This window comes from Nocardia sp. NPDC004604 (assembly GCF_040609795.1).
In the GTDB taxonomy this organism is placed as follows: Bacteria; Actinomycetota; Actinomycetes; order Mycobacteriales; family Mycobacteriaceae; genus Nocardia.
In genome coordinates this window covers 1-57,671 of sequence record NZ_JBEXLC010000024.1, presented here as the reverse complement: position 1 = coordinate 57,671, position 57,671 = coordinate 1, and the positions used below count along the sequence as shown (strand labels likewise).

Annotated in this window: 42 protein-coding genes and 2 pseudogenes (1 of these 44 running past the window's edge); 25 read left to right on the top strand and 19 right to left on the bottom strand. The window is 66.8% G+C overall.

Features of this window, described 5'->3' with window-relative positions; all coding sequences use genetic code 11:
* From ABZW16_RS11710 to dcd, 3 genes are all read left to right on the top strand, one after another.
* Positions 1-420: the final stretch of a hypothetical protein gene (locus ABZW16_RS11710; protein WP_354954838.1), read on the top strand. The gene continues 1,239 nt to the left of window position 1, outside the view; 420 of the gene's 1,659 nt are visible here — the last part of the coding sequence; its start codon lies beyond the left edge, outside the window; the stop codon is at positions 418-420.
* Positions 417-851, top strand: coding sequence for a hypothetical protein (locus ABZW16_RS11705; protein WP_354954836.1), 435 nt, complete (start codon positions 417-419; stop codon positions 849-851). Before ABZW16_RS11710 ends, ABZW16_RS11705 begins: the two co-directional genes overlap by 4 nt.
* Positions 852-939: 88 nt before the next feature.
* Positions 940-1,512, top strand: a complete 573-nt coding sequence (gene dcd, locus ABZW16_RS11700; protein ID WP_354954834.1) for a dCTP deaminase — start codon at positions 940-942, stop codon at positions 1,510-1,512.
* On the opposite strand, the gene ABZW16_RS11695 is transcribed toward dcd, so the two are convergent.
* The 3 genes from ABZW16_RS11695 to ABZW16_RS11685 form a co-directional block, all read right to left on the bottom strand.
* Entirely contained in the window at positions 1,509-1,880 is a 372-nt protein-coding gene (locus ABZW16_RS11695) for a hypothetical protein (protein ID WP_354954832.1), read from the bottom strand. The genes dcd and ABZW16_RS11695 overlap by 4 nt on opposite strands.
* A 326-nt stretch (positions 1,881-2,206) precedes the next feature.
* Positions 2,207-3,031 carry a helix-turn-helix domain-containing protein gene (locus tag ABZW16_RS11690; RefSeq protein WP_354954830.1) on the bottom strand — a complete coding sequence of 275 codons (825 nt, stop codon included), beginning with the start codon at positions 3,029-3,031 and terminating at the stop codon, positions 2,207-2,209.
* Positions 3,032-3,152: 121 nt separating this feature from the next.
* The gene (locus tag ABZW16_RS11685) at positions 3,153-3,602 is read right to left on the bottom strand and encodes a hypothetical protein (protein WP_354954828.1); all 450 of its coding nucleotides are present in this window, start codon (positions 3,600-3,602) and stop codon (positions 3,153-3,155) included.
* Positions 3,603-3,835: 233 nt separating this feature from the next.
* Here ABZW16_RS11685 and ABZW16_RS11680 point away from each other — a divergent pair, with 233 nt between their 5' ends.
* The 3 genes and pseudogenes from ABZW16_RS11680 to ABZW16_RS11670 form a co-directional block, all read left to right on the top strand.
* On the top strand, positions 3,836-5,176 hold the full coding sequence (locus ABZW16_RS11680; protein WP_354954826.1) for an XRE family transcriptional regulator: 1,341 nt from the start codon (positions 3,836-3,838) through the stop codon (positions 5,174-5,176).
* A gap of 289 nt (positions 5,177-5,465) precedes the next feature.
* Positions 5,466-6,722: a pyridoxal phosphate-dependent aminotransferase gene (locus tag ABZW16_RS11675; RefSeq protein WP_354954880.1), complete on the top strand. Its 1,257-nt coding sequence runs from the start codon at positions 5,466-5,468 to the stop codon at positions 6,720-6,722.
* Positions 6,723-7,245: 523 nt separating this feature from the next.
* Positions 7,246-8,469: pseudogene (locus ABZW16_RS11670) on the top strand (YibE/F family protein); the annotation flags it as partial.
* Between the two features lie 799 nt (positions 8,470-9,268).
* Here the strand turns inward: ABZW16_RS11670 and ABZW16_RS11665 are convergent.
* A complete protein-coding gene (locus tag ABZW16_RS11665) occupies positions 9,269-10,606 on the bottom strand; it encodes an Hsp70 family protein (protein WP_354954824.1) in 1,338 nt (445 codons plus the stop codon).
* 151 nt (positions 10,607-10,757) lie between these two features.
* Positions 10,758-12,080, bottom strand: a complete 1,323-nt coding sequence (locus ABZW16_RS11660; RefSeq protein WP_354954822.1) for a UDP-glucose/GDP-mannose dehydrogenase family protein — start codon at positions 12,078-12,080, stop codon at positions 10,758-10,760.
* A gap of 149 nt (positions 12,081-12,229) precedes the next feature.
* Between ABZW16_RS11660 and ABZW16_RS11655 the strand changes: the two genes are divergently transcribed.
* The 5 genes from ABZW16_RS11655 to ABZW16_RS11635 all read left to right on the top strand — a co-directional run bounded on the left by ABZW16_RS11655 (position 12,230) and on the right by ABZW16_RS11635 (position 16,758).
* Complete coding sequence (locus ABZW16_RS11655; protein ID WP_354954820.1) at positions 12,230-12,775, top strand: YdcF family protein; 546 nt, start codon at positions 12,230-12,232, stop codon at positions 12,773-12,775.
* A gap of 159 nt (positions 12,776-12,934) precedes the next feature.
* Positions 12,935-14,164, top strand: coding sequence for an acyl-CoA dehydrogenase family protein (locus tag ABZW16_RS11650; protein ID WP_354954818.1), 1,230 nt, complete (start codon positions 12,935-12,937; stop codon positions 14,162-14,164).
* Positions 14,164-15,312: an acyl-CoA dehydrogenase family protein gene (locus tag ABZW16_RS11645; RefSeq protein WP_354954816.1), complete on the top strand. Its 1,149-nt coding sequence runs from the start codon at positions 14,164-14,166 to the stop codon at positions 15,310-15,312. The genes ABZW16_RS11650 and ABZW16_RS11645 overlap by 1 nt, the downstream gene beginning before the upstream one ends.
* Positions 15,313-15,314: 2 nt before the next feature.
* Positions 15,315-15,905 carry a QsdR family transcriptional regulator gene (locus tag ABZW16_RS11640; protein WP_354954814.1) on the top strand — a complete coding sequence of 197 codons (591 nt, stop codon included), beginning with the start codon at positions 15,315-15,317 and terminating at the stop codon, positions 15,903-15,905.
* A gap of 28 nt (positions 15,906-15,933) precedes the next feature.
* Entirely contained in the window at positions 15,934-16,758 is an 825-nt protein-coding gene (locus tag ABZW16_RS11635; RefSeq protein WP_354954812.1) for an enoyl-CoA hydratase-related protein, read from the top strand.
* Positions 16,759-16,940: 182 nt separating this feature from the next.
* Here ABZW16_RS11635 and ABZW16_RS11630 read toward each other — a convergent pair.
* Positions 16,941-17,111: pseudogene (locus ABZW16_RS11630) on the bottom strand (hypothetical protein); the annotation flags it as partial.
* Between the two features lie 97 nt (positions 17,112-17,208).
* On the opposite strand from ABZW16_RS11630, the gene ABZW16_RS11625 reads away from it, so the two are divergent.
* Entirely contained in the window at positions 17,209-18,246 is a 1,038-nt protein-coding gene (locus ABZW16_RS11625; protein WP_354954810.1) for a fused (3R)-hydroxyacyl-ACP dehydratase subunits HadA/HadB, read from the top strand.
* Positions 18,247-18,386: 140 nt separating this feature from the next.
* On the opposite strand, the gene ABZW16_RS11620 is transcribed toward ABZW16_RS11625, so the two are convergent.
* Positions 18,387-21,509, bottom strand: a complete 3,123-nt coding sequence (locus tag ABZW16_RS11620; RefSeq protein ID WP_354954808.1) for a heterodisulfide reductase-related iron-sulfur binding cluster — start codon at positions 21,507-21,509, stop codon at positions 18,387-18,389.
* A gap of 463 nt (positions 21,510-21,972) precedes the next feature.
* Between ABZW16_RS11620 and ABZW16_RS11615 the strand changes: the two genes are divergently transcribed.
* Positions 21,973-22,707: a hypothetical protein gene (locus ABZW16_RS11615; RefSeq protein WP_354954806.1), complete on the top strand. Its 735-nt coding sequence runs from the start codon at positions 21,973-21,975 to the stop codon at positions 22,705-22,707.
* A gap of 56 nt (positions 22,708-22,763) precedes the next feature.
* Here ABZW16_RS11615 and ABZW16_RS11610 read toward each other — a convergent pair whose 3' ends face one another.
* From ABZW16_RS11610 to ABZW16_RS11585, 6 genes are all read right to left on the bottom strand, one after another.
* Positions 22,764-23,648, bottom strand: coding sequence for an NRDE family protein (locus ABZW16_RS11610; RefSeq protein WP_354954804.1), 885 nt, complete (start codon positions 23,646-23,648; stop codon positions 22,764-22,766).
* Between the two features lie 170 nt (positions 23,649-23,818).
* A complete protein-coding gene (locus ABZW16_RS11605; RefSeq protein WP_354954802.1) occupies positions 23,819-25,132 on the bottom strand; it encodes a S1 family peptidase in 1,314 nt (437 codons plus the stop codon).
* Between the two features lie 112 nt (positions 25,133-25,244).
* Positions 25,245-26,609: a S1 family peptidase gene (locus tag ABZW16_RS11600; RefSeq protein WP_354954800.1), complete on the bottom strand. Its 1,365-nt coding sequence runs from the start codon at positions 26,607-26,609 to the stop codon at positions 25,245-25,247.
* 168 nt (positions 26,610-26,777) lie between these two features.
* Entirely contained in the window at positions 26,778-27,935 is a 1,158-nt protein-coding gene (locus tag ABZW16_RS11595) for a hypothetical protein (RefSeq protein WP_354954798.1), read from the bottom strand.
* Between the two features lie 45 nt (positions 27,936-27,980).
* Positions 27,981-30,725 (bottom strand): LuxR C-terminal-related transcriptional regulator, encoded by a 2,745-nt coding sequence (locus ABZW16_RS11590; protein ID WP_354954796.1) that lies wholly within the window; start codon positions 30,723-30,725, stop codon positions 27,981-27,983.
* Entirely contained in the window at positions 30,725-32,569 is a 1,845-nt protein-coding gene (locus tag ABZW16_RS11585) for an Hsp70 family protein (RefSeq protein WP_354954794.1), read from the bottom strand. The genes ABZW16_RS11590 and ABZW16_RS11585 overlap by 1 nt, the downstream gene beginning before the upstream one ends.
* 291 nt (positions 32,570-32,860) lie before the next feature.
* Between ABZW16_RS11585 and ABZW16_RS11580 the strand changes: the two genes are divergently transcribed.
* The 4 genes from ABZW16_RS11580 to ABZW16_RS11565 all read left to right on the top strand — a co-directional run bounded on the left by ABZW16_RS11580 (position 32,861) and on the right by ABZW16_RS11565 (position 40,521).
* Positions 32,861-36,220 carry an IniB N-terminal domain-containing protein gene (locus ABZW16_RS11580; protein ID WP_354954792.1) on the top strand — a complete coding sequence of 1,120 codons (3,360 nt, stop codon included), beginning with the start codon at positions 32,861-32,863 and terminating at the stop codon, positions 36,218-36,220.
* A 42-nt stretch (positions 36,221-36,262) separates the two neighbouring features.
* Positions 36,263-38,089 (top strand): dynamin family protein, encoded by a 1,827-nt coding sequence (locus ABZW16_RS11575; protein ID WP_354954790.1) that lies wholly within the window; start codon positions 36,263-36,265, stop codon positions 38,087-38,089.
* 47 nt (positions 38,090-38,136) lie between these two features.
* Complete coding sequence (locus tag ABZW16_RS11570) at positions 38,137-39,699, top strand: dynamin family protein (RefSeq protein WP_354954788.1); 1,563 nt, start codon at positions 38,137-38,139, stop codon at positions 39,697-39,699.
* A 180-nt stretch (positions 39,700-39,879) separates the two neighbouring features.
* Positions 39,880-40,521, top strand: coding sequence for an endonuclease (locus ABZW16_RS11565; RefSeq protein WP_354954786.1), 642 nt, complete (start codon positions 39,880-39,882; stop codon positions 40,519-40,521).
* A gap of 3 nt (positions 40,522-40,524) precedes the next feature.
* Here ABZW16_RS11565 and ABZW16_RS11560 read toward each other — a convergent pair whose 3' ends face one another.
* Positions 40,525-40,797 carry an XRE family transcriptional regulator gene (locus ABZW16_RS11560; RefSeq protein WP_354954784.1) on the bottom strand — a complete coding sequence of 91 codons (273 nt, stop codon included), beginning with the start codon at positions 40,795-40,797 and terminating at the stop codon, positions 40,525-40,527.
* Between the two features lie 147 nt (positions 40,798-40,944).
* On the opposite strand from ABZW16_RS11560, the gene ABZW16_RS11555 reads away from it, so the two are divergent.
* Positions 40,945-41,472: an NUDIX hydrolase gene (locus ABZW16_RS11555; RefSeq protein WP_354954782.1), complete on the top strand. Its 528-nt coding sequence runs from the start codon at positions 40,945-40,947 to the stop codon at positions 41,470-41,472.
* A 9-nt stretch (positions 41,473-41,481) separates the two neighbouring features.
* On the opposite strand, the gene ABZW16_RS11550 is transcribed toward ABZW16_RS11555, so the two are convergent.
* Together ABZW16_RS11550 and ABZW16_RS11545 are read right to left on the bottom strand one after the other, a co-directional pair.
* Complete coding sequence (locus ABZW16_RS11550) at positions 41,482-42,642, bottom strand: zinc-binding dehydrogenase (RefSeq protein ID WP_354954780.1); 1,161 nt, start codon at positions 42,640-42,642, stop codon at positions 41,482-41,484.
* Positions 42,643-42,826: 184 nt separating this feature from the next.
* Positions 42,827-44,482 (bottom strand): FAD-binding oxidoreductase, encoded by a 1,656-nt coding sequence (locus ABZW16_RS11545; protein WP_354954778.1) that lies wholly within the window; start codon positions 44,480-44,482, stop codon positions 42,827-42,829.
* Between the two features lie 525 nt (positions 44,483-45,007).
* On the opposite strand from ABZW16_RS11545, the gene dnaK reads away from it, so the two are divergent.
* The 5 genes from dnaK (at position 45,008) to ABZW16_RS11520 (ending at position 50,924) form a co-directional block, all read left to right on the top strand.
* Positions 45,008-46,858 (top strand): molecular chaperone DnaK, encoded by a 1,851-nt coding sequence (gene dnaK, locus ABZW16_RS11540; RefSeq protein WP_354954776.1) that lies wholly within the window; start codon positions 45,008-45,010, stop codon positions 46,856-46,858.
* Positions 46,855-47,502, top strand: coding sequence for a nucleotide exchange factor GrpE (gene grpE / locus ABZW16_RS11535; protein ID WP_354954774.1), 648 nt, complete (start codon positions 46,855-46,857; stop codon positions 47,500-47,502). The genes dnaK and grpE overlap by 4 nt, the downstream gene beginning before the upstream one ends.
* 24 nt (positions 47,503-47,526) lie before the next feature.
* Positions 47,527-48,690 carry a molecular chaperone DnaJ gene (gene dnaJ / locus ABZW16_RS11530; RefSeq protein ID WP_354954772.1) on the top strand — a complete coding sequence of 388 codons (1,164 nt, stop codon included), beginning with the start codon at positions 47,527-47,529 and terminating at the stop codon, positions 48,688-48,690.
* A complete protein-coding gene (locus ABZW16_RS11525) occupies positions 48,690-49,091 on the top strand; it encodes a helix-turn-helix transcriptional regulator (RefSeq protein WP_354954770.1) in 402 nt (133 codons plus the stop codon). Before dnaJ ends, ABZW16_RS11525 begins: the two co-directional genes overlap by 1 nt.
* A 663-nt stretch (positions 49,092-49,754) precedes the next feature.
* The gene (locus ABZW16_RS11520; RefSeq protein WP_354954768.1) at positions 49,755-50,924 is read left to right on the top strand and encodes a globin domain-containing protein; all 1,170 of its coding nucleotides are present in this window, start codon (positions 49,755-49,757) and stop codon (positions 50,922-50,924) included.
* 59 nt (positions 50,925-50,983) lie between these two features.
* Here ABZW16_RS11520 and ABZW16_RS11515 read toward each other — a convergent pair whose 3' ends face one another.
* Positions 50,984-51,760: an FAD-binding oxidoreductase gene (locus ABZW16_RS11515; protein WP_354954766.1), complete on the bottom strand. Its 777-nt coding sequence runs from the start codon at positions 51,758-51,760 to the stop codon at positions 50,984-50,986.
* 8 nt (positions 51,761-51,768) lie between these two features.
* Complete coding sequence (locus ABZW16_RS11510; RefSeq protein WP_354954764.1) at positions 51,769-52,926, bottom strand: FAD-binding oxidoreductase; 1,158 nt, start codon at positions 52,924-52,926, stop codon at positions 51,769-51,771.
* A gap of 259 nt (positions 52,927-53,185) precedes the next feature.
* Here ABZW16_RS11510 and ABZW16_RS11505 point away from each other — a divergent pair, with 259 nt between their 5' ends.
* Positions 53,186-53,347 (top strand): hypothetical protein, encoded by a 162-nt coding sequence (locus tag ABZW16_RS11505; protein ID WP_354954762.1) that lies wholly within the window; start codon positions 53,186-53,188, stop codon positions 53,345-53,347.
* A gap of 139 nt (positions 53,348-53,486) precedes the next feature.
* On the opposite strand, the gene ABZW16_RS11500 is transcribed toward ABZW16_RS11505, so the two are convergent.
* Entirely contained in the window at positions 53,487-54,422 is a 936-nt protein-coding gene (locus ABZW16_RS11500; protein WP_354954760.1) for an NADP-dependent oxidoreductase, read from the bottom strand.
* A gap of 300 nt (positions 54,423-54,722) precedes the next feature.
* Between ABZW16_RS11500 and clpB the strand changes: the two genes are divergently transcribed.
* On the top strand, positions 54,723-57,281 hold the full coding sequence (gene clpB, locus ABZW16_RS11495; protein WP_354954758.1) for an ATP-dependent chaperone ClpB: 2,559 nt from the start codon (positions 54,723-54,725) through the stop codon (positions 57,279-57,281).
* Positions 57,282-57,671 lie beyond the last annotated feature (390 nt).

Genomic DNA, 57,671 nt, shown 5'->3' with positions numbered 1-57,671 from the left:
AACGGCATCGCCGCCAAGGGCCAAGCGGCGCTCGACGGCTCTCTGCTCTCCCCTGCCACTGGCAGCACCTACCAGATCCAGTCGCTGGACGACCCGGCGGCGCGTCAAGCCGCCCTGCCCGGCATCCAGGCCGCGGCGAGCGCGGGCAAGCCGGTACCCGTCGACGTATACGGTCAAGAACAAGTCGTGGACCGGTCGATTCCACACCATAGGCCGGAGCTGTACTCCCAGGCGGTACGCCACCAGATGGTGATCGTCGGTGCCCACGGCAACGAACTGGAGATCTACAACCCATGGGGCTACACCCAGTGGGTTACGACCCAACAGTTCGTCGATGGGCAGTTGGGCGCGCTCACCTCGGCAGACGGCTCTCCCGACGGCGGCCTGCCCAATCCCTATGAAGTGCAGGTGCCGCAATGAGCTGGCGCACGGGCCGCTCGAACGACGAGCTGCGCGGCCTCGACGTGCCCGCCGCGCTCGTGGCGGGCATGCCCGAACCGGGACCGGCTCGCCGAATCCTCTTCGCCGAAGCCGCCATCGCCGCATCACTGGCGGCACAGGACCTCGGCGTCGGCCCGCATCCAGTGCGGTTCCTGGCCGGTTGCGTCCGCTCGCTCGGTCTCGACGGCGCGCTGCAGCTCCCCGAGCCGCTCATCGGCGACCAGCCCACCCGGCTGGTGCGGGAATGGATGTCCGCTGCCCACACCGGCCCCGACCCCGACATCGCCCGCGACGACCTCTTCGCTCGCTGGCTCGAGGCGGTGGCCCTGCTGATCGAGGTGCGCCAGCAGGCGCTACACCCCGGCCAGCCGGGCGACCGAGGCGGTGGTGCACCGGCCGAGGGCGGCTAGACGAGTAGTGGTCTGCGCGGCGGGCGTCCCGGCTGCTCACCCTGCGGTGGCTGCGGAGCGTGTTCGAGCAGGCGCTACGCTCGTCGGCGTGCTGCTTTCCGATCGTGACATCCGTGCGGAGATCGCCGCTGGGCGTCTCGGCGTCGAGCCGCTGCTGGAAAATCTGATCCAGCCGTCGAGTATCGATGTGCGTCTGGACCGATTCTTCCGGGTATTCGACAACACCCGCTACACCCATATCGATCCCGCGCGACGCCAGGACGAGCTGACCAGCCTGGTCGAGCCCGACGATGGTGAGCCGTTTGTGCTGCATCCGGGCGAATTCGTGCTCGGTTCCACGCTCGAGGTGTGCACGCTGCCGAGTGATCTGGCCGGTCGGCTGGAGGGCAAGTCGAGCCTCGGGCGGCTCGGTCTGCTCACCCACTCGACGGCGGGGTTCATCGACCCGGGCTTCAGCGGTCACATCACGCTGGAACTGTCGAATGTGGCGAACCTGCCGATCACCCTGTGGCCCGGTATGAAGATCGGCCAGCTGTGCCTGCTGCGCCTGACCAGCCCGGCCGAGCACCCGTACGGCAGCGCCACTGCGGGCTCGAAGTACCAGGGGCAACGCGGCCCGACCCCCTCCAGGTCCTACCTCAACTTCCCGCTGCCCACCTAGTACCAGGTTCTCGTGGGTCGGAAGTGGCGCCGCGTTGCGGCCGGAATCCACAGCAGCGCCAGCACGATCACCGACAGCGTCCAACCCGCCAGCAGTGCCGCGTGGGCTCCGCTGGAGGAGAACAACATCCAGACCACGAACCGGCCGATGAACTGACCGCCCAGCAGGAACGAGATCGTGATGCGCGCCCAGTTCCGCCCGCGCACCACCGGCAGTATGAGCGCTGCATAGACCGGCCCGCTGATCAGGTGGAACACCGTGCCGACATGCCAACCGAACGGCGGCCACAACAGCACGATGATGTGATCGATCGCATGGATGCCGATCCCGAGGGCGGCGATACGCACGGTTATCGGAGTCCCGGACATGTTCGGAACGCTACGGAGCCAGCGCGCACGGTATTGGATAAAACGGCCACGGAAGAATTCGCCCGATTCAAATGGCCTCCACGTTGTACCGCCTGAGCCCGCGCGGCTTCGAACAACAAGTCTTCTGGGGGACCAACTTTGAACGAGTCACCTCCGGATCCGTCGGTTCTGGGCCGGTCGCCTCCGGGTCGGCACGGCGGAGTGAGTTGCGGCTGGGGACTGTCTCTGGCGGGGGCCTCTGGATGGGTCGCGGCTGGACCAGTCACAACCAGGTGAGTCGCGGTGGGTGGCTTGTCACGAGGGAAGGTGACCCTGGATGTATCGCCTCACGAACCGGCGCTCGACGAATTCGCCAAGCCGAGTAGGTGTCCGGGCGTTGTTCCGGCGAAGCGCTGGAAGTCTCGACACAGATGGGACTGGTCGTAGAAACCGAAATCGCTGGCCAGAGCGCCTATTTCGATCTCGGGCATGACCGTCAGGGCGGCAAACACGCCCGAGAAACGCATCAGCGATCCATAGGTCTTCGGCGACAGACCGACCTGTTCGGTGAACCGTCCGCGGAAATGCCTTCGACTCCAGCCGGATTCCACGACTAGATCGGTGAGCGGCGTTGTGCCCCCTGATATCTGCAGTTGGCGAACGGCCGACACGATCGCCGAGTTGGTCTCCGCTTGCGCCGATCGGTTCCGAAGGTAGTCGCCGACCAGCTCGAATCGCCGTGACCAGCTTGCCGTCTCCGCCAGCAGTTCGGTGAACCGCCGCGCCGAGTCGCCGAAGAGCTCGCCCAAATCCACTGCGGTATTGCGTATTTCATCGAGCGGCACTCGGAGTAGCCGCCGCGCCGCCAATGGCTCCAATTGCACCTGCACACTGCGCATCCGCCCGACATGCTCGGCTGTGCCCGCCCGATCGTGCAACCCGATCACCAGTGCGGCCGGATCCATGGCCCGCCCCGCGAACGTACCCTCCATCGCGAAGACGATTTTCACCGTGCCACCCGGAATCTTGCGCCTGCGTACGGGTCTCGGCTCCAGCACATCGAAGCCGAAGCATCGGATCACATCGAGACCGGATAAGGCGGGGCCGTGCACGATGTTGCGGGCGTCGACCTGATAGGTCCCACGCAGATCCGCTGCCCTTTCGCTGCCCATCGGTCCACGGTAGATCGCGTGAACCGACCAAGAACGACCGACCGAGTCCGCCCCTGTCGACTGCCAGTTGAGGGGCGGACTCGGCAGGTCCGGCGCCGAGCGGCGGGGACCGACGACGCATTCAGTCCCCGCCGCCCGCCCCCACCGCGAGGGCCGTCGTGATGATGACGGATAGCGGTGGGAGCGTGTCGCCGCGACTCGGTGGGTTGACCCAGAAGCACCCTTCCCGGGTCCACCGGCCGAGCCCGGTCGGCAACATCACGGCGCTGCCGATGGCGGGTATGCCGATATCGAGACGGTTCAGCACCTCCAATACCTGCGCGCCCGGCCGACTGTCCGGCTCGGCAAGGAAGCTCCAGCGGATCTGCCTGGCGAGCATGGGGCCCCTCGTCCCCTGCTGTTCCAGTGCGGCCCTGACCTTTTCGGCCCGAACCGTTGGCAGGTGGACAACGCAGACCCGGCCGGTGATGGGCAGCATCACGAATCCGCCACGTTCGGTTACCGGTAGTTCGAATTCGTGCCGGTAGAAGGCCGCCCAATCGTCGACCGTCCTGAGTTTGTCCGCATTCACAACCAACTCCTTGCCTCCTCCGTTCAAGGGTCCTGCGCGAGACGACGATTCGGCTATGTCCACCTGCCCGCCTTCCGCTGCCATTCCGCTGCCCCTGATAGCGGAATGCTTTTGGATGTGGCCGCACTCACAAACCGCTCGTACCCTGGGAAGGAGTTCGTTTCGGAAGGGATGACACCGTGGTCCGGCACTGGTCAGGTAGAGAGGCCCGTGCGCTTCGCGATGCCAGGCGGATGAGTATCCGAGAGTTCGCGGCACACCTGGGAGTGCACGAGCGCCTGGTATCGAAGTGGGAGGCCGGTGGCGCGCGGGTCCATCCACGCCCGATCAACCAAGCCGCCCTCGATACCTCGCTGGCCAGGTCCGACGATGTTGTGCGGGCACGGTTCGCGGCCATGATCGATCAGCCGGTAGTCGATCGACCGGCCGAGCCCGGATTCGACAGGCGGGCCGGCGCAACGGCCCGCGCCAGCTATTCCAGTGACGCGGACCTTTTAGCTCTCATAGACGCCGGTGCGGTGAGAGGTGATGCGTTAGCAGCGATTTCAGAGAGGGATCTGATCATGGCGGCTGCCCACGAGGCGAGCGAGCACGCCGGGAAGGCAGAGAGTACCAATGTGGGTGCCACCACCTTGGAACAGCTCGACGCCGATGTCACGCGCATCGCGAATGATTACGTGCACGTCCCACCGGTGCCGATGATGGTGGAGATGCTGCGAGTCCGACGCCGGGTATACCGGCTGTTGGAAGGACATCAGCGCCCCGCCGACACCAGCCATCTCTACCTGCTGGCGGGCACACTGTCGGGACTACTCGCCAACGCGAGTACCGACCTCGGGTACTTCGATGCCGCGGGCGAGCAGATCAGAGCGGCCTGGGCCTACTCGGAACTGTGCGGACACAACGGATTGCGCGCCTGGACCCGCGGCATGCACGCGCTCATCGAATACTGGTCCGACCGGCCGCGCCGCGGCGTACTGCTCGCGCAGAGCGGGCAGGAGTTCGCCGAATCGGCCACGGCCAAGGTTCGACTATTGAATATCGAGGCCAGGATCTGGTCTCGATTGGGCAGTCATGCCGATGCCGACCGCTGCATTCGCGCCGCGGACGACGCCCGCGAGGCGTCCGAGAGCGACAGCCTGCACGACGAGGTCGGCGGTGTCTTCGGCTTCAACGAGGCGAAGGCCCACTACTACGCGGGCGCGACCTATATCCACCTCGGCCAGGCCGAACCCGCACTGGCCGCGACCCAGCGGACCATCGAGCTGTATGCGAACGGCCCCTCGGAGCAGCGCTCCTACGGCGCCGAAGCATTGGCCCGGGTGGACAATGCCGCGGCGCATCTGATCAATGGAAGTCTCGACGGCGCGGCCGCCGCACTGGTTCCGGTGCTCGGGCTCGCCGAGGACAAGCGCATCGCGCAACTCGAAGAACGGCTCGTCGGCGTACGGCGGCGGATCGCGGGACCGGCGTTCCGCGATGCGGTGGAAGCGCGCTACCTCGATGAACGGATCGAAGAATTCTGCGGATCCACTGCGGCCAAAGGCATCCCGCCGGGTAGCTCAACGACCTGAGTAGCGATTGCCGCCGAGCGACGCCCGCACTCACATCACCACCGCGGAGCGAGTCTTACGAGCGACCCGTTCGCGGCCCGTCTCGCGTCCGCGCGAAGGCGCGGCCATCGAACTCAGCCGAGTCGGCTAAGCGCATGCGACGCAGTCGCGAGTCTCGACGGCTCGGACGCGAGGCCCACCCGTCGCCCGACCACCACCCCTCATCGAATCGCTAGACGATGCTGAATACTCGGGGCAGCGAACACGCCGCGCCCGCGCGGCCAAAAACACCGTTGCACGGGATGGCACCATAGGACGGGTGAGTCCAAGCCATCTCCCGCATCACCCGCCGCGCACGCTGGAGCAGTCCACCAAGCTGCAGAACGTCCTCTACGAAATTCGTGGACCGGTACACGCGCATGCGGCACGGCTGGAGGCGGAGGGGCATCGCATCCTCAAGCTCAATATCGGCAATCCGGCCCCGTTCGGATTCGAGGCGCCCGATGTGATCATGCGCGACATCATCGCCGCGCTGCCGTATGCCCAGGGCTATTCGGAATCCAAGGGCATCCTCTCGGCCCGGCGCGCCATCGTGACCCGCTACGAACTGGTCCCCGGCTTCCCCGAACTCGATGTCGATGACGTCTACCTGGGCAATGGTGTCTCCGAGCTGATCACCATCACCATGCAGGCGCTGCTCGACAACGGTGACGAGGTGCTGATCCCGGCGCCCGACTATCCGCTGTGGACCGCCATGACCAGCCTGGCCGGCGGTACCCCGGTGCATTACCTGTGTGACGAGTCCAATGGCTGGCAGCCCGATATCGCCGATATCGAATCGAAGATCACCGCCAAGACCAAGGCGCTGCTGGTCATCAATCCGAACAACCCGACCGGCGCGGTGTACTCCACCGAGGTGCTCCAGCAACTGGTCGACCTGGCGCGCAAACATCAATTGTTACTGCTGGCCGATGAGATCTACGACAAGATCCTCTACGACGATGCCAAGCACATTTCGCTGGCGACGCTCGCGCCCGATCTGCTCTGCCTGACCTTCAACGGACTGTCGAAGGCCTACCGGGTCGCGGGCTACCGCTCCGGCTGGCTGGCGATCACCGGACCCAAGGAGCATGCGGCCGGTTTCCTCGAGGGTATCGATCTGCTCGCCTCGACCAGGCTTTGCCCGAATGTTCCCGCGCAGCACGCGATTCAGGTGGCGCTCGGCGGACATCAGAGCATCGAGGATCTGATCCTGCCCGGCGGGCGACTGCTGGAGCAGCGCGATGTCGCGTGGGAGCGGCTGAACGTCATCCCGGGCGTGTCGTGTGTGAAGCCGAAGGGTGCGCTCTACGCGTTCCCGAAGTTGGATCCGAACGTCTATGAGATCCACGATGATTCGAAGTTGATCCTGGATCTGCTGCTGCAGGAGAAGATCTTGATGGTGCAGGGGACCGGATTCAACTGGCCGCATCATGATCATCTGCGGATCGTCACGCTGCCGTGGGCACGCGACCTCGCGGTCGCGATCGAGCGCTTCGGGAACTTCCTGTCGAGCTATCGGCAGTAGGGGATAGCGACCGGTCGGTCGGTAAATGTCCCGCTCTAGCGCGTTTCGGGCAACCGCGCCGCCCCGCTTCGGGGTTCAAAACATACTCTGCGTACGGATAGTTGGGAGTTTTAGTTACTAGCTAGCGCTAAACGAGACTTTTTGTGTACAGTGTCTCTTGGCACTTCGAGTGCCCGGTCAAGTTGTCTACCCCCCCTGGACAACCTGACCTCGGGTTAGGCTGCCTACCCCCCTGGGCGCCAACCTGCGGGCGGCGGAGACATCCCCCTGCTCTCCGCCGCCCCCTCCCGCTTTCTCCACCGAATGCCGCATCGCGCAGCGATGAGGGGTGATAGCTGGGTGACGGGTGGGCAATTTACCGACGCCAGGTCGTTCGATGTCCGGTCCGCGAAACCGATCTTGAAAATGAAATCCTTTAAGCTCGCACCCGGGACGACAGACGAAAAGGTAGGAGTCCGGTGAGCCAGCGACCGACAACACCACGCGTCTCGCGCACTGCGGGGACGAGCGCCGAGGCGGCGTCATGAGTGACCATCACCACCATCACCACGACCATTCGGGCCCCATTGCCATCGGAGCGACTGCCGCCCGCGTCGTCGTCGGGCTGCTCGCCGCGATCGGTGCCGTCGTCGTCATCGCCGCCATCGTGCTGTGGCCGAGCAGCCAGCACATCGATATCCCGCTGCCGATGCAGAACGCGGGCGGCGGCGCGGTGCAGACCGAGGCCGGAACCGTGGTGCTGCAGGATATCGGTGCATGCGGCAGCAGTTCGATCGGCAAGGTGTTCATCGATAAACCCGAACAGCCGCGTGCCGCTGGCTATACCTGCCAGCGCAGTCTGATCAGCATCGATTCGGGTCCGCACAAGGGCAATCGCACCCTGTTCGAAATCGCGCCCGGCCCGGGACAGCCCGATCTGCACGCCGGTGACCACATCCGGATCGTCCGCCAGACCGATCCGAGCGGAATGCCGCTGTATTCGTTCGAGGACTACTCCCGCGGGCTGCCGCTGACGCTGATCGTGCTGGCCTTCGTGGTCGTGGTCATCGTGGTCGCGCGCTGGCGCGGCCTGCGGGCGTTGCTCGGTTTGGGCTTCGCCTTTGCGGTGCTGGTGCTGTTCATGCTGCCCGCGCTGCTGGACGGCAAGCCCGCGATTCCGGTCGCGCTGGTCGCGGGTGCGCTGATCCTGTATGCCGTGCTCTATCTCGCACACGGTGTGAATCTGCGGACCAGTTCGGCGCTGCTCGGCACCCTGACGTCGATGATCGTGGCGGCGGTGTTGTCCTGGGTGGCCATCAAGATCACGAATCTGACCGGGCTATCCGAGGAACAGAACACCAACGTCGCCACCTACATTCAGCACGTCAGCATTACCGGTCTACTGCTGGCCGGCTTCATTATCGGCTCGCTCGGTGTGCTCAACGATGTCACCATCACCCAGGCGTCGGCCGCCTTCGAACTCGCTGCCATCGACGAATCCGCCTCGCGCCGTGAGGTCTTCACCGCCGCCATGCGCGTCGGCCGCGACCATATCGCGAGTACCGTCTACACTCTGGTCCTGGCCTACGCGGGCGGCGCGCTCCCATTGCTGCTGCTGTTCAGCGTCGCGGGCCGCTCCATTCGCGACGTTCTGACCGGTGATGCGGTCGCCATCGAAATCGCTCGCTCCTCGGTCGGTGGTATCGCGCTGGCCCTGTCGGTCCCGCTGACCACCGCCATCGCGGTCATGCTCGCGCGTCCGTTCGGTCGCAAGCCCGAACCAGTGACCCCCGCCCGCCGCCACTCCCGGCACGCGAAGTCCGAGTCGACCGGACCGGCTCGGCGCTCGGGGGGTTCGTCGCGCTCGTCGGCAGCGTCCAACCCGTCCGGCATAGCGGTCGCGACCGATACGAGAGATACCGGACGCCAGCGGATCTCGGATCACACCGGGGATGAGTCGGGCACCGGCTCGCACAGGCGGGTCTCCCGGGACGATGAATCGGGTACCGGCTCGCACAGGCGGGTCTCCCGGGACGGGCAACCGAATCCCCGGGCATACGAACGCAATCGCAGCTACCGGAGCGATCCGCAACCGTACGAACCTGATTACGACACCGACCCCCGTGGCTATCGCACCCCCGACCTCCGCGGCTACGAAGGCCACTGGGGCGACGACAGTTCCGGTCCCCGCAGGTAACCGCCGCTATCGCGGTCGACGACCACACACGCGGTCACCGCACAAGCGATCGCGCACGTGCCGTAACCATGGCACATGTGTCGCGATCAAAGGCGCTGTACATGCAGTTCGATCGGACCAGGCGGGACTCGGCCCGACCCCGGCACCATACCTCTTGTGCTAGCTCCACCCTCCGCCCGACTTCGCGCTCCGCCCGACTCGGCCCGCCGACCAACCGGTCAATCGCCACCAGGGCCACCTGACCAGTCGAGAATGTGCTGGTGCAGGGGAGCTCTCGGCGTTTGCCTGCATGAGTGCATGGTGATCGGTTGTCCAGGGGTGCCCGACTTGGCGCGCTTCATTCTGTGGCCCTGGCATTGTCCCCCGGGGCTCAGTGTGGCCCGGGTGGCGGGAAGGGGAAGACCTCCGGCGGAATGGTCGGCACCACGATCGGCGGAAGACCCGGCACGACAATGGTATTCGGGCCGGGTGTGGTGGGGGGCGGCTCCGTTGTCGTCGTCGTGCGGCGCGGGGGCGGTGCGGCGAGCGATTCGCTGGTCTCGGTGGTGCTGCCCGGGGCGACGGCGATCTGTGGGTCGAGGGTGGTGGTGCGCGGCGCGCTGGTCGGGGCGACCGAGGTGGGGCGGTCGCTGCTCTGCGAATCGCGCTCGAGGACCTGTGGGCCGTAGCCGAGTCCGAGTCCGATGGCGGCGACGACGGCCAGTGCGCTGACGGTCAGCACCGCGCCATTGATCTCCCGCTTGCCGCGGCGGCCCTTGGATGGTGCGGCAAGCCAGGCGGGGGCGAGTTCGTCGTCATCGAGCAGCCGAGCCGCGACCGGCGCGTGGTGTTGCGGGGTGGCGACGACGGTGCGAATCGGCCGGGCCAGCATGGCGGCGCCGCGGGTGACCACGGTCTCCGGGCTGTCGGGAACGATGACCGGTACGCCCATCCACCGTTCGAGCACCTTGGCGATCAGCGGAATTCGGGCGCAGCCGCCGATCGCGAGCACACCGTGCACCGGGCGGTCGGAGCGCACGATGACATCGCGCGCCATGCGTGCCGACGATTCGATCGCCAGCATGATGAGGGCTTCGAAATTCTCCTGGGCGAGCAGCACCAGACCCTGTTCGCTGGGCAGCGCCACCGCGGTATTGGTCGACAGCTGTTCCTTGGCCTCGCGGCACAGCGCATCCAGGGCGGCCAGCCCCGCCGAATCCGGCGGATGCGCGATCCGGCCGGAGGCGATCTGCTGTTCGCGGATCAGCGAATCGAGGTAATCGCCGCTGATATCGCTGGTGCGTTCGCTGTGGCGGATCTCGCGGGTCTGGGTGTCGACGACGCTGACCGTCAGTCCGGAGCTGCCGAGGTCGTAGACGACCAGTGAGGAGATGCCGCGAATATCCCCGGTGGACTGGGCGAATTCGAGCGCCGCCACGATTTCGGGCACCAGTTCGTAATTGGTGAGCTGCTGACGCGCCATGGCCGCCCGCAGCGCCCTGGCATGCTGCTCACTGCGGTAGGCGATCGCGGTGGCCGCGATGCCGGGCATGGACTCCAACGTGACGCCGATCGCCTCGGCCGCCAGCTCCTCCACCTGATGTTCGACAACCGGAATGGTCTGCAGATCGAAGGAATGCGGCGCGACCGGGCCGTGGGGGTTCCCGGCGTGTGGTCGTGCCATACGAACGGCACCGGCCCCCACCGAAACACCCAGAACCGAACTCATCAGCTGCCCATCCCGTTTCACACATCACGACATGCGAGCCTGCGCCGCTCGCCGGTGGATTGGCCCGCCCTCGGGACCATACCGCCGACGTCCGACAGTGCCGAAGGCAGGACCTGGTCGCCCCGGCATCGCCCCCGCGTCGCAGGCAACTCTACGGTGTGCCGAGTCCGGCGTACACCCATCCCGCGGCTCTCCAGGTGGCACGATTGAGACAGTTGCGGCCATCGATGATCGACCGCTTCCGGACCACCGGATCGAGGTCTTGCGGACGCAATGTGACGAACTCGTCCCACTCGGTCAGCACCAGCACCACATCCGCGCGATCGCAGGCTTCCGTCACCGATGTTGCGTAGTTCAAAGTGGGAAAGACCCGTCGCGAATTCTCCGCGGCCTTCGGGTCGTACACCGTCACCACTGCGCCGTGCAGCTGGATCATTCCGGCCACATTCAGCGCGGGCGAGTCACGGACATCATCGGATTCGGGTTTGAACGCCGCGCCGAGCACCGCGACATTGGCGCCGAGCAGCGATCCGCCGCAGGCCCGGGCGGCCATATCGACCATTTTGGTGCGGCGGCGCATATTGATGTTGTCGACCTCGCGCAGGAATGCCACCGCGTGATCGGCGCCGAGTTCACCGGAGCGCGCCATGAACGCGCGAATGTCCTTGGGTAGGCAGCCGCCGCCGAAACCCAGTCCGGCATTGAGGAATCGGCGGCCGATGCGTGCGTCGTAGCCGAGTGCGTCGGCCAGCATCGTCACATCCGCACCGGTCGCCTCGCAGACCTCCGATACCGCGTTGATGAATGAGATCTTGGTCGCGAGAAAGGCATTCGCGGAGACCTTGACCAATTCGGCGGTGGCCAGATCGGTCAGCAGGAACGGCACCTCGGCCGCGATCAGGTCGGCGTAGATATCCCGCACAAGCTCCTCGACCCAGGCCGCGGCGTCGCGCTCGCCGTCCACCCCGAGCACCAGTCGATCCGGGCGCAGTGTGTCCTTCACCGCGAAACCCTCACGCAGGAACTCCGGATTCCACGCCACCTCGACCGCGGCGTCGGTGAGCGCTCGTGCCCGCGCGCCCAATGCGGCCGCGGTTCCGACCGGCACCGTCGACTTCCCGACGATCACCGACGGCCGCTCCAGCAGCGGCGCGAGCGTATCGACCACGGCATGCACATATTTCAGGTCCGCGGCGTACTCGCCCTTCTTCTGCGGCGTCCCGACCCCGAGGAAATGCACCTGCGCGTGGGCCGCCGCCTCCGCGTACGAGGTGGTGAACCGCAGCCGACCCGCATCGAGGTTGCGCCGCAGCACCTCCTCGAGCCCGGGTTCATAGAACGGCACCACGCCATCGGACAGCTTCGCGACCTTGCCCGGATCGATATCCACGCCGATCACGTCGTGCCCGAGTTCGGCCATGCACGCAGCGTGCGTGGCCCCGAGGTACCCGGTTCCGAAGACTGTGCATCGCATGATCGATTGATAGGACCCGACGATGGCCGCCGCTGGTCAGTGAGGCAAGGGTCTCGGCAACAGCAGGTGTACAGGTGGCGACAAGAATCGTCGATGGCCTGCTGAACTGCGCGAACTGTGCTGGCGAAGCCCCAGTTACCATCGATCTTGTGCGAGGCCGCCACAAGAACCGGGCACGCAACGTCTGGTTGGTGCTCGGCGTTGCGCTGGTGGTTCTGATCGCGGGTCTGTGGCCGGTGTACGTCCGGCCTCGGGCCGACGCGCCTGCGCGGGCCGATGCGATCCTGGTGCTCGGCGGCGCGCACGACGGGCGTGAAAAGCTGGGGCTTCGGCTGGCCAGCGCGGGTTATGCACCCAGGGTGCTGTTCTCCGATCCGTATGAGGACAGCGCACTGATGAATCGAATCTGCCACAGCCGCTACAGCTTCCAGGTCACCTGCTTCGATCCTTCGCCGCGCACCACCCGCGGCGAAGGTCGCGAACTGGCCAGACTCGCCGCCGCCGAAAACTGGCACCGCGTCATCGTCATCACCTTCACCCCGCATATTTCGCGGGCCCGCTACATCCTCGGAAAGTGCTGGGACGGTGAGCTTCTCATGGTCGACCCGGAACCGCATATCTCGATTCGGCGCTGGGCCTACGACTACGTCTACCAATCCGCCGGTTACCTCAAGGCCTTCTTCGAAGACTGCTAGCGCCGCCATTGGGGGTTGTGCGGCTTGTTCGAAGTAGCTCGGGCATCAAGTGCTGTCGGGTGACTTCAGTTTGATTTCGAGATGAGACAGTCGTAAATTGTGTCTCGTGGGGCATATGGCCACACGGATGCGAAGACGCATATCCCTCCGGGAGGGCAGATGGATTACGACTGGTCAGCGGCCGATCTGGCCTTCCGTGACGAGGTTCGCGCCTTTCTCGACGAGAAGCTGACGCCGGAACTACGGCGGGCCGGGCGCTTGGCGACGAGTGTGTATCCGGACCACGAGGCCAGCATGTGGTGGCAGCACATCCTGCACGAGCGCGGCTGGGCCGCACCTGCCTGGCCGGTGCAACACGGCGGCTGCGATTGGAGCCTCACCCAGCACTACATCTTCAACCGCGAATCGACTCTTGCCGGTGCGCCGACCCTGTCGCCGATGGGGATCAGAATGGTCGCGCCCGCGATCATCGCCTTCGGCACGCCAGCGCAGCAGGATTTCTATCTGCCGCGCATCCTGACCGGGGAAATCTTCTTCTGCCAAGGGTATTCGGAGCCGGAGGCCGGTTCGGACCTGGCAGCGCTGACCATGGCGGCCGTCGATGACGGCGCGGATTTCGTCTGCACCGGCAGCAAGATCTGGACCACGCATGCGACAGCGGCGAATTGGATCTTCTGCCTGGTGCGGACCTCACGCGAGGTCAGGAAGCAGCAGGGCATCACCTTCCTGCTGATCGATATGACCACGCCCGGCATCGAGATTCGCCCACTGGTGATGACCTCCGGTGAACAGGTGCAGAATCAGATCTTCTTCGATAACGTCCGGGTGCCCAAGAGCAATGTGCTCGGTCGCATCGATGACGGTTGGACCGTCGCGAAATATCTGCTGGTCCACGAGCGCGGCGGCGCGGCCTCGCCGATACTGCAGGTCATGGCCCAGGAGGTGGCGACCGCGGCGGCCGGGCAGACCGGACCCGACGGCAATCCGCTGATCGATGACGCGGCGTTCGCGGCGAAGTTGGCGCAGGCCCGAATTCGCACCGAAGTGCTCGAAATCCTGGAGTACCGAACGCTTTCGGCAATGGCACACGGCAAGAATCCGGGCCCGGCCGCATCGATGCTGAAAATTCTGGCTACCGAGTTGAGTCAGCAGCTCACCGAATTGGCGCTGGAGGCGGCCGGTCCGCGCGGCCGGGTCTATCAGCCGCATGCCACTGAACCCGGCGGGCCGATCGCCGAATTCACCCCGCCCGCGGACGGCTATCGCAGCGGCGAGGACTGGCAGGCGGTCGCACCGCTGCGCTACTTCAACGACCGCGCTGGCTCGATCTACGCGGGCAGCAATGAAATTCAGCGAAATATCCTCGCCAAGGCAGCATTGGGGCTCTGATGGACTTCACCTTCACCGATGAGCAGGAACTACTCCGCGCTGCGGTGGCCGGATTCCTCGGTGCCCGTTACGAATTGGCGAAGAGTCGCAGTGCGGCGAAATCCGATATCGGCTGGCAGCCGGGGGTCTGGCGCGGATTCGCCGAGGAGCTGGGCATTCTCGGGGCCACGCTGCCCGAGCGGGTCGACGGTACGGGCGGCGGTCCGGTCGAGCTGATGATCATCACCGAGGAACTCGGCCGCGCGCTGGTCGTCGAGCCCTATGTCGACACCGTGGTCGTCGGCGCGGGGCTGCTGAACCGCTGCGGCGGTGAACTCGCCGATTCGATACTGCGACGGATCGTTTCCGGTGCCGCGCGGACCGCCTTCGCCGCACTGGAGCCGACCTCGGGGCAGACGCTGCACGACGTTTCGACCACCGCGCGCCGCGATGGTGATTCATGGCTGATCGACGGCGTCAAGACCGTCGTGACCAGTGCGCCGCTGGCGACCCATCTCCTCATTACCGCGCGCACCGCCGGTGCTCGGCGCGATAAGGACGGCATATCGCTGTTCCTCACCGAATTCGACGCCACGAATCCGCCCGCCGGTGTGCAAGTGCACTCCTACCGGACGATCGATGACCGGGTCGGATCCGACATCACCTGCACCGGCCTCCGATTGCCCGCCGCCGCGCTGCTGGGCGCCGAGGGCGCGGCGTGGGACGCAATCGATGTCACCGTGGACGAGGCGATCGCGGCGATCGCCTCCGAGGCCGTCGGCTGCATGCGGAAAGTACTGGCGGACACCGTCGAATACACCAAACAGCGGCAGCAATTCGGCCAGCCGATCGGCAGCTTCCAGGTGCTCCAGCACCGCATGGTCGATATGTACATCGAACTCGAGCAGGCCATCGCCGCGGTGTACCTGGCCATCTATTCGCTGGGCGCGGCCGCGGCGGATCGGGCGCGTGCGGTCTCGGCCGCGAAGGTCACCATCGGCCGGGCCGCGCGCTTCATCGGCCAGAATGCGGTGCAATTGCACGGCGCGATGGGCATGACCGAAGAACTGGCGATCGGCCACTACTTCAAGCGGCTGACCGCTATCGAGCACGAATTCGGTTCCAGTGACCAACATCTGGCCCGCTACGCCGCGCTGACGAGGCCATAGCCGTGTCCGACGGCGCGGACTCGTCGGTGGCGCTCTCGCCGAAGCCGGTGCGCGAGGACGTGATCGACCTTGCGCACCGCTGGTTCCTCGACGGCCGCCGCATCGATATGCGCCAGCTCGCCCGCGAACTCGGTATCGGCCGTGCCACGCTGTATCGCTGGTGGGGCAGTCGGGAAGTGGTGATCGGCGAGGTGGTGTGGCGGATCATCGAGGAGGCGATCACCCGGGTCGAGGCGCGGGGAGACGGTGCACCCGCCGAACGTTTCGTCCGCAATTTCGGCAAGCTCGCCGATACCGTGCGTACCTTCGAACCGCTGTCCCGATTCGTCGCCGACGACCCGGAGTACGGCCTGCGCGTGCTGACCTCCGGCTACAGCGTCGTCCAGGGCCGCATGATCGACTGGGCCGCGGCACGTTTGGCCGGGCTGCCCGATCTCGACCCGCGCATCGAAATCCGCGATCTCGCCTACGCGATCGTGCGCCTCGGCGAGGCCTTCGTCTGGAGCGATGTCATTACCGGCGATCCACCGCGGTCGGAAAAGGCCACTGCCATGGTCGAACTGCTCGTCTCGGCCGCATCCGGCAAGCACTGATCCGCCGCGCCAACCTCAGGGAGTCGAATTGTCCTACAACACCATCACCTACCGCGTGACGGACGCGGTCGCCACCATCACCCTCAACCGACCCGACGCCCGCAATGGCTTTACCACCGAAATGGCCGATGAACTGGGCGCCGCCTTCACCGCCGCCGATCGCGACGATGATGTGCGCGTCGTTGTATTCGCCGCGGCGGGAAAGGATTTCTGCGTCGGCATGGATCTCACGGCGGGCGGCTCCGATGAGGATGTCACCGCACCCGGCTGGGTCGAGTGGTCCACCCGCGTGGTCCGGCCGATGACCGACCTCGATAAACCGGTGATCGTCGCCATGCAGGGTGCCGCCGTCGGCGTCGGCCTGTCCATGACGTTGGCCGCCGATTTCCGGCTCGCCGCAACGGATTCCCGCTTCGGCTTCGTCTTCGCCCGCCGCGGTCTCTTTCCGGAGGGCGGCTCGCTGTGGTTCCTCCCGCGCATTGTCGGCCTGGCGAAGGCCAAGGAATGGATGATCACCGGCCGCGTGTTCGGCGCCGATGAGGCGCTGGCCGCGGACCTGGTCACCAGTCTGCACGCCCCCGAAGACCTACTTCCCGCCGCGCACGCCCTGGCCACCGAACTCGCCACCCAGGTGGCACCCGTTTCGATCGCCGCCATCCGGCGCGGTCTGGTCGCCATGTCCGGTGACAAAACCCCCGAAGACGTCTTCACTCTCGACGCCCGCCTCATCTCCTACGCCTTCTCCAGCGCCGACCTGCGCGAGGGCATCATGTCCTTTCTGCAGAAGCGACCGCCCGCATTCACCGGCAAGGTCGCGACCGAACTCCCGTCACTTGACGACTGGTTGGCGTAGCACCACCGAGCGCCTCCTGCTCGAGTTCGGGTGCCGGCGGATCCGATCGTTGATCCGGAGCATGCGGCACGCCTCGATGGCGGTGCTGCGGCGCAGTGCGTCGGAGCGGTCGTCGGTGTACCGGTCAGGTGCTCGAGGGAGCGGCCGAGCCGGTCGAGCTTGGTTACGGCCAGTTGGTCTTCGGGCCGGTTGGCCACCGGCAGTGCCTTGCTCAGCTCGGGGCGGGAGGCGAGTTTGCCGGAGGCCTTGTGGATGAAGATCTGTTCGCATCCGGCGGCGGTGAGTGCGTGGTGCTGGGCTTCGGGATGCTGGTCGCGGGTGTCTGGGGAACGAACGTTTACCTTCCTCGGCATGAGGGCTATGGCGTGTGAGAAGGTGAGGTTTCACTCGTGAATTCGGTTCTTCCGATACCGGGTACGAGTGCCGTCGAAATCCGGATGGAGGAGGGGCTTGGTGGAAGCAGCGTCCGATGTGGCTGGGCTGGTGGGGCATCGCTATCGCGCGGATGACTCTTACGTGGTGGGGCGCGAGAAGATCCGCGAGTACGCACGAGCAGTGCAGGATTTCCACCCGGCGCACTGGAGTGAGGACGCTGCCGGTGAGCTCGGATACGCCGGTCTGATCGCACCGACCACGTTCATCTCCATCGCCGCGATGTTGGCCAACCGCAGGCTCCTCGAGACCGTCATGGCCGGCTACGACACGTTCGTGCAGACCGATCAGGTTTTCGAAATGCACAAGCCGATACTCACCGGCGACCAGTTGATCAGCGATGTCGAACTCGCCTCGGTGCGCCGCATCGCCGGCAAGGACCTGCTCACCATCACCAACACCTTCACCGACCAGACCGGTGACATCGTGCACATCATGCACACCACCGTCGTCGGCATCACCGGCGAGGACGTCAGCGCCGACATCAGCGACACGATCGAGCGGGTCATCAAGAGCGGACGCGAGGTGACCTCCCGGACTGCGGTTGCGGCAGCCGACGGACCATCGGTAGCGAATCCGGATCCGGAAGCCGCTCCACGCCTGTCTCAGATCTCACGTACGCGTGTTCCGCGCACCGCAACCAGATTCGACGATATCGCGGTCGGTGACGAGCTTCCCGCTCGAACCATGCGTCTGACGCGCGGCGATCTGGTGAACTATGCCGGAGTCTCCGGGGACCCGAACCCTATCCACTGGCACGACGAAGTCGCTGCGCTGGCGGGTCTTCCGGATGTGATCGCCCACGGCATGCTCACCATGGGCTTGGGGGCGGGATTTGTCACACGATGGCTCGGTGACCCGGGCGCGATGATCAGGTACGGGGTTCGGCTGTCGAACTACACGGTCATCGAAGCCGCATCCGCTGGAAGTGTCGAGTTCACCGGGCGCATCAAGTCGGTTGACGCCGCGAGCAAGACCGCTGTCGTCGTCATCGTCGCGAAGTCTGCCGGACGCAAGGTCTTCGGCCTCGCGACTGCGGATGTCCGCCTCGCATAGCCTCCTGCACGCCAGCTTCGGGCCGTGAGCCTGGTTGCGAAACCGTGCCGCCGCCACGGTGGTGACCCACGGCGATCGGCAGGATAGCGATCGGCCCGGGTGCGCACTGCGCACCCGGGCCGATCTTTCAGGATTTCCCGTCAGTTCTTACGGCCGGGGGCCTTGGCCCCGGATTTGAAGCCCAGGCCACCGGGCTTGGCGGTCGGCGGCGTGACTTCGGGGGCGCCGTTGCCGGAGGTGCCATTGGTGGGCTGTTCCGGTTCCGGGGTCGAATCCGCAGGAGCCGCAACGCTTTCCGCGGCGGGTGTGGATTCGACCGGGGTCGACGGTGCGGCCGTGCCGGGAGCCTTCGGCCCGGGGCGCTTGAAGCCGGACTTCATGGCCAGGCCCTTGGCGGGGATGGACGGCTTGGTTTCGGTGGGGGCCGAAACCGGTTCGGCGGCGGGGGGTTCCGCGGCCGAGGCGGGAGCTGCGGACGCCTCCGTTGTCGCGGGTGCCTTGGCTCCGGGCGCCTTGGTGGCACCCTTCATCGCCAGTCCCTTACCGCCGGGTGCCTTCGCCGGGCCCTTCATGGCCAGGCCCTTGACCGGGGGCGCGGGGGTGGCCGGTGCCTCGGCGGCGGTGGCCGCCGCGTCCGCGGCAGCGGGGGCCGCCTTGGCGCCGGGGGCCTTTGCGCCACCCTTCATACCGAGACCGCCGGGTGCCTTGGCTCCGGGTGCTTTGGCCGGGCCCTTCATTGCCAGGCCCTTGACCGGTGCGGCCGGAGCCGAAGTCGCCTCAGTGTCCGCGGCGGGGGCCGCCTTGGCTCCGGGAGCCTTCGCGGCTCCCTTCATCCCGAGCCCGCCACCGGGTGCCTTGGCCGCACCCTTCATGCCGAGACCACCGGGTGCCTTGCCGCCGCCCTTCATCGCGAGGCCGCCACCGGTCGGTGCCGCCTTCGGCTCGGCTGCAGCCTCGGCGGCCGGGGCCGGCTCGGGTACGGCGACCGGTTCCGGCTCGGGGGCCGTCTTCGGTTCCTGCACCACGGTCAGGTTCTCGGTCAGCGTGGCCGGATCGACGCGGTCGATGGCATCGAGCATGAGCTGGGCGACATCGACGACCTCGACGCCCTGGCCGACCTCGCCGCCGTCCTTCCGGGCGGTGACACCGTCGGTGAGCATGACCCGGCAGAACGGGCAGCCGGTCGCGATCTTGGACGGTTCATTGCCGCCGCCCAGGGTGGACAGGGCTTCGTCGACGCGATCGATATTGATGCGCTTGCCGAGTTGTTCCTCCATCCACATGCGGGCGCCACCGGCACCACAGCACATGGAGCGCTCCCCGTGGCGCGGCATTTCGACCAGGGTGGACCCGGAGGCCTCCATCAACTCGCGCGGCGCGTTGTAGACCTTGTTGTGGCGGCCCAGGTAGCACGGGTCGTGGTAGGTGACGTTCTGCGATACCGACGCGACCGGGATCAGCTGCTTCTGCCGCACCAGCCGGTTCAGCAGCTGGGTGTGGTGCACCACCTCGTAGCTGCCACCGACCTGCGGGTACTCGTTGTTCAACGCGTTGAAGCAGTGCGCGCAGGTGACCACGATCTTCTTGCGCGACTGTTCGACGCCTTCGAAAACCGAGTTGAGCAGTTCGATGTTCTGCGTAGCGAGCTGCTGGAACAGGAACTCGTTACCCGCACGCCGGGCGGAGTCACCGGTGCAGGTCTCGTCGGCACCGAGCACCATGAACTTCACCCCGGCCGTCGCGAGCAGTTCCGCGACCGCCTTGGTGGTGCGCTTGGCGCGATCCTCGTACGCACCGGCACAGCCGACCCAGAACAGGTACTCATAGCCGTCGAAGGAATCGGCGTCCTGACCGAAGACCGGGATCTGGAAGTCGAGTTCGTTGATCCAGTTCAACCGGTCCTTGGCGTTCTGGCCCCAGGGGTTGCCCTTGTTCTCCAGGTTCTTGAACAACCCGGCCAGCTCGGAGGGGAACTCCGATTCGATCAGCACCTGGTAGCGGCGCATATCGATGATGTGGTCGACGTGCTCGATATCGACCGGGCACTGCTCGACACACGCACCACAGGTCGTGCACGACCACAGCACTTCCGGATCGATGATGCCGTTGAGATCTTCGCCACCGACCAGCGGACGCTCCGCCTCGGCCTTGGCCGCCGCGGAAATCTTGGCCAGCTTGCGCTCATCGGGTTTGCCGTCGGCATCGACCAGACCGACCTCGTCGCCGCCCATATCCTTGCGGCCACCGGCCAGCAGGTACGGCGCCTTCGCGACGCCGTGGTCGCGCAGCGACATGATCAGCAGCTTGGGCGAGAGCGGCTTACCGGTATTCCAGGCCGGGCACTGCGACTGGCAGCGACCGCATTCGGTGCAGGTGGTGAAGTCCAGCCAGCCCTTCCAGGAGAAATCCTCGACCCGGCCGGCGCCGAAGGTATCGACATCCGGGTCGGCGGTCTCCATATCGACCGGCTTGCCCTTGGACATCATCGGCTTGGCGGCGCCGAGCGCGACGCTGCCGTCGTCCTCGCGCTTGAAGTAGATATTGAAGAAGGCCGCGAACCGGTGCCAGGCCACACCCCAGTTGATATTGCGACCGACCAGCAGCAGGAAGGTGCTGCCCGACACCATCTTGATGAACGCGAAGATGGCGACCATCGCCACGCTGGACGGCAGCAGCTTGGCCACCTGCATGGTGAAGAAGTCGGTCCACACCTCGGAGTGGCCGTAGGTGGCGATCTTGCCCGCCTTCACCATGACCATGCCGATGCCCTCGAGGAAGACGATCGACTCGATGACATAGGCCGGACCGAATTGCGAACCGCTGAATCGCGACAGCCGCTCCGGCACCCGCGGGTGGTTGAGCTGGCGGATGACGATCAGCACGATGATGCCGACCACCGTGCCGATGCCGAGCACCTCGTCCCACAGGTGGTAGATGCCCCAGCTGCCGATGATCGGCCAGTGGAATTCGGGATCGAAGGTCTGCCCGTACGCCTCGAAGTACAGGATGAAACCGCCGAGGAAGCCGATCATGACCAGCCAGTGCGCCCAGCCCACCGTGCGGAATTTGTTCATCCGAGTGTGGGCCAGGAATTCGACGATCATTGTCTTTAGCCGAGGGAAGAACGGCCGCCAGCGATCCGGCGCGGGTTGGCCGATCATGATCGCGCGGGTCATCTTGCCGACGCCGCCGACGAATGAAGCCCAACCCAGGAGGCTGAACGCCACACCAATCGTGCCCAGCGTCAGTGTCAGGGCATTCATGTCGCGACCTTTCTTTAGAGGCAACACGAGCGCGGGCGGCGATTCAGCCACCCGGTTGGCTCGTATCCTAACCGCAGGTAAGTTACCCACCGGTAACTTACCGGTCTATCGTACGATCGACAGTTGGCCAATGCCCCCTCTTCCTGGGGCTTGACACGAATTCTGCCTGTGATGAATCTCACGAAGATCCGACAATCCGGATGTGAGTTCGGGCGCTAACCACCGTAAACAGTGAGTGGTGGCGTTCTGCCGCTAAGGACAGGCTTAGTCACGCGGAGATCACAGTATGAGCACCGGATCTCGCATCTTCATGTCGGTTGGATTACGCTCACGACGTTCTGTCTGCTGTGCCTGTCTTCACACTGCTCGGGGAGAACCCGGAGCCGACCACTCTGGGTTGATGAGCGCTCTCGCGTGTACGGAGGCAGCTCACGGACAACCTTGATGATGGATTGGATACTGAATGAAACTCCGCAGCACCACCGCGGCTGCCGTGATGGCCATTGGTGCGATGACCATCGGTCTCGGAACCGCGCATGCCGATCCGGCTGCACCGGCTGATCCTGGTCTCACCTACTCCGTCAAGTTGGTGGACAAGACCGTTGTGGCGGCGCTCAAGGGGGGGACCTTCTCGTTGACCGAGGAGCCCGGCGCCACTGCCGACGACCCGAAGACCACGGTCGCGAACGTGCGTGACGGCAAGGGCAACACCCTCGTCTCCTTCCCGCTGAACGTGGACGTCGACGGCAAGCTCGTGCCGGTCAAAGCGGATATGAAGAACGACGGCACCGTGCTCGAGGTCACCCCGGAGAAGCCCGCGGATCTCGTGGTGTCGGACAAGCCGGTCGTCGCCAAGCCGGTCGTCGCCAAGGACATCGCGTCGCCGATCGAAAACCAGCGCGCGCAGAACGAATTCGCCAGCAACTTCGGCATCGCGACTGCGGTCGGTGGCTTCGTCGGCACCGCGATCGGTGCGATCGCTGGCTGCATCATCACTCTTCCGGTCGGCTGCATTCCGGGTCTGGTGACCGGTGCGGGCATCGGTGGCATCCTTGGCACCATCGCCGTCGGCGGTCCGACGCTGGTTGCTGCGGGCGTCGAGTTGCTCAACACCATCCAGGCTCCGGATGGCACCACGAAGTGGGCCGAGAAGCCGGTGGCGGCGCCCGCGGCAGCGCCGGTTCAGACGCCGAACTAACTCGAACCGAACTCGACCGGCCTGCCCTCTCTGGAGGGCAGGCCGGTTTTGTGTTTTCAGGCCTGGCGCTCGCGCAAATCCAGGCTGCCGCTGAAGATTTCCTCACCCTTACCGCGCCCGAACCGCCCGAATGAACGCTCGGCCATTTCGAACGATCCGTCCTCGCGCACCAGCAATACCGTGCTCGCCCTGGTTCCGTGCAGTGCGTTGGCGATGAATCTGGCCGAGAGCGTGCGCTCGCGGCGCAGCGGAACTCCGGTGTGCGGCAAGAGATCATCGGGCGCCTCGGTCCGATCGGCCAGCACCTCGAAATAGCGGGCCAGGTTTCCCGGATCCGATTCGACCACCGCGCGCAGATCGGTGAGGCCGCCGCGCACCTTCGGCCAAATGGGGTGGGGCGCATCCAATGCCGCCGCGGAGCCCGGTACGGCCGACGTCACGAAGGTGCCGTTGGACACGCCGTGGAACCCCGGTGTCAGCTCTTGCGGTGGCACTGCGCTGCGGTTGGAGTGCCACCACAGCGATTCGAGGTCCGAGACCAGCATGTTGTAGCCGTTGTAGTCGTCCGGAGCGGCGGCGATATCGAGGACGTACTGCTCCGGCCCCGGGATATCGTCGCTGGCATCGGTGCCGCGCAGGAAGTCCATCAGCAGCGCCCCGCGCGAACGGGCGTCGCCGCGTTCGGCCTTCGGGTTGCGCACATTGGTCACCGTGGCGAATCGATTGCGCCCCTTCGCTTCCCGCGTCAGACCCAGCCAGGTCCCCGGCGGGTCGCCCGCGGGTTTGCCGATCGCTCCCAGATCGCGCCCGGCCAGTAGTCCGGGTACCTCGGACCACCATCGCATCGACTCGGTCGGGCGGGCGTAGAACTCATCGCGATTGGCCGCGACGATCAACCGAAATTCCGGATGTACCCGCCAACCGATCAACACCAAACACATGCAGTCCAGGATGCCGGAACAGGGCCGCGCCCCACAGGGCATTTCGGGGCGTACGGGCCGCACAAGGTCAGTGGATCGCCCGCAGTGACAGCAAAAAGGCCGACAGCGTCGCCGCTGTCGGCCTTTTCGAGCCCCGGGCTAGTTCCGGGTACCCACTGGTCGGTTCTGGCTCAGTTATTGACCTTCAGACCCGGGTTGTCCGAAAGCACCACGCTGACCGGCTGTGCGAACAGCTGCGGTGCATTGCCGGTGAGGGCGCCGATCAGATTCGGGATCTCGCAGATCGGGAAGTCGGCGACCGACGACGCGCTGGAAATGCCGAGCGCCATCCGGCCGGAGACGATCGCGCCACCGCTGTCGCCGGGCAGGGCGCAGATATTGGCGGAGAAGGCCTGGGTCAGCTCCCGCTCGCCGACCTGCACGGTCTGGTCGACGGCGTTGACGATGCCGCAGCTGAAGCCGGTGCGCGAACCGGACTTGCAGACCGGAGCGCCGACCACCGGAACGGCAACGCCCTCGATGGCGACGGGCGCGCCCGGCTGGCGCACGAAGTTGTTCGTGAACCGATCCCTGGCCTGGTCGTTGATCCGGATGATCGAGTAGTCCTGCGCGCCGAGCACCGACTTCTGGAAGGTGCCCAGCTGCGCGCCGGGCCGATCGCCGGCCATTTCGAAGACGCCGGAGGCATTCGCCGAGCCCGCCGACGCAATGTCGGGGTTGCAGTGGCCCGCGGTGATGTTCACGACATTGCCCGCCCGGTCGGTGCCGTTGAAGCCGAACGAGCACCGCAGCGACGTCTTCCCGGCGATCGAGGCGTAGGCGTCACCACCGGCCAGCGGGCCGGTCTGCATCGCACCAGCGACCGGAGTCGTCTGCAGCTGCTCTCCGGCGACCGGCGGCGCCATCACGATGACCCGCGACGGATCGATGAAGTTCGGCATCGGCAGACCGGCCTGCTCGACCCGCACCGCGATGCTGTTGTTGACGGTGTCGACGACCACGCCGCGCACCAGCGCGGAAACGGCTTCGGGCTGCCCGTCCAGCCAGCGCTCGAACGCGCTCTTCTCGCCGCGCAGCGCCGCCTCGCTCTTGGCGACATTGCGGACCTCGAATCCGGCCGACGTGGCGGCCTTGCGGGCCTCGTCGGCGCCGGAGCCCTGCGCGAGCGCCACTACGGCCTTGCCGCCGTCATCGAGCCACGCGCCACCGAAGACCTGCGGGAACTGGCGCTGCGCCGTGGTGGCGAAGGCCGCGACCTGCTGGGCCAGATCGGCGCGGTGCAGGTACTCCTCGGGGGAGATCTTCAGATCACGCGCGACCGCCGCGATCAGCTCGGCGGGCAGGGCGGGCTGATCGGGTTGTGCGTTCGCTACTGCCGCTGTCGGACCGAACAGCAGAATCGCCGCCGAGGCGGCGATTACTGATTTTCGGACTCGGGTCTGTCGCGCAGCTGATCGGAGCTGACCTATACGTGGCAGGAGCATGCCCCATACCTTAAAGTGTCCGGCCGGTTATGCCTACTTATGTCGGAATGTTGTGCTGCCCACTGTGAATCCAGCGGATGGCGCTGCACAGGAACGGTGTCCGGCAACCGGATTACCCGGCGTTCGGCCGGGTCCGCACGGTGATGCCATTGCCGATGCCGCCGCCGGAGGCCGCGTCGATATCGGCCAGGATCGAGCGGATCGGAATGCCGAGCGTCGCGGTGCCGCCGTACTGCGCGAGCGCCATATTGGCCTCATTGCAGTCCGGTGCGTCGGCCGCATTGGAACCGCTGGTGATGCCGAGGGCGAGGGTGCCGGAGACGATCGCGCCGCCGCTGTCGCCGCCGAGCGTGCACGCCGAACTGGCGAAGCCGCGCACGGTCTTGCTCACGCCCTCGGAGGTGTAGAGCTGGGTTTCGACCCGGTCTGCTACCACGAACCCACAGGTGAAGGTGGACGACTGGCCCGATTTGCAGACCGGAGCGCCGGTGACCGGCTCGGCGGTGCCGGTGATGGTCAGCGTGGTGCCATTGGATCCGCGCACCGACGGCTGGTCCATACCCGCGTTGACCGAGCGCTCGTTCAGCTTGATGACGGAGTAGTCGAGCGCGCTCGGGCCGCCCAGGCTCGCCTGGACGAAGTTGCCGAGCTCGATGCTGTTCGGGATGTCCCGGATATTGGGCAGGTAGACCGCGGCCTGCTGATCGCTCTTATCGATATTCGGATCGCAGTGGCCCGCGCTGATATTCAGCGCGTTGCCCGCCGCGTCCACGCTGTTGAAGCCGAACGAACAGACATCGACGCCGCGCAGCGAGGTGTCCTTCAGCGAGGTCGGCGCGGTGATATAGGTGTCGCCGCCCATCGGACGGCGCTCGACGGGACCACCGCTATTGGGCGACAGGATGACCTTGACGTTGGCGATCAGGGTCGGCAGGTTCAGTGCGTGACCGACCGGCGTATTGGCGACCGACATCACCAGCTGGCTGTTCAGGAAGTCGATCGCGACGGAGTTGATCGACTGGGAGATCTCCTTCGGCAGCGTATTGATCCACTGATTGAGCTGCATCAGTGAGTTCTCCAGGCTGTTCGCCGAGACCGGGGCCAACCGGGTCTGATAGCCGTCGGCCGCGGCGATCTTGGCGGCATCGACCGAGGTGACCGCGACGACCGCCTTGCCGTCGGTGCCGATCCAGGCGCCCGCATAGGTTTCGGGGCGTTCGCTGCGGAACGAGCGCGCATAGTCGCTGAGCTGTTGGGCCTTGGCCGAGCGCTCCAGATACTCCGCGGGCGTCATCTTCAGATCGCGGGAGATGGCCTGCACCAGTTCGGGCGGCAGGTTCTCCGCACTCAGCTGCCCGGGTGTGGTCGGTTCTGCCGAGGCGGCGGTGGTGACGAGTAGGGGTGCGATGAAAACGGTCGCGGCGAATCCGATCGAGGCCGCCTTGACCGCGGCGCTACGCGCCACCAACTTGCGCATGAAGTCCCTTCGTCGGCACGAGGTGTGCCAGCTACGTCCGTGGGCCACGGGCTGCATCCGCTCGGCGCACAGTCTTCGTCCAGCAACAGACCTGTTGTGCGCAAATTTTGCGACAACATCGGTCAGCCGATCACTTTAAGGCACAAACCTACGTCGGGCCCCACTAAATCATCGAGGAGATGGGAAGTCGAACGTGTACTGCGGTTCCCACGGCTGCGGACTCCAGCCAGGGGCGGTCCACATGGGGAACGGGCGTGTCGTCGTGGTTCGGCTCGAGCGCGTGGTGGTGGTGGCGGTCGGCGGTGTCGTCGTGGTCGGCGGCTCGGTAGTGGTGGTGGTAGTGGTCGGCGGCGGTGTCGTGGTCGGCACCTCGGTGGTCGTCTCCGGTTCGCTGCTGGTGATGACCACAGGTGGTTCGGTGGTGGTGGTGACCGGCGCGGTCGGGAGGTCGACCGGCGGTTGCGGCGACGGGCTCACCGATACCTGTTCGGATTTGGCATCACGCACCGGCGGCACCGGGGTCGCCGGGTCATGGAACAGCACCGAGATGCCCAAGCCCCCGAGCACCAGACCGATGACAGCGGCGACCGCGATCAGCAGTGGGGTGACGCGCGGTGGCTTGGGCTTTCCGGCGGCGACCGCGGGCGCCTCGACCGCGGTCGGTGCAACCGGTTCGCCGACTGGCGCGACGAGCGTTTCGCCGATCGGGATCGCCGCCGAATAGGCCTGCAGCTGTGCGTCAGGCGTCGGCACCGCTGGGATGACGTCGGTGACGACGGTCGAATTCTCGGCATCGCTCGGATCCGGCGGTGTCGCGCCAGCGGGTGTCGCCAGCACCGCGGCCAATGCCGCCCGGGCGGCGTCGTAGGCGTAGGACTGCTCCGGTTCGAGGGCGTCACTGACGGGTAGGTCACCCTCGCTGACCAGCAATACCGAACGCAGGCCGAGGTAGTCGAGGGCTTCGCGCAGCGAGAGCACGTATTGGGACGGCCAGCCGGCGGGATACGTCGCGTAGAACTCGGCGGCGCCGTTCAAATGTTCGGCGGTGAGGTTGATCAGGCAGAACAGTGCCGTCGCGACCAGGTCCTCGGCCCGGTAGGCCTCGCCGTCGTCGACGGAGATACCCGCGGGATTGCCGACCGCGGAGGCGAAACCGGTGATCGAATGCGTATGACCGGCCGGGGCTGGACCGCCGAGGACGGTATCGCCGTCATCGGACATGTGCAGGATCGACTCACGGACTATGAACTGTGGTTCGCCGTTATCGGTCACGATGGCCGCTGTGCAGTTGTCCTCGGCGATGCGCAGGCCCACCCCAGTGGCCATCCTCAATTACCTCGCTTCGGCGTCACGGATCGGCGGGCACCCCGGTCACACCAGCAGCGAGCCGTGTCCCATGGCGCGGAGCATCGACAATAGCTCCGAACGGGAACGGGCACCGATCCGGCGTCGGATACGGGCGACATGATGCTCCACGGTCTTCGCCGAAATATACAGACGAGCGCCGATCTCCCGATAGGTCAGACCGAGTAGCACGAGTTCGGCGACCTCGCGTTCGCGGTCGCTGAGAATCGCGGCGTCCGGCACGGGTTCCGGCGGCGTCGGCCCATCGCCGTTGGTCGAGGTGGGGGCGGCCGGGCGGACCGGCTGTTCCTGGGGCCGGGCGTCGGCGCGGACGGTTCTGGCCAGTTTGAGCAGTGTCGTCGCGGTGGCGGAATCGGCGGCTGCGAGTGCGGCCTCGCTCGCGAGCCTGGCGGCATCCCAGGTCAGGCCGATCTCGCTGAGGCCGGCCACGGCCGCCTGCACCGGGGCCGCGGCGACCTGTCCGCGCAGGACGAGCACCCAGGTGCGACCCGCGTCGGCGAGGATCGCGGCGTGCCGGTCCCCGGCTTCGGCCGCGGCCTTGAGCAGCCGGGCATGCGGGAGCAGTTCCTCCGGACTTTCGTGCGCGATCGCGGCCTGCACGCCGTACCAGTGGAAGGCATTGGCCCAGGCGGGCGGTTGGTCCAGCCGGCGCAGCAGTGCAAGGGAGGCATCGACCAGCGGCGCGATCCGGCGCTCATCGCGCAGCCGGATGCCCGCCAGCCATAGCTCACCGATGGGCAGCAGGGTGAGCAGATCGGCATCGACATCGTCGAAGAGCGGATAGGCGGCCTGCCAGGCGCGAGTGAGCGCGGCATGATCACCGCCGCGGCGGGCCAGGCCGACCGCGACGCCGTGTGCGAGCAGACGGTCGCGGATATCGAGCGAATCCGGTTGCAGCGCGGCCACGGTGGCCGCGGCGGCCTGTTCGTCGCCGCCGAGCATCGCGGCCCACGCGGCGAGCACCTGCAGTTGATGGCAGCGCAGGCCGCTGGTGCCGGCCCGGCGCAGCGCCTCACCAGCGCGGCGCGGCTCACCCGTGCTCAGGCACAGCAGCGTCGCGATGGAGACCGCGGTGCACGGCAGGAACCGATCGCTGCCCGCATCGGCCTGCGCGGCCTGGATGAGTGCGGATACCGCTGCGGCGGTACCGGTTTCGTGTTCGACGATGGTGCGGGCGAGTGCGCTGGCGATCAGGCGGGCGTGCGCGTTGGCCTCGGTCGGCGGCCACTGCGTCGATGATTCGGACAGCTCTGCTGCGGCGGTCACGTCACCCGCGAGGTACTGCACGGTGGCGCCGACCGCCCAATCCGCGCCGATCCGCCGCGCGCCGAGCCAGGAATACAGCTGGGCAGCGCGGCCAACCAGACCACGTCGGGTGAGCACTGCCGCGCAGATCCGCACGGCCGCGGCCAGTTCCACACCGGAGACACCCGGGCGAGCCAAGAGCGGTTCGGCCAGCCGTATCGCCGTATCGCCGTCGCCGGTGCGCGCGGCCGCCTCCGCCCAACGCAGCGAGATGAGGTCGGGATCGGCGCCGCTTGCCGCCGCGGCCGCGTAGTAGCGGACGGCCTCGCGGCCCGCCTTTTCGGCTGCGGCGCTGAGGAATTCGGCCAGCCGTCGGTCGCGGACGCCGGATTCGGCGAGCAGCAGTGCGGTGTGATCGCGGAGCAGGCCCGCATCCAGTCGAGCGTTGAGCAATCGGCGCTGGACGGCCACGAAGCGGCGATCGCCGAGCAGCGTGCGCAGCGGCTTGACGGCGGGTTCCAGCAGCAGATCGGCATCGGTGACCAGGGCGCTGGCCCTGGCCCGGTCGATAAGGTCCTGGGCCGCGGCATTTTCCACGCCGAGGACCTCGGTGAGTTCGGTGGAGTCCAGTCCGGTGCCGGTCGTGGCGACGACCAAGGTCTCGAGCAGGTCCGGCTCGAGGTTGTCCAGGAGAGCACGGGCCCATGCGGCGACGGCGTCATCGACGGCGCTGATCCCGGCATCGAGGCGGGCCGAACAGGCGGCGGTCAGCGCGGCGACCACACCGCCGCGGCTGCCCGCGGTCTGGCGGTGAATGTGCTGGGCGACCGGGCGCGGCACCGCCATGCCCAGTTCGCGGGCGAACGGCGCGATATCCGAGACGCCGAGGGCGCGCAGATCGGCCACCCGGCCGCGGCGGGCGACGGTGTCGGCGAGCGTGCGCAGGTGCGGATCGTGCGGACGCGGCTGGGTCGCGACAATAACGGTGTAGCGGCCGGATTCGATGGTTGCGCAGAGGGATTCGAGATCGGCTGCGCTGAGGGTGTGCGCATTGTCGATAACCAGGGCGGGGCGCGGGGCGCTGCCGCCCGGAAGGGTGCTGTTGGTGGCGCGAATGCCTTGGCCGGTGCTGGGCTTTTCGGCGGTTCGGACCAGGTGGCCGGTGCGGTGGCCGTCGCCGCTGACATGGTCCGCGCTGTTCGTGCGGATGCGGTTGGCAGGCGAATCGGTGTCGGCGTGCAGCCGGTCCGGATTGTGACCGTCCGTAATCGCATGCCCGCCGTCGACCGGGTTGCCCTGCGGCGCAAGGTATTCGGACATTGCGGGATCGTCTTGAAACGGGATGTCATGCGCGCGCAGGCGGGCCCGGATCACCGAAAGGAGGGTGGATTTGCCGGAGCCGGAGCGGCCGCGGATGAGATAGACGACCGGTTGCCGGTCGGCGGAGTCCAATTCGCGAAAGATCTCGCGAGCGCAGGGCAGCGTGTCGAAGGCGATATCACTCATCATCTGCCTCCGGGAATCTTCGGCAGTGCGGATACGACGCCGCCGACGGTGTCGCCCAGGGTGTCGGTCGGCAGGGTCAGGGGCACGGTCGGGACCTGCGGCTGCGGTACCGGCTGCGTTGTTGTCGGCTGCGGCTGCGGCTGCGTTGTCGGGCGTGGCTGCGGTGCCGGAGCCTCCGTCGACGGCTGGGTCGCGGGTATCGGTTGACCTTGCGCCGGTTGACTCTGTGCCGGTTGACTCTGGGCGGGCTGGCCGTCGGTGGTCTGGACCGGCACGGGCTGATCGTTCACCCCGGCGACGGTGCTCGCGGTCGGGGAACTCGGTTGTCCCGCGACGGGTTTCGGCCTGTCCGTGGTTGCGGCGGGCGAGTCCTTCGCGGAGGTGGCCGCGGTGTCGGAGGTATTGCCGCTATTGGTCACCGCGACGACCGCTGCGCCCGGCGCGGTTGTCGGGTCGGGGCCCGCAGGCGGATTCGGCCCCGACTGCGCGCCGGTGCCGATGGCGACGGTACCGGTCGCGAGTGCGCCGAGTATCAGTGCCGCGCCCGCGATGATGGCGGCGCGCTGGCGGCCGGAGAGCCTCCGGCCGGACCGGTCGCGCTTTTTCGGCAAGGTCTGATCGGGCACGGTGGCGTTGTCGTCGGCCGGGGTGCGGCCGGTCATGCGGGCGCCGTGCGGGGTCGGCTCCACGCGTCGCGGCGTCGTCGGAATTTCGGTGGTCTTCGCGATGCCGACGGCCATGGCCGCCACCGGGGTGTGATCCAGCGTCGCCGCGAGTAGATCCGCGGCCAGCTCGGCAGCGCCGAGTGCGCTGGTGAACTTCGGCTCGGGCGCCGCGACCACCGGGAGTCCGAATTCGGTCGAGACCAATTCGGCGACCAGTGGGATCGCGCCGCCGCCACCGGTGAGCAGCACCCGGCCGATATCGCCGATATCGAGTCCGGCGCGATGTACCGCGTCGCGAATGAGGTCGATCGAGGTCAGCAATGGCCCGCGGAGCAGATCCTCGAGTTCGCCGCGGACCAGTCGGATGTTTTCGGCGTGGTGATCGGTCGGGTTCAAACGGACCGGGACGACTGTCGCGGTATTTGTGGAAAGCTCTTCTTTCGCATATCGACAGCGATCGCGCAATGCCGACAATTCCCGTTCGATGACCGGATCGAACGGATCGAAATCATTTCCGCGCAGGGCATTAGCCAGGACGTAGCGCATGGTCAGCAGATCGAATTCGGCGCCAGCAACATCGGTGGTCCGCAGTGGTGTGCCGAGCACTGCCGCGGCAACGCCGGTGCGCACCACCGAGACGGTGAGACCGGATGCGCCGAGGTCGTAGACGACCACCGCGCCGTCACCGAGCGGGCCGTGTGCGGCCTCGAGCCAGCGCGCCGCCGCGGTCGGTTCCGGAACCAGGGTCACCTCGCGCAGACCCGCGCGATCCAACGCGGCCCGCTGCACATCGACGGTGTGCCGTGACCACCACGCCGGATGGCAGGCGACCGTGGATTGTGTTGCGTCGGCGCCGATCTCCTCGATCAGACAATTGACCGCGGTAGCCACGAGATCCGCTGCGGAGTGGGCACTTCCGTCTTCGGCGAGAATATCCACGGGATCGCCGACCCGTGCGAGGAAGCCCTCGAGTACGACGTCATTGGAGTGCCTGCCGGTCGGGCGGGCGCCGCTGCCGAACGCGGGCGCCGCCTCCGGGGTGAGGCGCAACACACTCGGATGGGTTATGACGGTGCCACCGGAGTGGCCCCGGTCGAAATCGCTGCCGTCCCCCGGGGTCGCCACCGCGACCGAATTCGACGCTCCGACATTGATGCCGAGCGCCAGACGCTCTGTCATTCGAGAACCCCGTTCGAAAACTGTGTGGCCCGGTAGTCGCTGTTGTAGTTCAGGAAGGGGCGGAGTGGACCCGCCAACCGCAACACTTCTGTCGGTTGCTGAGCATCCACCGTTACTGAGGCGGGGAAGTTGCGGGGAAATTCCCCTAATGGTTCGGGTGCCCCTAACGGTGACGTGCGGTGTGCAGTAGGGGTGCGCCCCGTTTCGAAGTAACGCTTGACGTCCCTAGCGTGAAATGCATTCCAACGACCGCGGATCGCGAGGGTCCGCTCATCCAGGGAGATGATTTCGATGACACCGAACGCGATTCTGGAGTTCATCCTCAACCTGCTGCGCGACCATGAGGCAGCGGTGGGTTACTGCGCGAACCCCGGACAGGCACTGGCGGCTGCCGGTTTGCCCGCGGTGACGCCGGAAGACATTGCCGCCGTCGCCCCCATGGTCGCCGAATCGGCCCTCATCGCTGGCGGTTCGCAGCTGTCGGCAATCGTGGCGGCCGGTGGCGCTGGCGCGGCCGATGCGAATGCCGCCGCGGGTGCGAATACCGCCGCGGCGGTCGGTGTCGGCGCGGCCGCCGACGCGGGCGTCGACCTGGGCACCGATATCGATCTCGGCGCCGATCTGGGCATCGGCACCGGACTCGACCTGGCGACCGGCCTCAATGGCGCGATCGGCGCTGGTCTGCAGGCCGGAGCCGACCTCGGCGCCGGTGTGGCCACCGGGCTCGGCGGCATTGTCAATGCGGGCACGGGGCTGACCACTGGTCTCGGCGGCGTTGTGGATGCCGGTGTGCAGGCTGTGACCGGTCTCACGGCTGGCCTCGGTGGTGCGCTCGGCGCCGGTGCACAGGCCGGGGCCGATCTGGCTACGGGTCTGTCGGGTGCGATTGATGCCGGTGCGCAGGTGGGCACCGGCCTTGGCGGTGCGCTCGGCGCGGGCCTTGGCGGTGCCGTCGGCACCGGTGCGCAGGTGATTTCCGGTTTGGAGACCGGATTGTCCGGCGGTCTCGGCGTGGGCGGCCAGGTAGGTGCCGGGCTCAACGGCGTCATCGATGCCGGTGCCGACCTCGGCGCTGGCCTGAGCAGCGCCATTGGTGTCGGCGCCCAAGCGGGTGCCGACCTCGGCACGAGCCTGTCCACCGGTCTCGGCGGTGTGGTCGATGCCGGCACCCATGCGGCGGCGGGCCTGGAGACGGGAATCGGCGGCGCCGTCGGTGCGGGCGGTCAAGTGGGCGCGGACCTCGGTGCCGGACTCGGTGGCAGCCTGTCGACCGGCCTCAACGGCGCGGTGGATGCCGGTGTGCAGGCCGGTTCGGGCCTCGAGGCGGGCCTGTCCACCGGCCTCGGCGGCGCACTCGACGCCGGTGCCCAGGCGACAACTGGATTCTCCAGCGCCATCGGCACCGCGGCCGACGTGAACACGAACCTGACCACCGGACTCAGCGGTGCCGTCGGCGGCGCGACACAGATCGGCGGTGATCTCGGCGCGGGGCTGTCCACCGGACTCGGGGGCGCGGTCGATGCCGGTGCGCAGGCGGGTGCCGGACTGGGCGGCAGCTTGTCCACCGGACTCGGTGGTGCCGTCGATGCTGGTGCCCAGGCCGGAAGTGATTTCGGCGCAGGGCTGTCCACCGGACTCGGAGGTGCGGTTGACGCTGGTGTGCAGGCCGGTGCCGGACTTGGTGGCGGGCTGTCGACGGGATTTGGTGGCGCGGTTGACGCTGGTGCGCAGGCTGGTGCCGGACTTGGTGGCGCGTTGTCCACGGGAATCGGTGGGGCGGTTGATGCCGGGACTCACGCGGGTGCGGATCTGTCCACTGAAATTGGTGGTGCCCTCGGTGGTGGCGCGCAGGTCGGTAGCGATCTCGGCATGGGGATGTCCTCGGGTCTGAGTGGCGCGATCGATGCGAGTGGCCAAGCGACCGGTGGTTTGGAAACCGGGTTGTCGACCGGGATCGGTGGTGCCGTTGATGCTGGTGCCGGACTTGGTGGCGGGCTGTCGACGGGAATCGGTGGCGCGGTTGACGCGGGTGCGCAGGCCGGTGCCGGACTTGGTGGCGCGTTGTCCACCGGGATCGGTGGTGCCCTCGACGCTGGTGCCGGACTTGGTGGCGGGTTGTCCACGGGACTCGGTGGTGCGGTCGATGCCGGTGCGCACACGGGTGCCGATCTGAGTGGTGGCTTGTCCGCTGGACTGGGTGGTGCTGTCGATGCTGGTGCGCAGTCGGCAGGGGGGTTGGAAACCGGGCTGTCGACTGGACTTGGTGGTGCGGTCGGCGGCGGTGCGCATGCCGGTGGTGATCTCGGTGCGGGGCTGTCCGCGGGTCTCGGCGGTGCCGTTGATGCTGGCGCGCAGGCGACCTCGGGGATCGAGAGTGCGTTTGGTGTTGGGGCGCAGGCGGGTTCGGAGCTCGGTGGGGGGCTGGCCAGCGGTGTCGGCGGTGTGGTGGATGCGGGTACGGGGCTGGGGGGCGGAGTGTCTTCTGGTGTGTCGTCCAGTGTGTCGTCCGGGGTCGGTGCGGCCGGTCAGGTGACGACCGGGCTGGAGTCGACGCTGGCCACCGGTGCCGCGCTCGGTGCGGGCGCCGACCTCGGTGGCGGGTTGTCGACGAGCCTGGGCGGTGGTTTCGACGGCGGCGGACAGGTCGGGTCGGGTCTGGAGACCGGTCTGGGTGGTGCTGTCGACGCGGGTGCGCATGCGACGACCGGGCTCGCGGGTGTCGCGAACGGCGGGTTGACCACCGGCCTCGGTGGCGGTGCCCAGGCGGGTGCGGATCTCGGTGCCGGTCTGTCGTCCGGTTTGACTGGCGCGCTCGGTGGTGGTGCCCAGGCGGGTGCCGATCTCGGCGCGGGTCTGTCGTCCGGTCTCACTGGCGCGCTCGGTGCTGGCGCGCACGCGGGTTCGGAGCTCGGTGCTGGTCTGTCCGCCGGTGCGGGCGGTGCTGTCGATGCCGGGGGCCACGCGGTCACCGGACTGCAGTCGGGTCTGTCCACCGCTGCCACCGGTGTCGGCGGCAGCGTGACGTCCGGTGTGCAGGGCGCGGTCGATGCCGGATCGCATCTGGGCACCGGCCTTTCCACCGGAATCGGTGGTGCCGCCAGTGGCGGTGCGCAGGCCGCAACGGGCTTGGAAACGGGGCTCGGCGGTAGCGCGCATGCCGGAACCGGTTTGGCGACCGGACTCGGCGGTGCCGCACACGCGGGAACCGGTTTGGAAACCGGACTCGGCGGTGCCATCGACAGTGGTGTGCACGCCGGAACCGGACTTGCCACGGATCTCGGTGGATCGGCGAATGCCGGTCTCGGCGGCGGTCTTTCGTCGAGCGTCGACAGCACGGTGCACTCCGGTGTTGCTGGTTCGGCCGCCGGTGCGGCGCAGGGCGCTGCCAGCGGTGCCGCCGATCTCGGCGGTCACGCCGGTTCCGCGCTGACCGGCGGCGCGTCCTCGACCGTCGGCTCCACCGCGAATACCTGGTCGTCGCTGGATGTTTCGAGTGCCTTCGGTTCCGGACTCGACAGTTCGGCCGGATCGCATCTGGACACCTCGGTGACCGGACACAGCGACTCCGGGCTCTTCACCGATTCGCATGCGGGTGCCGACCTGAGCGGACACGCGGGCGGCGATCTCGGCGGCGACGCCTTCCTGCACTAAGAAGGTATCTGCCCCGGCAGATATCCGTACGAAAGAGGTTCGATGGGGACACCCGCAGTGCATGCTCAACCGCCCGCAGTACCGCTGCTGACGGTACTGGGTGAAACCATTGCCGCGGCGCGCGCCGCGGGTCGCAATGATCTGGTCGACCGCCTGGAAGTGGCGGCCGACCGGGTCCGTGATCCGCGGCGGCGCATCGTGATCACCGGACAGCTCGGTCAGGGCAAGAGCTGTTTCGTCAATGCGCTGTTGAACCTCGAGATCTGCCCGGTCGGCGATGATGCGACCACCGATGTCCCGACCTTGCTCGCGCACGGTCCCGAACCGCGCGCAGAACTCGTGCTGGCTGGTCCGAGCGGTGCCGAGGAGGCGCGAGTTCCGTTGCCGATGAACGAGATCGGCTCGGTGCACGCACGCGCACCGCAGGCGCACGGCCGTCGCGTGCTGCGCCTCCAGATCCAGCTCCCGAATCCGCTGCTCGCCGACGGCATCGTCCTGGTCGACACCCCCGGCGTCGGCGGGCACGCGAGTTCTTATGCGGCAGGCGTTCTCGGCATGGTCGCCACCGCGGACGCGGTGCTGGTGCTCTCCGATGCCTCCACCGAACTCACCGAACCGGAACTCGCCTTCGTCCGGCAGGTCCGCGAACTGTGCCCGACCACCGCACTGCTGCTCACCAAGGTCGACCTGTATCCACATTGGCGCCAGGTACATCAGGCCGATCTGGACCATCTGAGCCGAGCGCGCGTCGATGTCCCGATCATCCCGGTCTCCGCGGTACTGCGCAGGCACGCGATGCTGCTGCAGGACCAGCAGTTGGGCATCGAATCCGGCTTCGGGGTGCTGTACCAGTTCCTGCGCGATCAGGTGGTGGCCCGCGATCAGGCGGCGACCCGGCTCGCGGTGGCCCACGATATCCAGTCCGCCGCAGAGCATTTGGCGCTCGCGCTCGGCAGTGAACTGGTCTCGCTGCGCGATCCGCGCCAGGGCGCAATGGCGGTGCGCGAGCTGCAGTTGGCCAAGACCACCGCCGAGGATCTGCACCGGCGCACCTCGGCCTGGCAGCTGACCCTGTCCGACGGCATCACAGATCTGGCGGGCGATATCGATCACGATCTGCGCGAACGCCTGCGCGAGATCGCCAGAACCGGCGAGGAGTGGATCGATAAGCACGATCCGGGCCGACATTGGGAGCGGATCGCCGAATGGCTCACCGGCGATATCGACGCCGCGCTGGGCGACAACCTGCTCTGGACGCACACCCGGGCGATCGAACTGGCCGAACGGGTCGCCGCGCACTTCACCGAACTCGGCGCGGTCGACCTGCCCGATGTCAGCTCGGGTCTGCACACCGAAGACAGTCGCACCGGCACCGGCACCGGCACCGGCACCCTCGCCGACCTCGAGCCCGATATCAGCTTCGGCAGCAAGATCCTGGTCGGCATGCGCGGCTCCTACGGCGGTGTGCTGATGGTCGGGCTCGCCACCACCTTCGCCGGGCTCGCGATGCTCAATCCGATCTCCATCGGCGCCGGTGTGCTGGTGGGCGGCAAGGCATTCCGCGATGACAAGCAGGCCAGACTGGCCCGCCGGCGCAACGAGGCCAAGGTTGCCATCCGGCGCTTCGTCGACGATGTCGCCTTCCAGGCGGCCAAGGAGTCCAAGGACCGCATGCACCGCATCCATCGGGCGCTGCGCGATCACTACACCGGCATCGCCGAACGCGCCCTGCGTTCGATCGACGATTCGCTGCGGGCCGCGCAGGAGGCGGCGAATATGGAGACGGCGCGGCGCACCGAGCGCTGCGCGGTCCTCGACCGGCAGCTGCACATGGTCGCCGAGCTGCGACGCTATGCGGATGCCATGTAACCGGCCATCGCCGCGCCCGGTGCATGGGCCGCCGGTACGGTAGCTCCGTGAGAAGAGACGTGACCCGGCACGATGCCCGGCAGGCGCCCGGCATCGTCGCCGAGGCGCATCAGCTGGTCGCCGCGGCCAGGCAGGCCTTTCCGCGTGAGCCGCGGCCGCGCGCACTGCTGGCCGACTGTGCCCGTCGCCTGGATCAACCGCTGCGGGTGGCGCTGGCCGGTTCATTGAAGGCGGGTAAGTCGACCCTGCTCAACTCCCTGGTCGGACAGGACATCGCCCCGACCGATGCGACCGAGTGCACGCGTGTCGTCACCTGGTACCGCAATGGCTCGACCCCGAGCGTTACCGCCTACGCACCGGATGGGGCGACGGCGAATGTGGTGGTGCGTCGCGGCAGCGGCACCCACGGGCTGACCTTCGATCTGGAACGCCTGAACTGGAATGCGCCGGGCCCGCGGCCGGTCGACCATCTCGAGGTCGAGTGGCCCGCCGCCGCGCTGGCGAATACCACCATCATCGACACCCCGGGCACGTCATCGGTATCGCGGGAGGTGTCGATGCGCACCGCGCGACTGCTCACACCGGGCGATGCGGATGGCGACCGGGCGGGTGCGGGTGTCTCGGTTCCCGGCGCGGACGCCATTGTTTATCTGCTGCGTCGGCTGGACGATGCCGATATTCGGTTCCTCGAACAGGTCGGTGCCGGCGCCGCTGGGGCGCAGGGTATTTCGGGACCGCTCGGGGTGATCGGAGTGGTTTCGCGCGCCGATGAGATCGGGGCGGGGCGAATCGATGCATTGCACTCCGCCCGCGATGTCGCGATGCGTTTCGCGGGGGAGCTGGAGCGAACCGGGCTGTGCCAGGCCGTCATTCCCGTCGCCGGTCTGCTCGCCTTCGCCGCGGCGACGCTGCGTCAGCAGGAATTCACCGCCTTCGAGGCATTGGCCGGGGTTCCGGTCGACGAGCTGAGCGCCGCACTGCTCTCGGCGGATCGCTTCGCGCGTCCCGATATCGCGCTCCCGGTCCCGCCGGAACTACGCGCCCAGCTCGCCGAACGCTTCGGCCTGTTCGGAATTCGGATGGCGGTGACGCTGATTCGGCTCGGTGTGCGCGATTCCGCCACGCTGGCAGCGGAACTGACCAGCCGCAGCGGTGTGGACGAGCTGCGCTCGGTGCTCGATGTGCAATTCGGCCAGCGCGCCGACCAACTCAAGGCGCATTCGGCGCTGACTGCGCTGGCGCGCGTGCTCACCGTGTACCCGGGCACCCAGGCCGATCAATTGCTGCCCCGCGTCCGCACCCTGCTCGCCGATGTCCACGGCTTCGCCGAGCTCCGCCTGCTCGGCCGCCTGCGCACCGACGAATTGGCGCTGCCCGCAGCGGATCTCGCCGAACTGCACCGCCTGATCGGCGGCTCCGGCGTGGCCACCCACCTGCGGCTCGGCCTGCCCTCCGGCACCGACGCCGCTCGCCAGCGCGCCCAGGCGCTGGCCGCGGTGCGCAAATGGCGCGCCCGCGCCCGCCACCCGCTGGCCGACCAGTTCACCACCACCGCCTGCCTGACCGCGGCGCGCAGTGCCGAGGGGACGCTCAGCCTGCTGCCGGAGTGATTCGGGGCGAGGGGCGCAGCCATCTGTGATATGACGCGAGGCCACTCGGGCGACCGCCGGGCGCGTGCTCGCTCTGGTGACTACGCAGCTCAACGCGGTGCTGGAGACTGCGTGACATCTCGGCTGTGTCGATCTGCCGCCCGGGGGTACGCCTGAAATTACCGAGGCAGGGAGAACACGATGACGCAGCAGGATGTGGTCAACGCACTGTTGGATCGGGCGGGTGTGGGCTATGCGGCCGAGGCTGGAATCGCCTTGGCCGATAAACCCGCTCCGCTGTTCCAACTGCTCATGCTCACCGAATTGCTCAGCACCAGGATCTCCGCCGATATCGCGGTCGCCGCGGCCAAGGAACTGGTGAGCACCGGGTACCGCACCCCGCAGCGGGTCGCCGATGCCGACTGGCAGGAACTGGTCGACGCGCTCGACCGTGCCCACTACAAGCGCTACGACGAAAGTACGGCTTCCCGCTTGGGTGCCAATGCGTCTCGCGTCCTGGACCGCTACGACGGCGATCTGCGCAAGCTGGCCGACGAAGCCGAGCACGATCCGATCCGGGCCGCCCAGCTGCTGCAGCAGTTCCAGGGCATCGGCCCCACCGGAAGCGATATCTTCCTGCGCGAGGTCCAGGACGTGTGGAGCTGGGTCCGGCCGCATTTCGACGAACGCGCACTGCGCGGCGCCGAACGCGTCCGACTACCCACCGACCCGGACCGCCTGGCCGACCTGGCCCCGGAAAACCACACCGCCGACCTGGCCGCGGCGCTGGTCCGCGTCACCCTGGACAACGAAATCGCCGAACAGGTCCTGGCCGCCAGCTGAGGCTCAGGTGATCCGCACGTGTACCCGCATACCGGCCGCAGCGATCATGTTGACCAATGCGTCCAGGCTGAACAGCTGCGACCGACCGCAGTGCAGATCGGAGATCCGGGCGGCGCTCACGCCGAGCTGCTCAGCGGCGGCCTCCCGGCTCCAGCCGCGCGTGGCGATCCAGTCGGTCAGTTCGAATATCAGCTGCGACCGCAGCCGCAGGTTCTCGTGATCGCGCGGGGTGTCATCGATCGCATCCCACACGATGTCGAAGATCTTCTCGGCCATGCTGTGCCCACCTTCTCGAGCTGTTCGAGCAGTGACGGTGTACAAGTGGAGAGACCGTGCCCATCGTCGCAGCCGGTGATGCCGCACGCAGGGAACTCCGCCGAACACGCCGTAATTCCGGACCGAGCGTAGGAAGGTCGTGAGGTGATGCCGGACCGTGACGAGCAACAATTCGCCCAGGTGAGGCTGGCCGCGGGAGCGCTGTTCGTGCGCGATGAGGACGTACTGCTCGTATATTCGGCCGATAGGTGCCATTGGGAGATTCCGGGCGGCGTTGCCGCGCCCGGCGAATCACCCGCCGCGGCGTGTCGTCGCGAGGTCCGGGACGAACTCGGCCTGGACCGTCCGCCGCAGCGGCTGTTGGTGCACGACTGGGCACCGAAAGTCGATGACGACAAGATCATCTACATCTTCGACTGCGGTGAGCTCGGCGACGCGTCGGCGGTCAAGTTGTCGAGCGAACTCGAGCGCTGGCAGTGGGCGCGCGTCGACACCGTCGACACCTTCGCCCGCCCCAGCCTGGCCCGCCGCATCTGGCAGGCCTTTCGCGCCCGCATGGAGGGCCACGCCGTCTACCTCGAACACGGCCAACCCACGCTCGTCCATCCGGGTACCGAGGTGGCAGCTCCCTCGTGGCTGGACCGTCAGGCCGACCGCGACCGCCATCTCGGCTGACCCGTCCGGTCAGGGCGTCGTCGTGCTACTGGCCGGATCGATGAGGATCTTTGCGTGCTCCTCCGGATTCGCCAGGGCGGTGAAAGCATTATCGATGCCGTCCAGCCCGACGGTGCCGGTGATCAGCGGAGCCGGGTCGACCTTGCCATCGGCGAGCATATGCAGCGTGTCGCGGAACTCGCCCGGGTCGTAGCCGAGGACGAAGCGGACCTCGATCTCCTTATTGATGGCCATCGCGGGTTGGAAGCGGTCGGTCTCCATGCAGACGCCGACGACGACCACCCGCGACAGCGGCGGCGCGGCCGTGATGATCTGGTCGATAATGCCCGGCACGCCGACACATTCGAAGATGACCGGGCCCGCCGGAGCGGCATTGAGCGTGTGTGCCACGCGGAACAGGTACCACCACGGCAGATTCGGGATGCGGCGCAGCCGTTCCATGGTGTCGAATCCGAGGCTGAGGATATCGGTCACATCGTTGATCCGGCCGCGTTTCGGCGCTGCGTCCCATGGGGATCCGGTCGCGGGATCGACCACGATATCGGCGCCGCAGCCGAGGGCGAGGGCCCGGCGGCGCGGGGAGAAATCGCTGGCGACGACGGTGCGCACGCCAGCCGCCTTCAGCATGCTGATGACCGCCAAACCGATGGGGCCGCAGCCGATGACGAATGCGGTCCGGCCTTTGCCGACCCGACCCTTGCGCACCGCGTGCCAGGCGACGGCCATCGGCTCGGTGAGGGCGGCGTGCTCGGCCGAAAGACCGTTGGGGACCGGCATGGTCATGGACTCCTGGACCACCACCTGCTCGGCGTAGGCGCCGGGCGCCGCCGTCGAAAGGCCGGTCAGCTGTGGTGCGCCGTCGTGGCGCACGATGGGCAGCGCCACCACGGGGGTGCCCGGCCGCCACCGCTTGCGGCAGCCCGGCCCGTAATCGACTATCTCGCCGCTGAATTCGTGCCCGAGCACCACACGCTGATCCGAACGCATGAACTGGTCGTATCCGGTGCGCCCGGCCAGCTCCGCCATCTCGTCGGCATGGGTGCGGGCATGCAGATCGGAACCACAGATCCCGCAGCGTGACACATTGATCAGTACCTGCCCGCGTCCGGGCACCGGTGTCGGAAGTTCCTCCACCGCGAACTTGGTATTGGTGACGACGGCGGCCCTCATAGACGAACTCCTCGGATCGGCGGGGCACGAAGCTTCCCTTGCCGCCACCCTACTGCCGAGTTCGTGGGACACAGCGAAAATCGCGCGACTGGATCAGACAGTCGCCCTCGCCATGGGAAATGGGCTGATTCCGAATATTCATCCCGGTCTGGCCCGCCCGGCCGATAAGTGCTGAGCTCGGGGCTCAGATCAGTACGCCGGGATTGAGGATTCCGGCCGGATCCAGCGCCGATTTGGCGGCCCGCAACGCATTCGCGAACGGGTCGGGGCGCTGTCGGTCGTACCACGGTCGGTGATCCCGGCCGACCGCGTGATGGTGGGTAATGGTCCCGCCCGCACCCGAGAGTGCCTCGGAGACAGCGGCTTTGATGTCGTCCCACTGCGCGAGCGTGCTGCCCCAGCGACCCGTGGCGTAGATGCCGAAATATGGTGCCGGACCGTCCGGATACACGTGGGTGAAGCGGCAGGTCACCACGCCGGTGGCACCGACCGACCGGATGGCCGCGTTCGCGGCCTCGGTCACCGATGCCTTCAGATTGTCGAATCTGTCCCAGGTGCAGGCGGTTTCGAAGGTTTCGGTGATCATCGATCGGGCCGCGAGGGCGTCGCGCTGGTAGGGCATCCGCAGAAATGACGATCGCCAGATATCGGCCGCGCCCGAACTCGGTTGGCGCGCGCCCGATTCGGTGTAGCGCGCAGGTTCGGGCAGGGTGCCGCCGTGCTCGGCGACCAACTCCAGCGCGCGTTCCATCCAGGTGCGCGTCGGGTGATCGGCGGATTCGAATCCGAGTACCAGTACGCCGCCGCTGGTGGCGGCACCGGCATTGAGAAATGCCTCGGCCGGATCGAGCAGTCGGCAATTGCTCGGGTGCAGACCGGACTGTGCGATGGCCCTGGTGGCGGCAACTGCCTTCGCGTAATCGTCGAAGTGTGCGGAAGCCGTTGCGCGCCAACGTGGTCGGTCCTGTAGACGCATCCACGCCTCGGTGATGATGCCGAGTATCCCCTCGGACCCGAGGAACATCCGGTCCGGCGACGGCCCCGCCCCGGATCCGGGCAGCCGCCTCGATTCGCTGATGCCCGTCGGTGTCACCACCCGCATCGATTCGACCAGGTCATCGATATGGGTGTACAGCGTGGCGAAATGCCCACCGGCCCTGGTGGCCAGCCAGCCACCGAGGGTCGAGAATTCGAACGACTGCGGAAAATGCCGCAGCGTCAGATCCGCGCCGCGCAGCTGATCCTCCAATGCCGGTCCGAACACTCCGGCCTGTATTCGCGCGGCCCGGCTGGTCCGATCTATTTCCAACACGCGATCGAGAGCGCTCAGGTCCAGGCTGATCGCCCCGGCGAATTCGCCTGCCGCCCGGCCGGAATCGCGGTTCGTCCCGGCCGAATCGGTCGATGACGGATTCGACAATCGCGGCTCCACCCCGCCGACCACCGACGTCCCGCCGCCGAACGGAATTACCGCGATATTTGCCCCGGCCGCCCAGTCCAGAACGTCGACGATATCGTCGTCGCCGCGCGGCCGAACGACCAGATCCGGCGCATTGCGCACATCACCGAGCAGATTGCGCACCACATCGCGAAATGCCTGACCGTGTGCGTGTGCCGCCCGATCGGCCGGATCCGCCGACACCAGTTCGGCGAGCGAATCCGGTGCGGTCACCCGCGGTTCGGGCAGTCCGAGCGATTCGGCCGATGGCGGTTCGTGCGGTGTGAGATCCGCCCCCGGCAGCATTGCCGCGACCCGCGCCGTCAGCGCGTCCAACTCCGCGCCGACGACCGCATCCTCGACATTGCCCCAGCCCCACCACGACCGCGTCCTCGTCGCCACGACCACTCCTCTCGGCGGTCCGATCGGCCGCACCACCGCCCGCCATCCTCGTGGAGCACCGATCGCCGGGCAAGCACACGCGATATCCCAGATTTCGGGGAGGTACTGCGACGGCCGTCGCGACCACGATTGGTGCATCGGAAGGGAGACACCGATGTACGGATTCGTCGGGACTGGATCCGGGTTGGTCACAACTGGTGCGCGTTCCTGGCCTGCGCCCATCCAGCTGGTGAGAATGGCGGACAGTGCCCTGCCGAGCGGTCCGGGAATAGATCGCGCAGGACGCCGGTTGAGCCGTTCGACAACATTGAGTGGGTTCGGCTCAAGTTTGAGTTGACTCCCGGCCGTAATCGGGTGCAGGATTGAGTCGACCACGCTCAGTGTTGCTGGGACCGTGCTCCGTGAGGTGCTTGGGGCGAGGTCTCGCGGCAGCCGAACACGGATGTCGCAGGGCGGACAGATCGCCCGAAACCCGCGATTACCCAGCACCGACAGAAGTAGTTACGTCAACTAGGAGGAACAACCATGGCTCGTGCGGTCGGAATCGACCTCGGGACCACGAACTCGGTCGTCGCCGTTCTCGAAGGCGGCGAGCCGGTCGTCGTCGCGAACTCTGAAGGATCGCGCACTACCCCCTCGATCGTCGCGTTCGCCAAGAACGGAGAGGTTCTGGTCGGCCAGCCCGCCAAGAACCAGGCGGTCACCAACGTCGACCGCACCATCCGCTCGGTCAAGCGTCACATCGGCACCGACTGGTCGGTGGACATCGACGACAAGAAATACACCGCACAGGAGATCAGCGCGCGCGTGCTGATGAAGCTGAAGCGCGACGCCGAGGCCTACCTGGGCGAAGAGATCACCGACGCGGTCATCACCGTGCCCGCGTACTTCGAGGACTCGCAGCGTCAGGCCACCAAGGAGGCCGGTCAGATCGCCGGTCTGAACGTGCTGCGCATCGTCAACGAGCCCACCGCGGCCGCGCTCGCGTACGGCCTGGACAAGGGCGATAAGGAACAGACCATCCTGGTCTTCGACCTCGGTGGCGGCACCTTCGACGTCTCGCTGCTGGAAATCGGCGAGGGCGTCGTCGAGGTCCGCGCCACCTCCGGCGACAACCACCTCGGTGGTGACGACTGGGACGAGCGCGTCGTGACCTGGCTGGTCGACAAGTTCAAGGCCAGCGCGGGCATCGACCTGACCAAGGACAAGATGGCCATGCAGCGCCTGCGTGAGGCGTCTGAGAAGGCCAAGATCGAGCTCAGCTCCAGCCAGAGCACCTCGATCAACCTGCCCTACATCACCGTCGACGCGGACAAGAACCCGCTCTTCCTCGACGAGCAGCTGACCCGCGCCGAATTCCAGAAGATCACCTCGGACCTGCTCGACCGCACCCGTGCGCCGTTCCAGTCCGTGATCAAGGACGCGGGCATCAACGTGGCCGATATCGACCATGTCGTGCTCGTCGGTGGTTCCACCCGTATGCCCGCGGTGAGCGATCTGGTCCGCGAGCTGACCGGCGGCAAGGAGCCCAACAAGGGCGTGAACCCGGACGAGGTCGTCGCCGTCGGCGCCGCCCTGCAGGCCGGTGTGCTCAAGGGTGAGGTCAAGGACGTCCTGCTGCTCGATGTGACCCCGCTGTCGCTGGGCATCGAGACCAAGGGTGGCGTGATGACCAAGCTCATCGAGCGCAACACCACCATCCCGACCAAGCGTTCGGAGACCTTCACCACCGCCGACGACAACCAGCCGTCGGTGCAGATCCAGGTGTTCCAGGGTGAGCGCGAGATCGCCTCGCACAACAAGCTGCTCGGCTCCTTCGAGCTGACCGGCATCCCCCCGGCCCCGCGCGGCGTGCCGCAGATCGAGGTCACCTTCGACATCGACGCCAACGGCATCGTGCACGTGACCGCGAAGGACAAGGGCACCGGCAAGGAGAACACGATCAAGATCCAGGACGGCTCCGGCCTGTCCAAGGATGAGATCGACCGGATGGTCAAGGACGCCGAGGCGCACGCTGCCGAGGACAAGGCCCGCCGCGAGGAGGCCGAGACCCGCAACCAGGCCGAGTCGCTGGTGCACCAGACCGAGAAGTTCATCAAGGAGAACGAGGACAAGGTCCCGGCGGACGTCAAGACCAAGGTCGAGGCGGCCATCGCCGAGGCGAACGAGGCGCTCAAGGGCACCGATATCGCCGCGGTGAAGTCCGCGGTGGAGAAGCTCGCGACCGAGTCGCAGGCGCTGGGCCAGGCCATCTACGAGGCGTCGGCGGCCGAGTCCGCTGCCTCCGGCAACGGCGCCGCCAGCTCCTCGGCTGGTGACGATCAGGTTGTGGACGCCGAAGTTGTGGACGAGCCGGTCGACACGGAGAAGAAGTGACACAGGGAAACTCCGAACAGGAGCCGATCACCTTCGTCGACAATCGCAAGATCGATCCGGACACAGGTGAGATTCGGGAACCGGCGGCAGAGCCCGCCGCCGGGCCCGGCCCGGAAGCCGGGAACGGCACCGAACCCCTCCTCGGTAACGATGTGGGCGCCGACGTCCTGGCCGAGACCATCACCAAGGAGCTGGCCGAGCGCACCGCCGATCTGCAGCGGCTGACCGCCGAATACGCCAACTACCGGCGGCGGGTCGAGCGGGACCGGCAGGCGACCATCGAGGCGGCCAAGGCCGCCGTGGTCTCCGAATTGCTCGGTGTCCTCGACGATCTCGATCGTGCGCGCGCCCACGGCGACCTCGAAACCGGACCGCTCAAGTCGGTCGCGGACAAGCTCGCCGATGCGCTGCACAAGCAGGGTCTGCAGGAATTCGGTACCGAGGGCGAGGCCTTCGACCCGACCCTGCACGAGGCCGTGCAGCACGAGGGCGACGGACACGATCCGGTGATCGGTGTAGTTATGCGCAAGGGCTATCGGTTCGGCGATCGGGTGCTTCGGCACGCGCTCGTCGGGGTAACCGATGGCGTGGCCGATCTGGTCGAAGAAGAGGCATCCGATGATGCCAATGCGAACAACCAATAAGAACCCGAGAGGAGGAGATGCCCGGTGAGTCAACGGGAGTGGATCGAAAAGGACTTCTACAAGGAGCTGGGTGTCTCCTCCAGCGCCTCGCAGGACGAGATCAAGAAGGCGTATCGCAAACTCGCTCGTGACTTGCATCCGGATGCCAACCCCGGCGATACCAAGGCCGAGGAGCGGTTCAAGACCGTCAGTGAGGCCCATGCCGTGCTGTCGGATCCGGCCAAGCGCAAGGAGTACGACGACACCCGAAAGCTGTTCGCGGGTGGCGGATACGGGCGCGGTGGCTTCACTCCCGGTACGGGCGGCGGCTTCTCGCAGGACTTCAATATCGGCGACATCTTCGGCCAGGCGAATGCGGGCGACGGTGGCCTCGGTGACCTGCTGGGTGGCCTGTTCAACCGGGGTGGCACGCGAACCTCGAGCCGCCCGCGCCGCGGTGCGGATGTGGAGACCGAGACGACCCTCGGGTTCCGCGAGGCCGCGCAGGGCGTCACCGTTCCGCTGCGGATGACCAGTCCGTCGCCGTGTACCACCTGCCACGGCAGCGGCGCCAAGCCGGGAACCAGTCCGCGAGTCTGTCCCGTCTGCAACGGCAACGGCGTGATCAGCCGCAACCAGGGTGCGTTCGGCTTCAGCGAGCCGTGCGACGAATGCCGTGGTACCGGCTCGATCATCGATGACCCGTGCGTCGACTGCCACGGCAGCGGCATCCAGAATCGGACCCGCACCATTACGGTGCGGATTCCGCCCGGTGTCAGCGACGGGCAGAAGATCCGGCTGGCCGGACAGGGTGAGGCCGGGCTGCGTGGTGCGCCCTCGGGTGACCTCTATGTGACCGTGCATGTCAGCCAGGACAAGGTCTTCGGCCGCAATGGCGATGACCTGACCCTGGTGCTGCCGGTCAGTTACAGTGAATTGGTGCTGGGCACAACGGTTTCCGTGCCCACGCTGGAAGGGCGCGTCGGCGTCAAGGTGCCGCCCGGCACCGCGGACGGCCGCATCCTCCGGGTGCGCGGCCGTGGCGTGCCCAAGCGCGGTCCCGCCGGCGGGGCGGGCGATCTGCTCGTCACCGTCAAGGTGGCCGTGCCGCAGAAGCTGGACGACAATGCCACCGAGGCGCTCAAGCGGTTCGCGGAGGCGGAGAAGACCAGCGGGTTCGATCCGCGTGCGGGATGGGCAGGTGCGTGATGTCCGATAATCCGAGGCAGGCATCCGGTGGGTCGGCGCGGGCCGAGGTCTTCATGATCTCGGTTGCGGCCCAGCTGGCGGGCATGCACGCGCAGACACTGCGCACGTATGACCGCCTGGGACTGGTTACGCCGCAACGGACTTCGGGTGGCGGTCGACGTTATTCGGCACGGGACGTCGAGCTGCTGCGCGAGGTGCAGCGGCTGTCCCAGGACGAGGGCGTCAACCTGGCGGGCATCAAGCGCATCATCGAACTCACCAATCAGGTCGAGGAACTGCAACAGCGGGTCGCCGAATTGTCGGCCGAGCTGGATCGGCTGCGCGCAGGGTATCGCCCCGATCTCGCGCCGCCGCAACGCAGTACCGCACTGGTGGTGTGGAAGCCGCGCAATCGGCGCTGAAAGGCGCTTCGGCAAAAGCAACGGCTCCGGGATTCGGTACACAACCGAGCTCGGAGCCGTTGTCGTTTCGCCAATGGGTAAATGCGTTATGCGGCAACGCCGTACCCGCTGCCGCGGCGAATAACTGCTGGCAGTACTCGAGCAAACTCCTGACTCCGGATTTCGGCATCCGGCAGGTGGTTCGTGGCTGCGCGGCGTCGGCCCGCGACCGACAGGGTTGCCGATGATGTGCCGAGCCGTGAAGTTTGCTGCGAGCGGTATTTCAGCAAACTATTCGCCGGATCGCCCGTGTGATTTCGTCGGTCGCCAGGTCGGTGGGATGCGCGGCGTTTGCCCGAGCCGGGTAAGCGGTTGCGGCGCGCGGGTTGCCGAGGAATCGCTCTCGGAGCCGCAATGGGATGAATCTTGCAAAACGGGCCGTGCGAAACCGGCAGGTATATGACGGATTTCGCCGCCGTGTTCGTTCTTTCGGTTTGTTTTCAAGGGTTTTCGTGGTGCTGACCGCCGTTTCGTCCGAATTACATGCTTGATGTTTATCTGACTGATTCCGTAGCTGGCAAACCTCGCCTACACTCATTCGCATTGGCTGCTGTCGAGTGTCCCGCAGCACCTCACTTGTCGGCCACGGATTGTGTTCGAGCGCAAAAAGGGGTTGTGACACAAATGGATTCGCGGACGGTCGCTTTGATCAGAACAACGTTCAAGGCGGTTGCTGCGGAGGAGGGCGGCCCCGCCAAGCTAGCCAGTTCGTTCTATGCAATCCTTTTCACCAACTACCCCGCCGCAAGGGACTTTTTTCCGGCGGCCATGGATGCGCAGCGTGACCGATTGGTCAAGGCCATCTCCTATGCGCTGGATCGGCTCGAGGAGCCGGACAAACTATTGCCATTCCTCGCCCAACTCGGGCGGGATCACCGCAAGTACGGTGTACAGGCCGCGCACTACACCGCCGTGGCCACCTCGCTGAAGTCCGCGATGCGGATCTTCGCGGGCGCCGAGATGTGGACCGACGAGGTCGACCGGGCGTGGGATGAGGGCCTGAAGATCATCGGCGACACCATGATCGGCGCGGCCGAACAGGAATCGGCGCCATCGGTCTGGTCCGGAACCGTCGTCGAGTGCCGCGAGGTGCTGCGCAATCTCGCCGTCGTCCGGCTGCAATTGGATCAGCCGATGCAGTACGCCGCTGGCCAGTACATCAGCGTGCAGATTCCGTCCCGGCCGCGCATGTGGCGCTATATGTCCCCGGCAGTGCCCGCGAATGCGAACGGGGAGATCGAATTCCATGTCCGCGGAGTGCTCGGCGGCTGGGTCAGTCCGGCCATCGTCGGCCACACCGCCGTCGGTGACCAGTGGTACCTCGGTTCACCTCTGGGCGGACTCGGCATACCGCGCAATGTGAAACGCAAAATGCTGATGGTCGGCTGCGGTACCGGCATCGCACCCCTGCGCGCCCAGCTCATGGCGATGGCACAGCGGCGTATCAATCCTCGGGTGCACCTGTTCGTCGGCGGACACCATCCCTGTGATCTCTATGATCTGGAGATCCTGAGCCAACTGGCCACCGCCAATAAGTGGCTCAGCGTCACCCCGGTCACCGAGAGCGATGAAAACCCCTGGTGGTATCTGGATTCCGGCGAGCCCGAACGCATCTGGCCGGGCCTGGATGCCCGGGTGACCGGCCAGATCGGCAAGGTCGTCGCCAGTTACGGTTCCTGGGCCGACCGGGATGTGCAGATCGTCGGCTCACCCTCGATGGTGCAGACCACCAAGTTCCGCTTGATGGCCGCCGGTACCCAAACCAAGAACATCCGCCACGACCCGCTGTTCTGAATCTTTGGCTGAATTTTTGGCCGCGCGGGCGCGGCGTGTTCGCGGCCCCCTTGGTCTCGTTAAAGTCCCTCGAACTGTATTGCGGCAGCTGGAGTTCCGGTTTCGACAAGACGATCCAGGGTCACCCGGACCATATTCGGTGAGCCACAGACCAGCACCTGATGGTTGTTGAACGCGCCGTGTGAAGCAACCACATCCGCGAGCGTGCCGAAGAGCATGTCATCGAGCGGGAATCCGATATCCACCCGCGAATGCTCGTACCACTCGTCGACCCAACCCGGGTCCTCCGGGCCTTCGACGACGGGAATCACAGTGAGCCAGGGCAATTCGTTCGCCAGCAGGAACAGCATGTCGTCGGCGTACAGATCGCGCGGGGAGCGGCCGCCGGTGAACAGATAGGTGGGCGGCGGATCCTCGTGTCGGGCGAGTTCGAGGATCTGGGCGCGCATCGGGGCCAGACCGGTGCCGCCCGCGATCATCACCACCTCATCGCCGTACGGGTCGACATTGAAAGTGCCGAGGGGAGCGCCGATCTGCCATTCGTCGCCGGGTTTGGTGTCGGTGACGATGCTGCCGCTGCACCAGCCGCCGAGCACCGTGCGCACATGGAACTCCAACTTGCCGTCCAGCGACGGCGGCAGCGCAGGGGAGAATCTGCGGCGCATGCCGGGATGCTGCGGCACCCGGACCTCGACGGACTGCCCCGCGAGGAACGGGACGTACTCGCCGATCAAGCGGATCACCGCGACATCGTGGCGCAGCCGATGGTGACCGACCACCGTCGCCTTCCATTCGGGCGCGGAACCATTGCCGAGCGAGCTCGGATCTATTGTCATTGCTTCTCTCACACGGGATCTGAGCTGATTGCCCACTCTGGGGTGCCGACCGCCATGAGGGCACGGCGGGTATCGGCGATCATGCGGGCCGACCCGGAGATCTGGATCTGGCGGTCGGCCCAGGAACCGAAGCTGGCCACCACCGCGCCCAGATTTCCGATCAGGCGGCGGTGCATGCCGTACGGCTCTTCCTGCGGCGGATGCGGATACCACCACGGGTTGGTCTTCTGTTCGCACACCGGGACCACGGTCAGCCAGGGATTGCTCTGGGAGAGCTGCCACATGTTCTCGACGTCGTACAGATCGCAGGGGTAGCGCCCGCCGATGAAGAAATGCACGCGCGGGTTGATACCGCGCTGGCCCATCTCGATCAGTTGTGCGCGCAGCGGGGCGATGCCGGTGCCCGCGCCGATCAGCAGCACATCGCGGCCGCTTTCGCGATCGATGTGCAGGCCGCCGAGCGGACCCGCGATCATCCAACGGTCGCCGACCCTGGTCTCATTGACAATGGCCGGGCTCACCCAGCCGCCGCGGATCTTGCGAACATGGAATTCGATCTCGCCATACGGATTCGCGGGAATGGCGGGCGATAGGTAGCGCCACATCTTCGGCCGCTGCGGCAGCGAGATCGGCACATACTGCCCGGCCTGATACGGGATCGGACTATCGGATTGCAGCCGCACGATGGCCAGATCCTCGAGCACCCGGCGATGGCCGACGACGGTCGCCTCCCAATACGGCTGCGACTTGTCGGAGTTGGCGCCGATGGCCATGGAGGCGGAGATCAGGATGGTGATATCGCGCCAGCCCTCCTCCAGCGCGCGATTCCACATCGGCCCGTTGAACACCCGAAACGCGGCCAGCAGTGCCCGCCCGGCGATATCGTAGTGCGCGGCGATGACACCGAATTTGCGATGATCGCGCGCCAGCTGTTCCAGGAACTTCTGGGCCCGTCCCCAGTCCTCGAGATTGTCGAGTGCGAAATGGATGGCGGTCACCAGGCGCTTGGCCTGCATCTCCATCGCGGGCGGGAACAACTCCCGCAACTCTGGCTCCTCTGCGAACAGATGACCATAGAACGCACTGATCAACCGCTCGGGTCCGTTCGGCGATTCGATCACCGAGCGGAAGTTGGCGCGGACCAGCGCTGCCGAACGCGCATCCACGAGGTGGAGCTTCCTTTCCCTCTATGTGCTGCCCAGGGACATGTCCGTAACCGGCGGTCCTCCGCCGTCAAGTATCCCTGAAAATCCCGTGGTCGTGTGGGTATGACCGATCACGCCCGCGCCAACGGTAATCCGTGGGCAAATCGGGTCTGCTGTGGGCCTGACATGCAGGATAGGCGAACAGCCTGGCAGGCAGGTTACCGCTGGGTCAACTCGCCACGTTGGCGCGCACCGCCGGGGCGACCGATTCGGCGTAGCGGTGCACCTGTTCGACGGGGTCGCCCTCGATCGGCCAGAAGATGAACGCGTCGATGCGCTGGTCGCGGTGCAGGGCGGACAGGTCGTCGACCCAGCGCTCGGGCGGCCCGCCAGGAAGCGGTGGTCGGTGCCGTCATCGGTGATGGTGCCGGAGAGGTTGTAGACCCGGCGGATGGCGCGCGGGTCGCGCTGCGCCGCAGCGGCTTCCCGCTGGAGGTTATCGGCCTCCGGCATCAGGAAGAGGCCGAATTCGGGTGGACGGGATGGCTTGTCGCGGGTGCGTACGCCGACATTCCGACGCTTCAGATGGCTAGCACGGTCTTGCCGCGCGCACCCGCGGCGCCGATGACCGCGGCGGCCGAGGCCAGCGGGACGGTGGCGTCGATCGGCACCACCACATCGCCCTCCGCGACGCGCTCCAGCAGGCGCGTCAATTCCGGTGCGCGGCCGGAGGATTCGATATTGCCGCCGTTGATCCCGCGGTTGCGCAGCGCCTGCTCGTCGGCGGCCCAGATGGTGGAGTAGACGGTGCCGCCGTCGCGGACCAGCGCGGTCAGCTCGGCCAGCGTTTCGGGCGGGCTGACCAGGTCGAAGAGCACGTCGACCCCGCCGGGATGTGCGGCGGCGATCTGCTCCGCGATCGGGCCCCGGGTGTAGTCGACGGTCTCGGCCGCGCCCAGTCGGGTCATCTGGTCGGCGGCCGCGCCGCGGGCGGTCGCGATGACGTGCGCACCCGCCATATTCGCCAACTGCACCAGGAACGAGCCGACACCGCCGGTCGCGCCGATGATCAACACCGTCTGACCCGGCTCGATCTTGCTGGCGTCCACGATGTCCTGGGCGGTGACGCCCGCGGTCGGCAGGGCCGCGGCCGCCACGGTCGGGACCCGGTCCGGGATTCGGACCAGTGTGGCGTTCTCGGGCAGTACCGCATACTCCGCGAAACTGCCGTGGCCGACGGGCGGGACCAGGAATTTGCCGACGACACGGTCGCCGACGGCGAATCCGGTGACGCCGGGGCCGATCGAGGACACCGTGCCCGCGCCGTCGACACCGAGGATCATCGGGAAATCGTGCGGCAGCTTGCCGTCCAGAATGCCATTGGCCATCTTCTGGTCGAAGGGGTTGACGCCCGCCGCCTCCAGTTGCACTCGCACCGCGCCCACGCTCGGCTCGGGCATCGGCATTTCGGCCAATTCGGGTGTTGCTCCGAAGCTTCGTACCACGATCGCGCGCATCCATCGCTCCTCGGGTTGGGCTGGATTGTGGTGCATAAACCAGGGCAAAGGCCATCGTAGGCATCCTTATGCCATAGACCCTGTGATTGATGCCATTCGGCAGTGTCGCGGCGTAGCGTTCATCACGAGTCTGTTCAGGTGTCGGGCGAATCGGTGCGGTTCGTTCAAAAAACTAAAGTTGAGTGGAACAGACTCAACCTTTCGGACGTTGAACGGTGCGAAGCGGTGCGAGCCGCGCGGTGGAACCGCGTGGATTCCGGCGAGCTCGACACCGCGCATCGACTAGTAGGAAGGTGACTTGTGGACTCGTTCAATCCCACCACCAAGACCCAGGCGGCCCTGACCGCCGCCCTGCAGGCCGCCTCGGCCGCGGGCAATCCGGAGATTCGTCCGGCGCACTTGCTGGTGGCGTTGCTGGATCAAACCGATGGCATCGCCGCCCCCTTGCTCAAGGCCGTCGCGGTGGATCCGGCGACGGTTCGACACGAGGCGCAGGACATTGTCGACCGGCTGCCGCGCGCGACCGGTGCGACCACGACACCGCAGCTCGGCCGGGAGGCACTGGCCGCGATTACCGCCGCCCAGCGCCTGGCCACCGAACTCGGCGACGAATACGTCTCGACCGAACACGTCCTGGTCGGCCTGGCCGAGGGCGATTCGGATGTGACCATGCTGCTGAAGAAGTACGGCGCGACCCCCGACGCGCTGCGTGAGGCGTTCACCGCGGTGCGCGGCAGCGCGCGGGTGACCAGTCCGGATCCGGAGGGCAGCTACCAAGCGCTGGAGAAGTATTCGACCGACCTCACCGCGGCCGCCCGCTCCGGCAAACTCGACCCGGTCATCGGCCGCGATACCGAAATCCGCCGTGTCGTACAGGTTTTGAGCCGTCGCACCAAGAACAACCCGGTGCTCATCGGCGAGCCGGGCGTCGGCAAGACCGCCATCGTCGAAGGTTTGGCCCAGCGCATCGTGGCCGGTGATGTGCCGGAGTCGTTGCGCGGCAAGTCCGTTGTCTCGCTCGACCTCGGTGCGATGGTGGCCGGCGCGAAGTACCGCGGTGAATTCGAGGAGCGGCTCAAGGCCGTACTCGAGGAGATCAAAAGCAGTGCAGGGCAGATCATTACCTTCATCGATGAGCTGCACACCATTGTCGGCGCCGGCGCGACCGGCGAATCCGCCATGGACGCCGGCAATATGATCAAGCCGATGCTCGCCCGCGGTGAACTGCGCCTGGTCGGTGCCACCACGCTGGAGGAGTATCGCAAGTTCATCGAGAAGGACGCCGCCCTGGAGCGCCGCTTCCAGCAGGTGCTGGTCGGCGAACCGTCGGTGGAGGACACCATCGGCATTCTGCGCGGCATCAAGGAGCGCTACGAGGTGCACCACGGTGTGCGCATCACCGACTCCGCACTGGTGGCCGCGGCCACCCTCAGCGACCGCTACATCACCTCCCGGTTCCTACCGGATAAGGCGATCGATTTGGTCGATGAGTCGGCGTCGCGGCTGCGCATGGAAATCGACTCGCGCCCAGTGGAAATCGACGAGGTCGAGCGCGCAGTGCGTCGCCTCGAGATCGAAGAGGTCGCGCTGGAGAAGGAGACCGATGCGGCCTCCAAACAGCGTTTGGACAAGTTGCGCCAGGAACTCGCCGACGACCGCGAGAAGCTCAACCAGCTGATGACCCGCTGGCAGAACGAGAAGAGTGCCATCGATCAGGTCCGAGTTCTCAAGGAGGAGTTGGAATCGCTGCGCGGTGAGTCCGAGCGCGCCGAACGCGATGGCGATCTCGGCAAGGCCGCCGAACTGCGTTACGGGCGGATCCCGGCACTGGAGAAGCAGCTCGCCGAGGCCGAAAAGGCCTCTGCGACAGCCGGTGACGGCGAGGTGATGCTCAAGGAGGAGGTCGGCCCCGACGATATCGCCGAGGTGGTCTCGGCCTGGACCGGTATTCCGGTCGGCCGCATGATGGAGGGCGAAACCCAGAAGCTGCTGCGGATGGAGCAGGAGTTGGGCAAGCGCGTCGTCGGCCAGGCCGAGGCGGTGCAGGCGGTCTCCGATGCGGTGCGCCGGGCCCGAGCCGGAGTCGCGGATCCGAACCGGCCGACGGGTTCGTTCATGTTCGTCGGCCCGACCGGTGTCGGTAAGACCGAGCTGGCAAAGGCGTTGGCGGACTTCCTGTTCGACGACGAACGCGCCATGGTCCGCATCGATATGAGCGAGTACAGCGAAAAGCACTCCGTCGCGCGGCTGGTCGGCGCCCCGCCCGGCTACGTCGGTTACGACCAGGGCGGTCAGCTGACCGAGGCGGTGCGGCGCAGGCCGTACACCGTGGTGCTGTTCGACGAGATCGAGAAGGCGCATCCGGATGTCTTCGACATCCTACTCGCCGTACTCGACGAGGGTCGCCTGACCGACGGCCAGGGCCGCACGGTGGACTTCCGCAACACCATCCTCATTCTGACCTCGAATCTGGGTGCGGGTGGCGATCGGGACTTCGTCATGAACGCGGTCCGCGCGGCCTTCAAACCGGAATTCCTGAACCGCCTCGACGATGTGGTCATGTTCCACGCTCTCGACGAGGAGCAGCTGGAGTCCATCGTCGACATCCAGCTCGACCAGCTGCAGAAGCGGCTGTCGCAGCGCAGGCTGAAGCTGGACGTCAGCGATTCGGCCCGGTTCTGGCTCGCGGTGCGCGGCTACGACCCGGTCTACGGCGCCCGCCCGCTGCGCCGCCTGATCCAGCAGTCCATCGGCGACACCCTCGCCAAGGAACTGCTCGCCGGTGAGGTCACCGATGGCGACACCGTCGCGGTCAACGTGACCCCGAACGGCGAGGGCCTGATAGTCGGCCGCGGCTGACCTAACGGCCTGCCCACCCCTGCGGCCCGGCTCGCGATCAATCGCGACCGGGCCGCCGTCATAACCACGGCAGAGCGAGTCATGCGAGCGACGTCGGCGGCCATCTCGAACCCGCGCGAAGGCCGGGCCATCGACTCAGTCGAGTCGTCGAAGCACCTGTATCGCGGTCATGAACCTCGGCCATCGGTACCGATTGCCTGTTCTCCGCAGCCCGGTTCGCGATCAGTCCGCAGCCCGGCCGCTTCCGTACCCACCACGGAGCGAGTCTTACGAGCGACCTGTTCGCGGCCCGTCTCGCGTCCGAGTCGTCGAAGCCGATCGTGACCGAACCCGTGCCCGTCGTCGTGCTTCCGGAGAGCCGGGTGCGTCTGCACGACATGGCGATTCGGC

Excerpts from the sequence above, each read along its gene's own strand:
- ABZW16_RS11705 (WP_354954836.1), top strand. The coding sequence starts at position 417 with ATGAGCTGGCGCACGGGCCGCTCGAACGACGAGCTGCGCGGCCTCGAC.
- ABZW16_RS11695 (WP_354954832.1), bottom strand. The coding sequence starts at position 1,880 with ATGTCCGGGACTCCGATAACCGTGCGTATCGCCGCCCTCGGGATCGGC.
- ABZW16_RS11690 (WP_354954830.1), bottom strand. The coding sequence starts at position 3,031 with ATGGGCAGCGAAAGGGCAGCGGATCTGCGTGGGACCTATCAGGTCGAC.
- ABZW16_RS11680 (WP_354954826.1), top strand. The coding sequence starts at position 3,836 with ATGAGTATCCGAGAGTTCGCGGCACACCTGGGAGTGCACGAGCGCCTG.
- ABZW16_RS11665 (WP_354954824.1), bottom strand. The coding sequence starts at position 10,606 with ATGAGTTCGGTTCTGGGTGTTTCGGTGGGGGCCGGTGCCGTTCGTATG.
- ABZW16_RS11660 (WP_354954822.1), bottom strand. The coding sequence starts at position 12,080 with ATGCGATGCACAGTCTTCGGAACCGGGTACCTCGGGGCCACGCACGCT.
- ABZW16_RS11650 (WP_354954818.1), top strand. The coding sequence starts at position 12,935 with ATGGATTACGACTGGTCAGCGGCCGATCTGGCCTTCCGTGACGAGGTT.
- ABZW16_RS11645 (WP_354954816.1), top strand. The coding sequence starts at position 14,164 with ATGGACTTCACCTTCACCGATGAGCAGGAACTACTCCGCGCTGCGGTG.
- ABZW16_RS11620 (WP_354954808.1), bottom strand. The coding sequence starts at position 21,509 with ATGAATGCCCTGACACTGACGCTGGGCACGATTGGTGTGGCGTTCAGC.
- ABZW16_RS11615 (WP_354954806.1), top strand. The coding sequence starts at position 21,973 with ATGAAACTCCGCAGCACCACCGCGGCTGCCGTGATGGCCATTGGTGCG.
- ABZW16_RS11610 (WP_354954804.1), bottom strand. The coding sequence starts at position 23,648 with ATGTGTTTGGTGTTGATCGGTTGGCGGGTACATCCGGAATTTCGGTTG.
- ABZW16_RS11605 (WP_354954802.1), bottom strand. The coding sequence starts at position 25,132 with ATGCTCCTGCCACGTATAGGTCAGCTCCGATCAGCTGCGCGACAGACC.
- ABZW16_RS11600 (WP_354954800.1), bottom strand. The coding sequence starts at position 26,609 with ATGCGCAAGTTGGTGGCGCGTAGCGCCGCGGTCAAGGCGGCCTCGATC.
- ABZW16_RS11595 (WP_354954798.1), bottom strand. The coding sequence starts at position 27,935 with ATGGCCACTGGGGTGGGCCTGCGCATCGCCGAGGACAACTGCACAGCG.
- ABZW16_RS11590 (WP_354954796.1), bottom strand. The coding sequence starts at position 30,725 with ATGAGTGATATCGCCTTCGACACGCTGCCCTGCGCTCGCGAGATCTTT.
- ABZW16_RS11585 (WP_354954794.1), bottom strand. The coding sequence starts at position 32,569 with ATGACAGAGCGTCTGGCGCTCGGCATCAATGTCGGAGCGTCGAATTCG.
- ABZW16_RS11580 (WP_354954792.1), top strand. The coding sequence starts at position 32,861 with ATGACACCGAACGCGATTCTGGAGTTCATCCTCAACCTGCTGCGCGAC.
- ABZW16_RS11575 (WP_354954790.1), top strand. The coding sequence starts at position 36,263 with ATGGGGACACCCGCAGTGCATGCTCAACCGCCCGCAGTACCGCTGCTG.
- ABZW16_RS11565 (WP_354954786.1), top strand. The coding sequence starts at position 39,880 with ATGACGCAGCAGGATGTGGTCAACGCACTGTTGGATCGGGCGGGTGTG.
- ABZW16_RS11560 (WP_354954784.1), bottom strand. The coding sequence starts at position 40,797 with ATGGCCGAGAAGATCTTCGACATCGTGTGGGATGCGATCGATGACACC.
- ABZW16_RS11555 (WP_354954782.1), top strand. The coding sequence starts at position 40,945 with ATGCCGGACCGTGACGAGCAACAATTCGCCCAGGTGAGGCTGGCCGCG.
- ABZW16_RS11550 (WP_354954780.1), bottom strand. The coding sequence starts at position 42,642 with ATGAGGGCCGCCGTCGTCACCAATACCAAGTTCGCGGTGGAGGAACTT.
- dnaK (WP_354954776.1), top strand. The coding sequence starts at position 45,008 with ATGGCTCGTGCGGTCGGAATCGACCTCGGGACCACGAACTCGGTCGTC.
- ABZW16_RS11525 (WP_354954770.1), top strand. The coding sequence starts at position 48,690 with ATGTCCGATAATCCGAGGCAGGCATCCGGTGGGTCGGCGCGGGCCGAG.
- ABZW16_RS11520 (WP_354954768.1), top strand. The coding sequence starts at position 49,755 with ATGGATTCGCGGACGGTCGCTTTGATCAGAACAACGTTCAAGGCGGTT.
- ABZW16_RS11515 (WP_354954766.1), bottom strand. The coding sequence starts at position 51,760 with ATGACAATAGATCCGAGCTCGCTCGGCAATGGTTCCGCGCCCGAATGG.
- ABZW16_RS11500 (WP_354954760.1), bottom strand. The coding sequence starts at position 54,422 with ATGCGCGCGATCGTGGTACGAAGCTTCGGAGCAACACCCGAATTGGCC.